This window comes from Thalassotalea agariperforans (assembly GCF_053470345.1).
On sequence record NZ_JBQMWH010000009.1, the window covers coordinates 57,672 to 115,342 of the forward strand.

The 57,671-nt window shown below is 37.5% G+C and carries 33 protein-coding genes (2 of these 33 cut by a window edge); 21 read left to right on the forward strand and 12 right to left on the reverse strand.

The window, feature by feature from the left end; all coding sequences use genetic code 11:
* From fucP to ACSLUO_RS12460, 14 genes are all read left to right on the forward strand, one after another.
* A protein-coding gene (gene fucP, locus ACSLUO_RS12395; RefSeq protein ID WP_448248870.1) for an L-fucose:H+ symporter permease crosses the window boundary here: on the forward strand, positions 1-668 show its final stretch. Its footprint begins 757 nt before the window's first position; the window shows 668 of its 1,425 coding nt (coding positions 758-1,425); the start codon falls outside the window, past its left edge; the stop codon is at positions 666-668.
* A 267-nt stretch (positions 669-935) separates the two neighbouring features.
* Positions 936-1,664 carry a 3-keto-disaccharide hydrolase gene (locus tag ACSLUO_RS12400; protein WP_448248872.1) on the forward strand — a complete coding sequence of 243 codons (729 nt, stop codon included), beginning with the start codon at positions 936-938 and terminating at the stop codon, positions 1,662-1,664.
* A gap of 2 nt (positions 1,665-1,666) precedes the next feature.
* Positions 1,667-3,013: a c-type cytochrome gene (locus ACSLUO_RS12405; protein WP_448248874.1), complete on the forward strand. Its 1,347-nt coding sequence runs from the start codon at positions 1,667-1,669 to the stop codon at positions 3,011-3,013.
* A gap of 11 nt (positions 3,014-3,024) precedes the next feature.
* Positions 3,025-4,482 carry a DUF7133 domain-containing protein gene (locus ACSLUO_RS12410; RefSeq protein ID WP_448248876.1) on the forward strand — a complete coding sequence of 486 codons (1,458 nt, stop codon included), beginning with the start codon at positions 3,025-3,027 and terminating at the stop codon, positions 4,480-4,482.
* 467 nt (positions 4,483-4,949) lie between these two features.
* A complete protein-coding gene (locus ACSLUO_RS12415; RefSeq protein ID WP_448248877.1) occupies positions 4,950-6,032 on the forward strand; it encodes a glycoside hydrolase family protein in 1,083 nt (360 codons plus the stop codon).
* Positions 6,033-6,083: 51 nt separating this feature from the next.
* Positions 6,084-7,397 (forward strand): glycoside hydrolase family 117 protein, encoded by a 1,314-nt coding sequence (locus ACSLUO_RS12420; RefSeq protein WP_448248879.1) that lies wholly within the window; start codon positions 6,084-6,086, stop codon positions 7,395-7,397.
* On the forward strand, positions 7,397-10,435 hold the full coding sequence (locus tag ACSLUO_RS12425) for a glycoside hydrolase family 2 TIM barrel-domain containing protein (protein ID WP_448248881.1): 3,039 nt from the start codon (positions 7,397-7,399) through the stop codon (positions 10,433-10,435). The genes ACSLUO_RS12420 and ACSLUO_RS12425 overlap by 1 nt, the downstream gene beginning before the upstream one ends.
* A 137-nt stretch (positions 10,436-10,572) precedes the next feature.
* Entirely contained in the window at positions 10,573-11,910 is a 1,338-nt protein-coding gene (locus ACSLUO_RS12430; RefSeq protein ID WP_448248883.1) for a helix-turn-helix domain-containing protein, read from the forward strand.
* Between the two features lie 191 nt (positions 11,911-12,101).
* Positions 12,102-13,124: an NHL repeat-containing protein gene (locus tag ACSLUO_RS12435; RefSeq protein ID WP_448248884.1), complete on the forward strand. Its 1,023-nt coding sequence runs from the start codon at positions 12,102-12,104 to the stop codon at positions 13,122-13,124.
* Positions 13,125-13,146: 22 nt separating this feature from the next.
* On the forward strand, positions 13,147-16,206 hold the full coding sequence (locus ACSLUO_RS12440) for a PSD1 and planctomycete cytochrome C domain-containing protein (RefSeq protein ID WP_448248886.1): 3,060 nt from the start codon (positions 13,147-13,149) through the stop codon (positions 16,204-16,206).
* A 16-nt stretch (positions 16,207-16,222) separates the two neighbouring features.
* Positions 16,223-17,749: a DUF1501 domain-containing protein gene (locus ACSLUO_RS12445; protein WP_448248888.1), complete on the forward strand. Its 1,527-nt coding sequence runs from the start codon at positions 16,223-16,225 to the stop codon at positions 17,747-17,749.
* Positions 17,750-17,761: 12 nt separating this feature from the next.
* Positions 17,762-18,718 (forward strand): c-type cytochrome domain-containing protein, encoded by a 957-nt coding sequence (locus tag ACSLUO_RS12450; protein ID WP_448248890.1) that lies wholly within the window; start codon positions 17,762-17,764, stop codon positions 18,716-18,718.
* 2 nt (positions 18,719-18,720) lie between these two features.
* Complete coding sequence (locus tag ACSLUO_RS12455) at positions 18,721-19,368, forward strand: cytochrome b/b6 domain-containing protein (RefSeq protein ID WP_448248891.1); 648 nt, start codon at positions 18,721-18,723, stop codon at positions 19,366-19,368.
* Positions 19,369-19,409: 41 nt separating this feature from the next.
* Complete coding sequence (locus ACSLUO_RS12460; RefSeq protein ID WP_448248892.1) at positions 19,410-20,129, forward strand: sialate O-acetylesterase; 720 nt, start codon at positions 19,410-19,412, stop codon at positions 20,127-20,129.
* 233 nt (positions 20,130-20,362) lie between these two features.
* Here ACSLUO_RS12460 and ACSLUO_RS12465 read toward each other — a convergent pair whose 3' ends face one another.
* A complete protein-coding gene (locus tag ACSLUO_RS12465; RefSeq protein WP_448248894.1) occupies positions 20,363-22,657 on the reverse strand; it encodes a CRTAC1 family protein in 2,295 nt (764 codons plus the stop codon).
* Between the two features lie 396 nt (positions 22,658-23,053).
* Between ACSLUO_RS12465 and ACSLUO_RS12470 the strand changes: the two genes are divergently transcribed.
* Genes ACSLUO_RS12470 through ACSLUO_RS12480 form a run of 3 tightly spaced genes read left to right on the forward strand, consistent with a single transcriptional unit; the run spans position 23,054 to position 25,455 of the window.
* Positions 23,054-23,920, forward strand: coding sequence for a 3-keto-disaccharide hydrolase (locus tag ACSLUO_RS12470; protein ID WP_448248896.1), 867 nt, complete (start codon positions 23,054-23,056; stop codon positions 23,918-23,920).
* A 27-nt stretch (positions 23,921-23,947) separates the two neighbouring features.
* Entirely contained in the window at positions 23,948-24,487 is a 540-nt protein-coding gene (locus ACSLUO_RS12475) for a hypothetical protein (RefSeq protein ID WP_448248898.1), read from the forward strand.
* 53 nt (positions 24,488-24,540) lie between these two features.
* The gene (locus ACSLUO_RS12480) at positions 24,541-25,455 is read left to right on the forward strand and encodes a hypothetical protein (RefSeq protein WP_448248900.1); all 915 of its coding nucleotides are present in this window, start codon (positions 24,541-24,543) and stop codon (positions 25,453-25,455) included.
* A 121-nt stretch (positions 25,456-25,576) separates the two neighbouring features.
* Here ACSLUO_RS12480 and ACSLUO_RS12485 read toward each other — a convergent pair whose 3' ends face one another.
* From ACSLUO_RS12485 to ACSLUO_RS12525, 9 genes are all read right to left on the reverse strand, one after another.
* Positions 25,577-27,091 (reverse strand): tryptophan halogenase family protein, encoded by a 1,515-nt coding sequence (locus ACSLUO_RS12485; RefSeq protein ID WP_448248902.1) that lies wholly within the window; start codon positions 27,089-27,091, stop codon positions 25,577-25,579.
* A gap of 145 nt (positions 27,092-27,236) precedes the next feature.
* Positions 27,237-28,901 carry an Ig-like domain-containing protein gene (locus ACSLUO_RS12490; protein WP_448248904.1) on the reverse strand — a complete coding sequence of 555 codons (1,665 nt, stop codon included), beginning with the start codon at positions 28,899-28,901 and terminating at the stop codon, positions 27,237-27,239.
* Positions 28,902-28,977: 76 nt separating this feature from the next.
* Complete coding sequence (locus tag ACSLUO_RS12495; protein ID WP_448248906.1) at positions 28,978-32,457, reverse strand: TonB-dependent receptor; 3,480 nt, start codon at positions 32,455-32,457, stop codon at positions 28,978-28,980.
* Between the two features lie 585 nt (positions 32,458-33,042).
* Positions 33,043-34,524, reverse strand: a complete 1,482-nt coding sequence (locus ACSLUO_RS12500) for a tryptophan halogenase family protein (protein ID WP_448248907.1) — start codon at positions 34,522-34,524, stop codon at positions 33,043-33,045.
* Between the two features lie 151 nt (positions 34,525-34,675).
* Positions 34,676-37,159: an Ig-like domain-containing protein gene (locus ACSLUO_RS12505; RefSeq protein WP_448248908.1), complete on the reverse strand. Its 2,484-nt coding sequence runs from the start codon at positions 37,157-37,159 to the stop codon at positions 34,676-34,678.
* Between the two features lie 15 nt (positions 37,160-37,174).
* Positions 37,175-40,705, reverse strand: coding sequence for a TonB-dependent receptor (locus ACSLUO_RS12510; RefSeq protein WP_448248910.1), 3,531 nt, complete (start codon positions 40,703-40,705; stop codon positions 37,175-37,177).
* Positions 40,706-41,307: 602 nt separating this feature from the next.
* Complete coding sequence (locus tag ACSLUO_RS12515; protein ID WP_448248911.1) at positions 41,308-42,867, reverse strand: sulfatase family protein; 1,560 nt, start codon at positions 42,865-42,867, stop codon at positions 41,308-41,310.
* Positions 42,868-43,004: 137 nt separating this feature from the next.
* Positions 43,005-44,885: an arylsulfatase gene (locus ACSLUO_RS12520; protein ID WP_448248913.1), complete on the reverse strand. Its 1,881-nt coding sequence runs from the start codon at positions 44,883-44,885 to the stop codon at positions 43,005-43,007.
* 15 nt (positions 44,886-44,900) lie between these two features.
* Positions 44,901-48,104: a glycoside hydrolase family 2 TIM barrel-domain containing protein gene (locus ACSLUO_RS12525; protein WP_448248915.1), complete on the reverse strand. Its 3,204-nt coding sequence runs from the start codon at positions 48,102-48,104 to the stop codon at positions 44,901-44,903.
* Positions 48,105-48,266: 162 nt separating this feature from the next.
* Between ACSLUO_RS12525 and ACSLUO_RS12530 the strand changes: the two genes are divergently transcribed.
* From ACSLUO_RS12530 to ACSLUO_RS12545, 4 genes are all read left to right on the forward strand, one after another.
* A complete protein-coding gene (locus ACSLUO_RS12530; protein ID WP_448248916.1) occupies positions 48,267-48,626 on the forward strand; it encodes an L-rhamnose mutarotase in 360 nt (119 codons plus the stop codon).
* A gap of 60 nt (positions 48,627-48,686) precedes the next feature.
* Positions 48,687-50,192 (forward strand): alpha-L-fucosidase, encoded by a 1,506-nt coding sequence (locus ACSLUO_RS12535; protein WP_448248918.1) that lies wholly within the window; start codon positions 48,687-48,689, stop codon positions 50,190-50,192.
* 318 nt (positions 50,193-50,510) lie between these two features.
* Positions 50,511-52,424 carry a sulfatase-like hydrolase/transferase gene (locus tag ACSLUO_RS12540; protein ID WP_448248920.1) on the forward strand — a complete coding sequence of 638 codons (1,914 nt, stop codon included), beginning with the start codon at positions 50,511-50,513 and terminating at the stop codon, positions 52,422-52,424.
* Positions 52,425-52,762: 338 nt separating this feature from the next.
* Positions 52,763-54,685 carry a sulfatase-like hydrolase/transferase gene (locus tag ACSLUO_RS12545; RefSeq protein ID WP_448248922.1) on the forward strand — a complete coding sequence of 641 codons (1,923 nt, stop codon included), beginning with the start codon at positions 52,763-52,765 and terminating at the stop codon, positions 54,683-54,685.
* A gap of 162 nt (positions 54,686-54,847) precedes the next feature.
* On the opposite strand, the gene ACSLUO_RS12550 is transcribed toward ACSLUO_RS12545, so the two are convergent.
* Together ACSLUO_RS12550 and ACSLUO_RS12555 are read right to left on the reverse strand one after the other, a co-directional pair.
* Positions 54,848-56,761, reverse strand: coding sequence for a sulfatase-like hydrolase/transferase (locus ACSLUO_RS12550; protein WP_448248924.1), 1,914 nt, complete (start codon positions 56,759-56,761; stop codon positions 54,848-54,850).
* Between the two features lie 23 nt (positions 56,762-56,784).
* Positions 56,785-57,671, reverse strand: partial view of an agarase gene (locus ACSLUO_RS12555; protein ID WP_448248926.1) — the final stretch only. 1,432 nt of this gene lie beyond the right edge of the window; 887 of the gene's 2,319 nt are visible here — the last part of the coding sequence; the start codon falls outside the window, past its right edge — the gene reads right to left on this strand; it ends in the stop codon at positions 56,785-56,787.

Consider the following 57,671-nt stretch of genomic DNA (forward strand, 5'->3'; position numbering starts at 1 on the left):
TTTTGTTTATTGTATTTTTGTTTAGTAAGTTACCTCGAACGATTTCACATGATCACCCATTAACGTTGAAAGAGCTGAAAGCTACCTTTGGGCGACTGTTCGCTAACAAGTGTTATTTAGAAGGAGTATTAGCCCAAGCCTTTTATGTTGGGGCACAAATCATGTGTTGGACCTTTGTCATTCATTACGGCATGACATCTGTGGGGTTAACGGCCAGTGAAGCGCAATCGTATAATATGATCGCAATGGGGCTATTTTTAGTGAGCCGCTTTGTTTGTACTTTCCTATTGGCTTATATTCGCCCAGGTCAATTATTAATGTTGTTAGCTGCCGGTGGTTTTACGTTAACACTAGGCGCTATCTTTATCGGTGGCATGACCGGGTTATATTGTCTTATCGGCGTTTCGGCTTGTATGTCACTTATGTTCCCTACGATTTATGGTATTGCGTTAAAAGGCATGGGTGATGATGCAAGCTTAGCTTCGGCAGGTTTAGTTATGGCAATTGTGGGTGGAGCCTTAATGCCTCCTATGCAAGGTGCGTTAATTGATGGCAGTGAGCTGATTGCAGGTATTCCATCAGTGCAAACATCATTTGTACTACCGCTAATATGTTTTGTTGTTATTTGTTTTTACGGTTTCCGTGCACATAACAAATACAAGGTGTAATTTTATTGTTAAAGGCTAGCCTTTACTTCGGATCTTTTGTCTGTTGTTTAGGTTAGTCACAAGGTTTTACATAAATCATCATGTCGTCTGCTTTTTTTTGCTAGTGATTACAGACCCTTTGTTAAGTGCTTATCAGTACAAATATGTAAAGCAAGTGATGATTTAGTACTAAGTGTTTTGTTTTTTGTTAACAAATATCTAGATTTGATAGCGCTAACAATCTACACTTAAGCCTTTAATTTTGTACACAGGTTAAATGGACAGAATATGAAAAAAATAATCAATATTTCATTTGTTGGGCTATACCTCTTGGGAGTAGCCACTCAAGCTAATGATATGGATCCAAAATTAACTGAGCAGTGGACACCTATTCCACCAGTAGTAACGATTAATCAGATCCCGTCTGATGCAATTTCTTTATTTAATGGAGGTAACCTTGAGGCTTGGCAAGATAGAAATGGAAAAACACCTGCATGGCAAGTGGAAAATAACACGGTAACGGTTACGCCTAAAACTGGCGCTATGGTTTCTAAGCAAGCGTTCTGCGATATACAACTACATTTAGAATGGCGATCTCCCAATAAAGTGGCTGGTAAAAGTGGGCAAGGTTTAGGTAATAGCGGTATTTTTATTCAAGGGCGCTATGAAATTCAGGTATTAGATTCTTATAAAAATCAAACTTATGCTAATGGCCAAGCCGCTTCTGTTTATAAGCAATCGGCACCACTTGTAAATGCTACGTCACCTACAGGACAGTGGAATAGTTACGATATTATTTTTAAAGCGCCGGTTTTTAATGAGGATCAATCGTTAAAAACACCTGCATATGTCACGGTGCTACATAACGGCATTTTAGTTCAAAATCATTTTGAGATTAAAGGGTCAACAACTTTTAAAGGGCAACCGTCTTATAAAGCTCATGGTTGTGCACCAATTGTATTACAAGATCATGGTGACAAAGTGAGTTACCGAAATATATGGGTAAGGGAATTATAATAATGACTAATTTCATGACATTAGGGGGCAAAAGCAAGGTATTCAGTTTACTCGCCCTATTAGTTACATCAAATGTTAGTGCTGCTGAGCTTGACGATAAAATTATTGCTATGTCACAAGACAATAGCGTAACGATGCAAGGTAAAGCGTTATTTGAACAAGTTTGTGCTTCTTGCCATGCTAAAGATTTAAGCGGAGCTACGGGTTTTAATTTAAAAGATGGTGAGTGGATCCACGGAAGTGAACCTTCTGCCATCATTAATAATATTAAAAGTGGCTTTGCCAATGCTGGTATGCCAGGCTTTGGTGCGGTTTATTCGGAAGAACAGTTACAAGCAATTGTTGCGTATATTTTATCTAAAAGAGAAGGTTTTGATAATTTAACTTATAAAATTTATCAAATGACTGACAGTAAAGATAAAGTGATTAACGAGCAAAAACTCATCAAACAAGGCCAAATAGCCTCAAATTTTGCTGATTTTCAATTACCCGAAATACAACATTATGTGATCGAATTTGAAGGAGATTTTTATACTTTAAAGGATGAAGATACTAAGGTTTGGATCCAATGGGGTAAGCCAATTGACGCAACATTTGAAGTTAATGGTAAAGAAGTGAAACGCAATGGTGAATGGGATCCTACTTGGAACCTAGAGCGAGGTAAGCAGCATTTAAAAATCACTTATCGTTCCGGCACTAATAAATTACATCAGCGAAACTTACCCTTGATTGTCACTAATCAGGATATGAGCATTAAGCTTTTTCCTATTTCAGATCGGGCAAGAGCGATCATGTTAGAGAAAAAGGTAGAAGTAAAAGCGGAAAATCAAACGGTTATACAACGTAAAAAAGTGATGAATGTTCCGGTTTATTCAATTTCTGTCGGGCTGCCTACTAAAATCAATTATGCTTTCAACAGTCGAAGTTGTGACATTGTTGGCTTATGGCAAGGTGATATGCTTAATGTTGGCCCTAATGTTGGTGGTAGAGGCCAAGATGGTAGTTTACCGCTTGGTGAATGGTGGTTTCATGCGCCGCAGTCTTTAGAACAACAAACTACCGATAAGGCAAAATGTCGATATAAAGGCTATCAATTAAAAAATAATGAACCCGTATTTAATTATCAGTTAGCCGGTGTTGATTATAGCCTAACCGCTAGTGCTGAAAGTGATAAAGAAATTACATTTTTCTATCAAGTTGACTCAGCAGTAAAATCGGCAGTGACTTTTAATTTACCGCAAGCCAACCAATTTAGTTGGTATACCGCTGGCGCGAAAATACAAAATAAATCAGTCACAATCAAACCTGATCCGCAAGGTCAATTTGCTATCACCGCAAAAATTAATTAATAGAAGAGCGTATGATGATGAAATTAAAATTAGCTTTTACTGCTGTTGCTTTGTCTGTATTGGCTTGTGGTGCTAATGCCCAGCAAGCTCCTAAAAATAGCTATAAACCTGACGGATACAGTATTGAGACAATTACAACACCTAAAGATGTGCGCTTTCATGTCACAGGCTTAGACAGCACCAAAGAGGGCGTTGTTTATGTAGCAACACGTTTTGGCGATGTTTGGCGTTATGAAAATGAAACCTGGCATAAGTTTGGCGAAGGACTACATGAACCAACTGGTTTGTTAATTGATGATGATGGTTCAATTTTAGTTGCCCAAAAACCTGAATTAACGCGTCTTAAAGACACCGATAATGATGGCATAGCCGATCAATATCAATATGTGGTTGGTGATTGGGATTTTCATGATAATTATCATGAGTTTACTTTTGGACCCGTGAAAGATCTTAAAGGTAATTATTACGGTACGTTAAATCTTGGTCATGGTACTCCTGGTGCCTTTTCTCTTGGTGCTATGGGATCTTCTGGAGGTTATCGAGGGTTTGCTTTTCAAGTCAATAAAGCGGGCGAATTTGTACCATATGCTTGGGGGTTACGCTCACCAGCCGGAATAGGTGCTAACCCTCAAGGTGAAGTGTTTTTTACCGACAACCAAGGTGATTGGGTACCAACCTCTAAATTACACTTATTAGAGCAAGGTAAATTTTATGGTCATCCTGTATCGTTAATTGACGTTGATGGATACACCAGAGAAAGTATTTCAGAAATGTCATTTGAAACATTAGCGAAAATGAGTGAAAAACCTGTGGTTTGGATCCCGCATGTTGAAGTGGCTAACTCTCCCGGCAACCCTGAGTGGGATACTACTAAAGGTAAATTTGGGCCATTTAAAGATCAAATATTTATTGGCGATCAAACCCAGTCTAACATTTTTAGAGTTATGCTTGATAAAGTTAACGGTGCCTATCAAGGTGCAGTTATCAACTTTATGAATGATTTTCAAAGTGGCAATATTCGAGTTGATTTTGACAGCCAAGGTCAGCTTTGGGTTGGTCAAACAGCTAGAGGTTGGGGCGCAAAAGGCGGTAAACCGTTTGGCTTACAAAAGGTGGTTTGGGATGGTACCAATCCGTTTGAGTTATTAGATATAAAATTAACTAAAACAGGATTTAAACTTAAATTTACCGAACAGCTAGATCCGGCAAGTGTAACCGCGGCTAACTTTTTAGCTCAAGAATGGAACTACCATTATTCTAGCAATTATGGCTCGCCGAAGAAAAACCAAAAAACTCTGAAAATTAACAAGGTAGCTTTATCAGCAGATGGACGAGAGGTTGACATTACCTTACCGTTAACGGCTGATAAAGTGGTGCAAATTGATTTTGCCAAGCTTAAAGATATTAAAAAGCGGCAGGTTAGCGTTGATAAAGTGTATTACACGCTTAATCAGTTAATTGCTAAATAATTTAATAGTTATTTTAGGCTAATCGTTCAAGATAAAAGCCCATTAACAGCACTGTTAATGGGCTTTTTTATATAAAGTTAGCTTGTCCCTCAATACCTTTATTCTGTCACACTCGTCGGGTTAATGTTTTTTGTTGCATTTATTCACATACTATAAAAATATTAACTGTTGCTATTATAGTTTTAATTTTGGCAGGATAAATATGCGAGAATACCCTTATTAAGATCTATCAGTAGTATGCGTTTAAAATATTACTAGTGAGATTATGAGTATCTACTTTTGTACTACGGCAAAAGATAATACAAATATTTGTATCACATATAGCGACAAAGATTGTTTTTACTATTGAATTATTAAAAATAGTGCTGTAAATTTAATTTTACTTTTTTATATTTAATTTTTGTGGTGTGGTTGAATTGTGTTGTTCCATCTTTTCATCAAAATAAACTCAACTAAAGGGACCTAAGATGTCGTTGATAAAAGGGGTCGGCTATATTTTGCTTACTTTGTGCCTGATCAGCTGCGCAGAAGTAAAAAGAGAGTCAATATCAATAGTTGATAATTTGCAACCTGTACCAGATATCGCGAAATTTATTGATCCAAATTATTATATTTGGGGAGCTAGTATGGTTAAAGGTGATGATGATAAGTATCACCTTTTTTATAGCCGCTGGCCAAAAGCATATGGACATAATGCTTGGTTAACGCATTCAGAAATAGCGCATGCTATCGCAGATAATCCGCTAGGACCATATCAACACCTTGATGTTGCTTTACCCGCTAGAGATAAAAAATATTGGGACGGACTTGTTACCCATAATCCAACGGTTCATAAATTTGGTAATAAATATTACTTGTATTACATGGGTAATACTGGCAATGGCGAAGTCATGAAAGGCTTTAATTATACGCACCGGAATAATCAAAGGATTGGTGTCGCGGTAGCTGATTCACCGAATGGGCCATGGCATCGTAGTAATGTGCCATTAATTGATGTTAGTAAAAAGCCAAAAGCGTTAGACGCGCTTATGGTAAGCAACCCTTCTATTTTGCAAAAAGCAGACGGCAGTTTTTTAATGGTTTATAAGGCGGTAGCAAAACATCGGCCATTACCAGGCGGAGGCCCTGTCGTGCATTTAGTTGCTACTTCAAAGTCTCCAACAGGCCCATTTATTAAACATCCTGAACCAGTTTTTATTAAGCAGGGAGAGCAATTTCCGGCCGAAGATCCTTATATATGGCGTGAAGGTGAACAATATTTTGCGATAGTCAAAGATATGCACGGTGCCTTTAGCCAAGTAGGTAAGTCGTTAGTGTTATTTCAATCAAATGATGGTTTTGACTGGCACGTGGCGGAGCAACCGTTAGTTTCAAAGTTGGAAATTAATTGGCTGTCACGGGGTGTTCAGTCGGTTAAACACCTAGAGCGACCACAAATTTGGTTTAAAGATGGTAAGCCCGCGATTTTATTTTGTGCAGCAGATGTTACACGTGATCATGCTTTTAATGTTCACATTCCGTTAATACCTAGTGAAATGATAATAAAATAATAAACACCCCTGAGTTAAGCTTGTTAAGCACAGTATTTGGAAAGTCACTTTATGAAACACTACGTTAAATTAATAATAAGTATTACGAGCTTTGCTTTGTTGTTTAGCTGTGCAGATACTCTCACAATTGAAAAAACGGGGTCTGCGCAGACATTTCCGCATAAATTACCAACTGAAAAGCCTGATATGCCACTAAGTTCTGCAATGAACCGAATGTTTGATTATTCAACTACACGGCCTAAAGATAATGAATTATATAGCTTATTTAAATACAGTCGCTTGCAAGGTTTTGACTACAATAATGGCGATGGCACCATCAGTCGTCGAGATCCATCTCGGCCGATTTTAGTCGATGGACAATATTATATTTGGTATACCAAACGCCATACTTCGGTCGCGCCAGTCGGGGTAAAAAATGCGGCGCAAGCAACCGAGACTATTCCTTCTACTGATTGGGATTTAGCTGAACTATGGTATGCGACGAGTGAAGATGGTATCAATTGGCAAGAGCAAGGTGTGGCAGTGCCGCGACCACCAAAGCCTAATTTAGGGCATCGTTCAGTTGCTACTCCAGATATATTAGTTTGGAAAGGTAAATACTATCTTTATTATCAGGCATTTAATGAACCAAGTGGAGTGAAAGGAGACCATAGTGTTATTGCTGCTTCTTGGGCTGATTCACCGACAGGACCTTGGACGGCAGTTAATAGAGAAGTGGTAAAAACGGGTAAAGCAGGTGAGTGGGATCAAAACCTAATTCATGATCCTATGCCTATTGTTTATAACAACAAAATTTACATGTATTACAAATCTACTTATAACAAATGGGCAGATGATCGAAAAAATTATCACGTAGCTCATGGTGTGGCTATTGCCGATGCCCCATTAGCTGAATTTAAAAAACATCCCCTTAATCCCGTGACTAATTCAGGTCATGAAACCTTTTATTTTCCTTTTAAAGAAGGTGTGGCCAGTGTGCTGATTAGTGATGGTATTGAAAAAAATACCGTGCAGTACGCTAAAGATGGTATCAATTTTGAGTTAGAAACAGTCATTATTATGCCACCTACCGCCGCCGGCCCCTATACGCCTGATGCGTTTACTAACACACAATATGGTAAAGGGATCAGCTGGGGAATTAGTCATTTTGTTAACTTTGGTGAGCAGCGCCCATTCCATTCGGAGCTTGTTCGTTTTGACTGTGATTTGAGTTTAGAAGCCGATGAACCTGAGTTTAAGTTACATAATATTTGGATGTCACCTAATGTGTATTTTAACAACATGGGCTTAAGTAAAAATGTAAAAGTTGAGCGAATGAAAAAAATTAAAGCACAAGCGATCACTAATAACCAAAGAGCACAATAATGAGTTACTTACGTACAATCTTATTTTATGCCGTATTTTTTCTTAGTTTAACGACATTACTGACAAGTTGTAGTTACCAAACCCTTAACAAAAAAGAGACGGTACAAAGTATCAGTTTGAATGGTGATTGGAAATTTAATCATTTTTTAGGAGATGGCTCTAATTATCGTAATATTGAGCCAACTAGTAGCGATATTATTGTTGATAATGCCGATACAGATTTGATCGAGGTACAAGGTAATTGGAGCATTAGTCAAACACCCGAACGTGCTAGCCAAATGTGGGGGGAAGATTATTTAAAGCTTTATTATAGTGAGCTAAATGCGAATAAATATGTAAGATTTCATTATCCACAACTGCAATCAGGCTATTACGAGCACTTTATCTTTTACCCTTTTGGCATCAGCTTGCATTCTCAAGCGAAAGTGAAACACGCTGAAGGTATAGAGACTATACATATTAGCCAACGAAATCGACCGGGGCGTTGGATCAGCCTTGGTATTTATAAAATTGATGATCCAGAACAGTCTCATATTGAAGTAAATACTGCCTCAATAGGGCTAACAGTCGCTGATGCGATTATGCTAAGACCGGTCAATACACAAACATATTTAACCGCACAGCAGCAAAAACAGGCGGCTTATTTAACGGCAACTAATGATCAACACTGGCAAAATTTAAAAGTACCAGGGCATTGGGGTATGTTAAATGAATACAGTACCTATACAGGTAAAGCTTGGTATCGTAAAACCTTTAAATTACCTCAATATTGGCAAAATGTAACCGATGAAAAAATTCGCATACAATTTGATGGTGTTTATCATATCGCTAAAGTTTATTTAAATGGCCAATATATTGGTCGTCATCAGGGCGGGTTTACACCGTTTGAATTTGATATCACGGATAAGCTGCATTTAAAGAAAAATAACGTATTAGCTGTTGAGGCGGATAATAGCGCGATTGTTGGTGCCACTTGGAATTGGGGCGGAATAATTCGTGATGTTAAATTAACTAAAACTGCAGATGTACGCATTAATTATCAGTATATTCATGCCGATCCTGATTTGAGCACAGGCAATGCAAGCATAAAATTAAAAGTCAGGGTAGAAAATAATTCTAATCGACAAAGGCTGTTAACGTTTCAAAGTAACATTTTCAGAAACGTTAAACTCATGCAATTAAGCAAAGCGATTAAAATACCCGCTCAACAAACCTTAACCTTTGAGCTAACAGGGCAGCTGACACAAGAGCAAGTTAATTTATGGCATTTTGATAGCCCCAATTTATACCAAATGCACAGCCAATTAATTGAAAACGATCAGGTTATACACCAAAGCAATGATCGTTTTGGCATTCGAAAAATTGAATTAACAGAAAATCAAATGTTATTAAATGGTGAGCCAGTCAGGCTTGGTGGTTTTAATCGGGTTAGTGATCATCGCTATTGGGGCTCGTCTGAACCGTTAGAGATCTTAGAGCAAGACGTTGAGCTAATGAAAAACGCAGGTGCTAATTTTATGAGAATTATGCATGGCACACAAAATAAGAAGTTGCTCGAACTTTGTGATGAAAAGGGGATACTGTTATTCGAAGAAGCGAATATTCGTGAATTAACTAACCCCGAGATAGTGCCTCCTCATTATGATATGGCAAAACAATGGGTGCGAGAAATGGTCGAACGTGACTCAAATCATCCGAGCATTATCGGCTGGAGTGTGGGTAACGAATTAAGTTATCACTATGATTATGCTAAAGAGATGATCCATTTTGTAAAAACAGAATTAGACTCATATCGCTTGGTTACAAATGTTAGTAATACGGGCTATCGAGACCATGAAACACCGAAGAATGATCCATTAGGATTATCTGATCTGATGATGCAAAATATTTATCAAAATAATCCAGAGCAAACGGTTTTAGCGCTATTACACCATAAATGGCCAGATAAACCATTATTTATCTCAGAATATGGTTTGGGTCGTTTTAAAACTCCTTCTTTAGATAATGACTATCCTAACTTTAATCAATGGCATCAAATGATACGAGGGCGAAATACCCATGTAGTAGGAACAGCAATTTGGACGTTTAATGATTATCGCAGTGGTTATTCACAAAGTTTAGAATCGGAAAATAGAGCTTGGGGTGTTGTAAATGCTTGGCGACAAAAACGTCGCGCATATCAAACCGTACAACAAGGATTAAGCCCAATTAAAGTTGTTAAGTTAATGCAAATCAATGAGCAGGCAGGGCAAGCTAACCTATTAATTGAACCAAGAGGCTTAGATGATTACCCAAGCTACACCATGCGCGATTATCAACTGGTGTGGCAAATTTTCGATAGCAATGGACAAGTGATTGAAGAACACACAACGGCAATGCCAACCTTAAAGCCTGATGGCGGTCATTGGCAAAGCCCAATAACGTGGCAATCGTCACAGGATAAAATTGCAAAATTAACCGTTAAAATATTATCGACCAATGGTTTCACCCGTTATGTTAAAAATGTTGATTTTAAAGTACCAACACAACCTAACATTGAAGCGGTAATCGCAGGTAAACACTATGTTCGAATTTTATTTAATAAAGTTGAACAAACAGAATATCAAGCGGTTATCACCTCGCCTCAGGGGAAAACGTTTAAAACTGAAAAAACTATTGATCCTTATATCGATATTCCGTTAGAACAGCCAGGAGCAAGCTATCAAGTTGCATTAATTGCGAGTAATAACAAAGGTGAAAGTGAAGCTTCTTTGCCAATTAATACAAGTTTATCAACCCATATATTACCGCCTTATATTTGGCAAAGTATGATCAGAGATAACAAACTCATTATCGGGTTTACTGGCAGCATAGAAGATAAAGGTTACCAACTTAGGTATGGAGAATACCCTGATAAATTATCAAATACCGCGTGGACATCTGGACGTGGCATGATCACGGCTGATATAGATAATTTAAGCTCGGTTTATTTCCAGCTTCGCAGAGTCACCGAAGATGAGCAAAGTGAATGGACACCCGTTCGCCAGCAGGACAGATAAAATGTCTTAGTAGTTTATTGATGGTAGGTTGATGAAATACAACTCGGGTATGACTTCAAAGTTAAAAGCTTGATTGATAGCAGTTTACTAATTGGTTTGGTAGCATTAGATTTTTTCAGATGAGAAACGATTTTTAAATGCCTGTTAACCCAATAGAATCAGATATCGCACTTAAATTTATTGTTATGCCTTTGCTTTCTGTGCAGCTATTAATGGTGGTTTTAGTCTATTTTATTGTGGTAAGAAAACGTATTTCAACATTATATCGTTGGTATTTTTGTTTTATTGCAACGGTAATATACTTTTTAATTGGCAGAACCATTCAAACCTTTGTTGAACATGAGATAGCTAGTTTTATTTTATATAGCAGAGTCGCGTTATTATTTGCACTGGGTATGCCTTCTTTATTGGTTGCAAGTGCTTTACATACGGGCTGGAAAAAATCTTATTGGCTTTATATCCCGCCCTATATTTTAGGTGCGGTTTTTGCGCTTGGTTATGTCTTGTATTTAGATGTATTAAAAGAAAGGCAGTTGCTTGTTTCGCCGCAAATGGCCGAAAAGCTATTATCCTTTGCGCCACTTCATCATTATGATTTTCAACAACTCGCTATTTTATGTTTGTCAGTGCTTCCGTGCAGTTACTTTTTAATTAAATCATTAGTTAATTTTCAAAACATAAAAGATGTTGTGGTGTTATTTGGCGCTTTAATTTTTGGTGTGATCTTTGCCATTGGTAGTTATTGGGGAGAATTACATTGGATTTATTATGTTGGTTCGATAGTGCCAGCCTTATGTTGGGCTTGGGTGGTCTTTCACGATATCAATGATATGAAAGGTAAAGTTAACTCTTTAAAAGATGAACTCTATAACTTAGTGCAGTCAGGCCAGCAATTGTTAGAAACTGATGTTGATAAGCTACTTAACGAAATAGAACAGCTATCTTCGAATAATGTCAATATTTATAAAATGCGCTTAAAGGAAATACTAAGTCGATTAACAGATAGTACAATTGAGGCGGGTGGTGATAGTGAGCGTTTATTATCTCGCTTTAGCGAACAAGAAAAGGTGTTAACTTCAGCACAAGATGCTAGTGAATTACGAAAAATGGCTCGTGATGAGGTGGTGGGGTTATCACAAATTATTTCGGAGATACCTAATCAACGTATTGAATCAGTAAAGCAATATTTAACTGAACATTATCAAGAAGACATTGATATTAACCGGTTAGCTGAAAAGTTTACAGTGAGCCGTTCATATTTAATGCGAGAGTTTAAAAAAGCAACTGATCAAACGGTGAATCAATTTCTAACGACTCGTCGTATAGAGGTAGCTAAAAAATTATTACTTACTCAAAGCGTTACTGATACGGCATTTGCTATTGGCTTTAATAATTCTAATTATTTTAGTACTGTTTTTAAAAAAATGACGGGACAAACTCCTGTTCAGTATCAACAATCTTCTGTACCTACATAGAAAAACAAATAGAAATTAGAAAGTTGTATATATAATTAAACCAATAAAAACAAGTGATTGAAGGTGTGTTCACTATATTGAAGATAGACAATAGACTATTTTTAAGGTGTTAATATTGGCTACTCGGTATAAATGACCTATTAGAAAATTTCAGCTTTTTAAGCTGATAAAATAAAAATAGGTAAATAATAATGCAGTGGTTAAATTCGGGGACTTTCTTTTCTTTTATTCGTTTTCATTGGGTAATTTTATGCTTAAGTTTTTCTGTCAACGGGCATGATTTCCAAGTTAAAGAGAACTGGTTAACACCGCCTGATGGCTTAGATTATATTGGTAATTCTCATGGTGAAATTGCTGTTGCTAGTAATGGTGAGGTTTATGTCAGTGTCATGGGGGAAAAAGGTGGGATTCAAGTTTATAGTGACAAGGGTAAATTTTTAAGAAATATCCCGAATGCTCCTCAAGACATTCATGGTTTTGTTATAAAAAAAGATCACACTGGCCAAGAAGTTATTTATGGCGCAGAAATGAACGGAAAACGGATCTTTAAATTGGCGCTTGATGGTCAGCGTTTATTAGATATCGATGCGATGTCAGCCATTCCTGAAAAATTCCATCGCCCACAAATTGCAAATCAAAAAGGTTGGGTTCCAGCACCACTTCGATTAACAGCTGCCGATATTGCAAGTAACGGCGATATCTATGTAGTTGATGGCTATGGTATGGATTACATCCACCAGTTCGATAAAAAGGGTCAATACATTACTACTTTTGCCGGTAAAAATGCGCCGTGGAATTTTAGTAACTGCCATAAAATAGCCATCGATCCACGTTATCAACCTAACCGCATTATTTGTACAGACCGAGCAAACGGCCGTTTAGTACACATGAAACTAAACGGTGAGCTAATTGGTGATTATGCAACAGGATTATTGCGTCCTAGTGCTGTTGATTTTTATCAAGACTATGTAGCTGTGGCTGAGATTACTGGCCGAGTTACGATTTTAGACAAGGCTGCTAATGTTGTTAAACACTTAGGTACCAATACCGTTAGAGCTGAAACCGATAAAAATAAAACACCACCAGAAAAATGGCGTGTAGGTGTTTTTACTTCCCCGCACGGTATTAGTTTTGACACTAACGGTAATTTATTTATTACCGAATATAATCAATGGGGCCGTGTATTACGCTTCGATGCAGTGCTAAAGCATTAATTATAATTGGTGAAATATTCTTATGCATAATAATACTCCATTTATAAAGAGGCTTGCTTACGGTTTACTATTTTTACTAAATGGCTGTGGTGAGTTAACTTCTTCAGGTGATGAAGAAAAAACCATTGTTTTTAATCGCGATATTCGCCCAATTCTAAATAAAAACTGCACTGGTTGTCATGGCGGTGTTGGCAAACAATCAGGTGTATCGTTTATTACGCGCGAAGAAGCTCTTGGCCGAGGACATTCTGGTCGTTTAACTGTTGTTCCAGGTAATCCTGATGCTTCAGGTTTAATTGAACGTGTGGAATCGAAAGATCCTAACATTCGTATGCCCTATAAAGCACCACCGTTGAAAAATGAAGAAATAGCTCTATTACGCCAATGGATAGCAGAAGGGGCTCAGTGGCAAGAACATTGGGCATTTGTAGAACCTCAACAACCGTTATTACCTGAGCTTAGTGATAATAGTAAGATCAATAATGAAATTGATTTATTCGTTCAAGCTAAATTAAATCAACAAGGTTTATTAGCTGCAGAAAAAGCTGATAAAGCTACGTTATTGCGGCGTTTGTCGCTAGATTTAATCGGCTTGCCACCGACACTTAGTGAGCTTTCGGCGTTTGTTACAGATAACAGCCCTGATGCTTATCAAAAACAAGTTGATAGGTTATTAGCCTCGAAACACTTTGGCGAGCGTTGGGCGAGTATGTGGTTAGATCTTGCTCGTTATGCGGATACCAAAGGTTATACTTGGGATAAATACCGTGCCACTTGGCCTTATCGCGATTGGGTGATCAACGCATTCAATGATAATAAATCCTATCAAGATTTTATTATTGAACAACTTGCGGGCGACTTACTACCAAACCGCTCGATTGATAATATGATCGCAACTGCTTTTCATCGACAAACCCCAGCCAATGATGAAGGGGGTACGGATGATGAAGAGTTTCGTATTGTTGCAATGCTTGATAGGGTATCAACTACATGGTCCGCACTTAATGGTATTACTATGAATTGCGTTCAGTGTCATTCGCACCCATATGATCCGATAAATCATGATGAATTTTATAAGTTTTATAGTTTTTTAAATACTACGCAAGATGCGGATAGAACTAACGATACACCATTTTTAAAATTAGCAGCTGATGAGAACCAACGACAGCAAGCGTTTCAATTACAAGAACAGCTCATTGCAATTAAACAATCGGTGGCTAAGCAAGGATTTGATACTTATCAAAACTCAAAATGGCAAAAAATTAATTTTGCTGACGGTGAAATTGATGAACTTAGTGCCGTTATTATTAAGCGAGATAAGCAAGAAAAAGAGGTTGAAAAACTTAAAGGGCAACCTGCTTGGAAAATTAAAGTAGCTGAGCAAAAATTAACACGTTTAAACGAAGCATTAACGCAGCTTGAACATAAAGCTAATTTGTCGCTTAGCATTAAAAATGGTGAAATTTATGAAACGAGCGAAGGTTTAGCAGCAAGTGCTATTTATAAATTAATAACACAAAAAGTTGAGCAGCCGCAAACTATTAGCGCATTGCGTTTTATGGTTTCAGGCTTAAATCCAGAGATAGCACCTCACACACCTGAAGCGGGTTATAATTTAAATCAAATTAAACTTTGGCTTGTTAAAGCGGATGGTAGTGAAAACGAACTAAGCTTTGCAACCATGGTAGTCGGTAATAGTGAAGTGCTGGCGGGGCAATTGCCTAAATTACACACTATACATCAAGCACGTTTACAACAAAATAAACAGGTAACTCAGCCTTTACTTAAAAATGATAATATGGGCAGCGCCATTGCTTTATCTGCTGAACGTTTATTTAATCCTCGATGGTCAGTAGCCGTGTTACCGGAACCAATATTATTAAATAAAGGTGAATATTTACGTTTAGATGCTTATCTAATTAACACTAAGGTTCGTCAATTACAACTTGCTGCTACCGATGAAAATATTTGGCTAGCTCTTGCCAATGAACCGTCACGAATCGCTAAAATCAAAATGTATGTTAACTTATCCAAAGCATTGAATGGCATAAAAACCATTGATATGCCGGTAATGTACGAACAAGATGCTTGGGATCATCGGGCTACTGCATTATTTGGCCGAGGCAACTTTTTAGCAAAAGAAGGAGAGTTATTACAGCCAGATATGCCTAAACTCTTCCCCGCTTTTGAACAACAGCCTAACCGTTTAGCTATGGCTAAGTGGTTTTTTAAACCTGAACAACCGCTTACGGCGAGAGTTGCCGTAAATCGTTTTTGGCATGCTTTATTTGGCCGCGGCATTGTAAAAACGCTTGAAGATTTTGGTAGTATTGGCGACAAGCCATCGCATCCTGAATTGTTAGATTGGCTGGCATTAACCTTTCAACATGAACTCAATTGGGACATAAAAGCATTACTTCGTTTATTAGTCTCTAGTCATACTTATCAGCAAAAGGCGAATAGCACGCCTGAATTATATCAAAATGATAGTGACAATAAATGGTTAGCACGCGGGCCTAAACAGCGCTTAACCGCCGAAATGGTGCGTGATCAAGCATTATTAGCAAGTGGTTTATTGAGTAAAAAAATGGGCGGTATCGGGGTGATGCCGCCACAACCAGATAATATTTGGGGACGTAAAGGCGTTAAAATCAAAGATTGGCAAAATGCTACAGGCGAAGGTAGGTATCGCCGCGCAGTCTATACCTTTATTAAAAGGCAATACACTTACCCAAGTTTTGAAACCTTTGATATGGAGTCTCGTGAACTCAGCCATGCCCAGCGTATTCCTACCAATACACCATTACAAGCATTAGTGACGCTAAACGATCCTGTTTATCATGAAGCGGCACAAGCATTAGCAAAAATTATGCAGGTAGAGGAAGCACAAACCTCGGTTGATGCGGCAATACATTTAGGCTTTCAGCGAGTGTTGAGTCGTCCTGCTAGCAGCTTGGAATTATCAACGATGAAAGAAGCGTTTAACCTTGCTCTTCAAGAGGTTGGTAAAGGTAATGACCATGATGCTTGGACAGCATTAGCCTCTATTTTATTTAATTTAGATTCAGCATTAACACGGTAATTGGTGGGGGTAAATTATGAAATATTTCTTTAAAGGTACTCAATTTGCGAGTAATGCTGAATTGGCCGCGTTAGAAGTTAAACAATTACAAGCTAAAACTCGTCGTGAGTTTCTTAAACAAAGCGGTGCTATGGTCGGAGGCACATTTTTATCAAGCATGATGGCGTCAGAAGCATTCGCAAGTGGTGATAATCCGTTCGATTTTTCACGGCCTTTATCACAACCATTAGCGCCCTTAGCACCACCATTTCCAGCTAAAGCGAAACGCGTAATTTATATGCATATGGCTGGCGCACCTAGTCAGTTGGAAATGTTTGACTATAAGCCAGAATTGCAAAAATATAACGGTAAGTTGTGTCCAGAGTCATTTTTAAAAGGTAAGCGCTTTGCCTTTATTTCAGGTGTGCCTAAATTATTAGGACCACAATTTCCGTTCCAACAAGCCGGTGAAAGTGGCGCGTGGATATCAGACCGCTTACCACATTTAAAAAGCCATGTTGATGATATTTGTTTTATTAAGTCAATGCATACTGATCAATTTAATCATGCACCCGCACAAATTTTAGCGTTAACCGGGAATTCGTTGCCGGGCCATCCATCATTAGGGGCATGGACAACTTATGGCTTGGGTACTATGAATCAAAACCTACCTGGATTTGTATCGTTAATCTCTGGTAGTCGTTCACCCGATGGTGGAAAACAGCTTTGGGGTTCAGGATATTTGCCTAGTGCTTATCAAGGGGTGAAATGTCGTTCGCAAGGTGATCCAGTTTTATATCTAAGTAACCCTAAAAGCGTTAGTCGCCCCTTGCGTCGTCATGTGTTAGATGCTTTAGCAAAACTTAATCAGCAAAATTACCAAGACATGGGTGATCCTGAAACGCTAACACGTATCGCACAATATGAAATGGCGTATCGGATGCAAATTGAAGCATCTGATGCTTTTAATATTAAGTTAGAAAGTGAGGCTAGCCTAGAAAAATATGGTGCTAAGGTAGGTGAGGCTAGTTTCGCTAATAATGCTTTAGTGGCACGACGTTTAGCTGAAAGTGGTGTGCGTTTCATTCAGTTATTTGATTATGATTGGGATGGCCATGGTACAGATGACAGAGAAAATGTTGCGCATGGTTTGGCTAAAAAATGTAAAGACATTGATAAACCCATCGCGGCATTATTATCAGATCTAAAAGAACGCGGTATGCTCGATGATACCTTAGTTGTTTGGGGCGGTGAGTTTGGACGTACGCCAATGCAAGAAAATAGAGGCGGACAAGATAATATACTTCCAGGGCGAGACCATCATCCAAATGCTTACACTATGTGGCTAGCTGGCGGTGGCGTTAAAGGAGGATATACCCATGGTGAAACTGATGAAATGGGCTATGAAATTAATAAAGATCCAGTCAGTATTCATGATTTACACGCCACTATTTTATATTTATTAGGCTTTAACCATCGTAGTTTTACTTTTCCTTACCAAGGGCTAAATCAAAGTTTAACTAGTGTACATGAAGCGAAGATTGTTTCGCAGATTTTGGCGTAACAGGAGTTTGATGTGGTATCGGAAGAACTTCAAAAAAGAACAATGTCAGCACGCCAATACTTTACGGTTATTGCACTATTAACAGTGGTTGGTGTTGCTAGTTTGATTTGGCAAGATGCAGAAAGTAAACAAAGTATAAAAGAAGCTGTAGGTTTAGCAGAGCCGTTAGTTGCTTCGCCAGATTCATTTTATCAGCAACGTGTTGCTAATATTTTTGATAAATATTGTGTCGGTTGCCATGGCGATATTAAAGCAAAAGGACATCTACGTATGGATAGTTTTCGTCATACGGTATTTGGTGGCAAAAGTGGTGATATGTTAACGGGTGGTGATCATAGTTTGTTATATCAACGCATGTTGTTAGCTGAAGAAAATCGTTTAGCGATGCCACCATATGGCCGTGATCGCCAAACGGCAGATGAAATGAAAGTGATCCAAATGTGGTTAGCTAAAGGTGCTTCGGGCGTTTTACCTGAAACTGAATTTCCTGACGCGCCGAGTAAACCGAAAGAGATAAAATTTATTGCGGTAAATAAACATGCCATTGAGCATGAGCGGGAAAAATATGCAAACCAGGTCTCAAAGTTACAACATAAATACCCTTATTTATTAGCGTATGTGACAAGAACGTCGGCGAATTTGTCGTTATCAGCAGCGAGTGATAAGCGCTTTTCAACTCATAAGTTGGCTGACTTTATTGCTGTAGCTCCTGTGATCACTGAACTCGATGTCAGTGGTTCAGCTATTGATGAACAAGCCATCAGCACAGTGTTAAATATGATAAACCTTGAAAAAATCAACCTTAAGCAAACCTCAGTGTCGGCAAATTTTATTGCTCAACTATTACACTTAAAACATTTAAAAACAGTGATTTTACCAAAAATATCTGGCATAGCGCACACGGTTGAACAATTAGAACAAGCTGGCGTTAAAGTCATTCAAGTGCCTTTGCTTGAGATAAGGAAATAAGCATGAATAGTATTAAAGTATGGGACGGTGTCACTCGTTTATTTCATTGGACGTTAGTAATTTGTATTTTTGGTGCGTGGGTAACTATCGAAAACCGTTGGATAACAGCACACGAAATTTTCGGCTTAGTGTTATTAGGTTTGGTTATTTTTCGCATATTTTGGGGCTTTATTGGCTCAAGTACCGCAAGGTTTAGACATTTTATCACCAAACCAAGTACCGCGATAAATTATTTAAAGGCATCTTTACGAAGTGAATCAGATAATTTTACCGGTCATAATCCTTCTGGCGGTTGGATGGTATTAGCTTTGCTCGCTATTTTATTGTTTCAATCCTTATCAGGGCTATATGCAAATAATGATTTAGGTTTTACTGGATCATTAGCCGATACTATTTCTAAAGAACTTTCTGATCAGGTAACTCAGTGGCACGCCATTAGTTTTAATTTTATTATGTTGGCGATCTGGCTGCATTTAGTCGCGGTGTTTTTTTATGTATTAGTAAAAAAAGATAATCTGGTTAAAGCGATGTTCACAGGGAAAAAAATTCAAAATAACATAGGCCGTCATCAAGATTTACAGTTTAGCCATCCAATCAAAGCTGTGGTGTTGGCTTTGTTTATCGCGATGCCAATTTATTTGTTTTTATAACGATTGAGTCACCCATGTTCCGATATCTAGTGTGTATGTTTATGCTAATAGTTTGTTTACCGAGCTGTAGCAGCTTTTCGTCTATAAATCATAATAATAGTCCTGATGTGTACCTGTTATTAGGTCAATCTAATATGGCAGGACGTGCAGAACTTACGAAAGTAGAGCTGGTGCCAATGAATAATTGCTTGTTATTAAATAAAGCAGGCTATTTTCAAACAGCGCAGAACCCATTAAATCAGTTTTCTAGCATACGTAAAAATATAAAAATGCAAAAGCTTGGGCCGGGTTATAGTTTTTGTCAATCTATGAACGCTCATAATATTGAGCAAAAAATAGCCTTAGTAGTGAATGCAAAAGGTGGCTCAAGTATTAATGAATGGCAAAAAGGCACTCACTTCTATCAGCAAGCATTAATGCGAGCGAAACAAGCATTGCGGATGGGTAACCTAAAAGGAATTTTGTGGCATCAAGGTGAAAGTGATACCAAATCACCTAACGGTTACCTTAAAAAATTAACGCAATTTATTCAGGATTTTCGTGACGATCTACAGCAACCTAACGTACCTGTGGTTTTAGGTGAAATATACCAAAATGAAGTGATTAATAAGCAAATTCGGCAAATACCTAGCATGTTAAAAAATACAAGAGTTGTGAGTGCTGAAAATTTAACCACGAAAGATGGATTACACTTTGCTCATGATAGCGTTATTGAATTAGGTAAGCGTTATGCTAACGCCATGTTAAAGTTACAACAATAAACTGACTTGAATGAGAATATGTTGTTTAACTTGTACTTAAGGATGGGGATTGGGTTGTAATAACTATTACTTTTTAATATTTCGCTCAACCAGCATAATCGTATATGAATAAAAAATAAATAATAGCGAGCATTTACCGCAAAAAAAGCTCACCAGCTAGAAGTTAAATTATGCGAGATAATTCAAATTTCTAGCTAGTGAGCTACTGGTATCAGCTATTAGCTTTGCTGATACTATCTGTTAGTTTTATATAACTGGTTTGCACTTAAGTTTTCTAATACTTGGCGTTCACCATTTCGCCAAGTTATTTCGATAGACTTAATAGCTTTTTCTTTGCCTAAGCCAAAGTGCATGGTGTTAAGTAAACTTTGTGAAAATGATTCACCCACTGAGCCAACGCGTTTCAGGTATTTTTTACCGGATTTTGTCGTTACGGTTACTACAGCAGAAAAAGGATCAACATTATCTTTCGGGCTATAATCTACCCGTACTAAAACATAGTTGCCGCTTTGTTTGGTATCATTTTGATATAAATACCAATGACCTTCTTCTTCACTACCATTTAATAAATCAACCTTACCATCAAGGTCAAAATCAAATGCTTGTCCCATATCGCCGTGACCCGGATCATTAATGTCTTTTGCACCATGAGCAGTAAATTGTTCGAATGAACCTTTGCCATTATTTAATAGCACTAAATCAGCAATACGCTCTCTTAAAAAACCATAGCGATAAACAAACATATCTTCAAAACCGTCATTGTTTAAATCGCCATGTGTTACGCCCCAGTGATCGCCGCCAGTAGGAATATTCCACTGTTTTGAAACATCCACAAAGTGATCACCCTTATTTAGAAGTAATACATCCGATTCATTGCGATTATTCGGTGTCCAATCATAGCTTACGTCATTCAAGCCGGTTAACGAGAATGTTACTGTCCAATAAACGTTCTGAGTTCTAACCCATTCTGCTTGCCATTTACCATTACCTAAGTAGCCAATGTACAAGCCATTTTCGGTACGTTCTTCGGGCCAGCCTTGAGCATCGTTAAACTCAATATTAAGAAAATCGTCGGCATGTTTCATTTCTGCTGGTAATTGATTTACCTGAAAGCCTTTTGCTTTAACAATTTTACGCTGCTTGTCTTTACCTAAAAAGATGGCATAACCACCATTATATTGGCGGTAAGTTAATTCCATGTCAGATAACTTTATAGCACCATCACTGATAAAGTTAATGGCCGTGGTGCCTTTTTCACCGTCATCACGGATATCAAGTTTTTTAGTGTTTGGATTAAAATCGATAGATTTTTTTGATAATAAGTAGTGCGTTTTCCCACGGGCAAAATAGAGATCTAATAAACCATCGTTATTAATATCAACGTCTGTTGCTGTAATAACTGCGCTTTTGCGTTTAATGCTTGAAGGTAGCCATTGGTCGGAAACATCCGTAAAAGTTAGGTCGCCATTATTTTGCCATAATGACACCGGTGAAAATACCACCATGTCATCTTTACCATCATGGTTAAAGTCGGTAATCAATACACGTTCACCAGGGGCTTTCTCAAGGTTAGCGATATTAATTTGCTTAAATGTACCATCACCATTGTTATGATAAAAGATCTGCTGTGGCCCATCATAATTCGGTGTTTTGGCATTAAATAAGGCTAAATCTAACTTACCATCTAAATCAAGATCTATCCAACGTGGTGCCCTTCCGCGAGCAGGCGTTGCAATGCCTGCTTTTGCTGAAACGTTGGTATAGTTGCCATTATCATTATTAAATAAGGCGTAAGATGTTGGGCTTGTACCATTAGCGCCACCCAATGCCACCATTAAATCTAAATCGCCATCATTATCGTAATCACCAAATGATGAACCGTGAAAGTCTTGTGGGCTAGGGAATAATCGTTTGATTGATACTTTACCATTGCCTTGATTGGTGACTAATTGTGTCGGGATATGATTATGGTTATTAAGGGCAAAATCATAGTCGCCATCATTGTCAATATCACCAATGGAAGGGCCACCATATTTGTAAGTTTCTTCGGTAATTAATCCTACGTCTTTTGAGATATCGTTAAAGCTAGGTAAGGCTAAGCCATTCATATCTTCAAAATAGGCTTTTTGAATTTTAATGTTATTACTGCGACCGGTAAAACGCAGTGTTTGTGTGCCCAATTTATTAAATTTAACTAAAGCATTTAAAGTTTGTTTGCCAGCTCGAGGCAGGTCGATATTATCAATTAATAATTCGCCATCAGCAAATAAGCTTAAACTGCCGTAATTTTTATCAACATCAAGCTCAATAATTAATTTTTTCAGTAACGTGCCGGTAACGTTATAGTCAAAGTTTAAGTCGTTTAAATTATTTATTGTTGTTTGATTTTTAATAATATTTACCGTGCTGTTTTGTTTTAATGAAACAGCAGGTTTAGTGGTTGTTAACATATTACATGCGGTTAATGAGGATAATACCGATGTAGCTGTTAATAAAACCAAAGCTTTGGTTTTAAGTTTGATGTGCATAAAAAGTCCTTAACTTTTAATTAGGTTAGCCGTTTAACGCGAACTTAAAAGCGGTAGATTAAAATACTAAATTAGTATGAAAATATCATGATAACCACTCAATGTAAATTGTTAACAGTTAAACTTATTGTTTATCTATAAATTTCTAAGCTAAAAGGTAAGGTTTTATTAAAGTATGGTAAGTGTGTTCAAAAAAACAATAAAAACCATTAGTTAACGCTTATGAAATAGATGAGTTAAGTGCATTTAAGTTTTTATATTGACAAAATAAAGATTTACGGTGTTTTAAATATAAATATTGTGTGTTAAATTTGATTTAATTTGTTGGTGATTTATTCAGAGGTAAGCATGTTTACAGTGCAAAAGAAGGCAATATTTAAAATAAAGTTTCCAGCAGTGGCGTTGTTTCTTTTTTTGACAACGTCATGTTCACAAATTTCACAACCTTTGCCAAAAGATGATGCACAAACTTGGCAATATTTATTAGATAGTCAATTGAGTCAGTGGGAAGCTTGGATGGGAGTGCCGCATGAAAGTGTTAAGGGCTTACCCGCAGGTACTTATGTTGCGAATAACCTAAATAAGCATGGTGATCCTAAAACTGCTATGGGTTTAAATAATGATGTAAAAAATGTTTTTGCTATGACCACTGAAAATGGTGAACCTGTGTTACATATCAGTGGCGAAATTTATGGCGGCTTAACAACCCTAGCTTCATTTGAAAATTACCATTTAAGTTTGCAAGTTAAATGGGGCGAGAAAAAATGGGCACCACGATTAAATGCCCGACGAGATAGTGGTTTATTATTCCATTGCCAAGGGGATCATGGTGCATTTTGGAAAGTATGGAAAGCTTGTCAGGAGTTACAAATTCAAGAACACGACTTTGGTGATTATATTCCTTTAGCTGGGCCGTCAGCCATGGTACGAGGGGATTTTTCTAAAGAAACTGGAAAGTTAAAATATAACCCAAGCGGGCAATTGAAATTAGCAAATGGTTATACCGATGCTTATATCGAACCAGATCGCCCAAATGGCCAATGGAATACCGTTGAACTTTATTCGCTTAGTGACAATGCCGTTTTTGTCGTTAATGGCAAAGTGGTTATGGTGATTGAACAATCAAAAGATCATCAAGGCAATAAGCTTACATCTGGGCAATTACAGCTACAATCTGAAGGCGCTGAATTATTTTACAAAGATGTAAAAATTCGTTCGATTAGCTCCTTACCTAAAGCGATCAAAATTGAGTCTAGGTTATAGCTATTAACATAAAAGGTAATATTGATAATGAAAAAGCCATTTTGGTTAGTGTTGTTAACGCTGATTGTTTACATAAATCCGAGTGTAGCAAATGAAAGTATAACCAGTTCTAAAGTGATGGTGTTATCAGCGATAAAAGATTTTCCTGTAACGAATGCGGGACATGCTCCTTATTATGTTGATAAAAGAACTAAAGCTTTAGGTATCAATGCAGGTAATGAAGATTATCGAAATGTTTTTGCTCGAGCTGTGACTACCTTTGAAGGCGGATCTGGTGAATATAACGTAACTATAAGGCTGATCACTGAAGAAGATGGTGAGCCATTATATCGTTTGTTAATTAATAATGAAGTTGTACGTACGTATCGAGCTTCATATATTGGTAAAGGCTCAGCAAAAGATTTAACGGCAGAAGATCATACCTGGCAACAAATTACCTTAAAAAAAGGAGATGAAATCGCCATTGAATCTGCTACGCATACCAATGGTGAAGTACCTGAAAATGGCGGTACTGCTTGGGCAAGAGGGCGCTGGCAACAATTAACGTTTACCCTAAAAACTCGATAATTAACAATTCAATTTACTACATGGTTAATATTTGCACTTGAGGTGTATATTGTATGAAAACGAAATTTTTTATTTTAATCAGTCTTATCTTTTTTCCGTTAGCTGTACTGGCTAATGATTATGGTTGGAATTATAACAATAACCGTATTGCTATTAGTGCTGATGGTAATAATGAGCCTGATATTTATCACTTTTGGCCGACAGCGGATCCTGATGACTGGGGTGCAACTCCGGCGGCATTAGCAATAATTGCTAAATTAAAACAGCATAAAAACTTGGTGCATTTTTCATATAACAATTTTATGAATTCACCACCGCATTACGCTGCAACGAATGAAATGGCGATCGGAGTCGAAGGGGCGATAGCTCAGTGGCATTACGATCCAGCTAAATTTTTTGATGTTAGTGCTAACTATCAAATTTCGCTAGATCACTTAGTGAGTGTAATTGAAGTATCAACAGCAAAAAATCCACTATATTTTATTCATATGGGACCATCGGAGTTTTTATACCGTGCTGTAGAACAAGTGATTAACAATGGGCAAATCGACAGTCTTGCCCATCTTTATATTATTTCTCATAGTGGTTATAACGACCAACACCTCAGAAGAGGTGATCCTAAGTTTGATAAAATACCCGTCCCTAAAAACCTTACGCACCATACATTGAAGCAAGCAATTGAACTTAGTGGCAACCGTATTCATTATAAACGTATTAAAGATCAAAATGGCGCTTGGGATCCTAACTTACTTTGGCACTCAGAGCATGACTGGTCAGTATGGCTGTGGATGAAAGAACATAAAGATAGTAGCATAGCTTGGATTTATGAGCGCATGAAAAAACATCCCAAAGGTGTTGCAGACTTTTCAGATGCCGGCATGGTGTATTATTTATTAACCGGTGACGAAGATGGTAGCCCAGCGAAGTTTAAGAAATTGCTAGGCAATGGCATAAACAAAAGTTATTAATTAAAGTACCTTGTTAATCTTGACCTTATAAAACTGCGCTGTAGATAAGTTTAAAATAAACGCTAGCTGGCGCAGTGGAAATAAACAGACAAAGTTACTTAATAGGCAGGTAACTTTGTTTTTATTGTTGTAAATATTTAGTTAAATATGATTGATGACTGTTTAATTTAGCGACTTCTGTTTTAATGGCTCTTTCAATGTTACTTAAAAAAAACTGCGCGCTGTTACCATCAAAAGCGGGATCATAAAACTGTTTATAGCCTGTTAAATATTCTTGGCCAATTAATACTTGGAACCAGCTTTGAAAAGAAAATAAGCTATTTTTAGGTAAGGTAATATGCCCGGTTTCTCGAAATTCAGTTAATTTAGTTTCAAGGCTGGTGGGTATATCCATGTGCCGACAATGCGACCAAAACGGAGTGTCTTCTCGTTGGGTAATTTTATAATGCATAATTAAAAAGTCGCGGATCAAGGTTGAGTCTTCAACAAATTTTTGGTTGAACCTATTTGCTTCATCAGTCATGTTTTCACCGTACCTAAAAGCATTCATTAGCTCTATCGCATACTTGTGGGTCATATGAATACTGGTGGATTCTAAAGGTTCTAAAAATCCACTAGCAAGCCCTAAAGCAACACAGTTTTTATTCCAAGGATTTTGTAAACAGCCGGTTTCAAAGGTGAGCTTTCTAACATCAGTAATTTTTTCGTGTTTATTTAAAGCTTGAGAAAATTCATCTGCCGCTTGCGAGTCGCTGCAGTAGTTACTGGCATAAACATAGCCGTTGCCATTTCGATGTTGTAACGGGATTTGCCAGCGCCAACCTGCATTCATAGCGATTGATTTTGTATAAGGTACAGGGAGAGTGTCAACAGCTTTGGTTTGCACAGCTAATGCGCTGTCGCATGGTAAATATTGTCCCCAAGCAGTAAATTCACTGTTAAGTACTTGTTTACTTAATACGCCTCTAGCACCACTGCAATCAACAAAAAAATCGCCATTGATAATGTCGTTATCGTTTAGTTGTAATTTGGCGATCTCACCAAGCTCATTTTGATAAACTTCTTTAACCGTTGAAGCGACAAAATTTACGCCAGCCTTAATTGCGTAACCTTTTAAAAATTCCGCTAATAAGCTGGCATCAAATTGGTAGGCATAATGTAAATTGGTGAGCGGGAAGTATAAATTTGGGTTCGTTCCTTTTGGTAATTTTTGCGGATGATTAAATAAATTTTGGTACGCGGCAACCGCCGTGGGAGAAAAACGATTTAAATTGTCTAATGGCGAAATTGCACAGGTTTTTAACCAAAATTCTGGAAAACTTAAGTTGTTAAAGTTTGTGCCTAGGGCACCAAACGCATGCATATAGCTGGCATTGTTTTTATGCCAATTTTCAAAGTGAATGCCGTATTTAAAAGTAGCTGAAATTTTCGATAACATCTCAGCTTCGTTGATTTCTAAAAAACTTGCCAGTTGTATAATTGGAGGAATGGTTGCTTCACCAACGCCAACCGTAGGAATGTCAGGGCTTTCAATTAATGTAATTTGATATTTATCTAAATTTAGCCCTTTCGATAAAATGGCGGCGGTTATCCAACCGGCGGTTCCGCCACCGAGAATTACAATATTTTGTGTCATATTAGGTTCACTTTTAATTCATTAATCAATCATTGTTGATTTCACTTTTTTTATTAATTTTACATGCTAAACATACAATAAATGATATTAAAAAGCCCCTGATTACTGCTAATCAAGGGCTTTGCTTAGTTTATGTCCTTAATAATTAAGGTTCGATAATTTCTACACTAAAGTTATCAAAATAAAACAGACTTTCTCCAGCACCTTGGAGAGAAATATCCAATTGTAATGTGCCTGGGTTAATGCTTTTGTTAATTAAGTCTTGACCAGTATATTCTAGTTCTTGATGTATCCAATCTTGACTACCATTACCAAACCATTTTTGACCAGCGGTTACCCATGATGGAGTGTTATTCATCAATTGTACGAAGCCACCTTTCCATGGACCTGTACCGGTAACATTTTTATAATCAAAGCTGATTCTGTAAATGCTTGAGGCAGAAATAGGTGATACTTGACGCATCAGATCTATGTCAGTAATCATTGTACCTTTGCCACCACCACGTGTGTCAATGCTAAGACCATACATACCATCTTTAGCTGCATCTTGTGATACCTCGATGATTGCTGCATTATCGCCCTTAACAGTCCAAGCATCTAATGCGCCTGACTCAAAGCCAGGATTGTGGTTAAATAATAAGTTTTTATTTTCGACCACTTTTACAACAAAAGTTTGAGTGTTGATAACATCAGTTTCTAAACCTGGGCTTGTTGCTGTGATAGTTGCTTCAGCATGTAAGATATGAGTTGATATAACACCCATATCATCAACCGATACCGCAGATGGGTCAGATGATTCCCAAGTTACTGTGTTGTTAAAATCAAGTTCACCTGGTACCAGAACGTATGATATTTGTTCCGATTCACCAACCGACACATTAACTGTTGATTTGTTAATTTTGGTATCACCTAAGTATAAATCAACAGCTACCGGGTCAAGTGGCTCAGCAATAATGTCAACTTCTGCTGTCGCAGATACTGACGCTGCTCCTAAGTCAGATGAAGTTGCAGTAATGGTCACCGTCATACCAATACCGGCTTCGTGTGCTAAGACATTACCATTAGCATCAACGGTAGCGTAATCAGTATTAGAACTTGTCCAAGTTAACTCTTGGTATGTCGCGTTAGATGGCATAATGGCTGAGCTAATGTTGACTGGATATCCCACTGGCGCTTTATAATAATCTGAGCCAAGAATAATTTCTTCTACAACATCTTCAACACCATTTACTGTTACAACAAAGTTTCTTTCGACGATGGTTTCTGAGCCATTGTCTAACAGATATGAAAAACGATAAGTGCCTTGCGAAAACAGCTCTGGAGGTACTGCTACCATGTTATCAGGATTAGCGGCATTCCATGCTTCAGCTGCTGATATTTCCTGCTGTCTTTGTTCTGCGGTATACGGATGAACTAAAGACACGGCCCATAAATCAGGTGTTAAAGTAACAACATCTTGAGATTTAATCACTGAGCCTTGTGGCAATGGAGGACCAACAAATAGTTCTTCTTGCTCGCCGGTTTCAGGATCTGTCCATGGGGTTCCATCGCTATTTAAACGAACGCGATAATAGGTAAACTCACGCGGATATATCTGAGTATCTTCAGGGTTGGTTACACCTGTTGTCATATCCCATGAAAATTGTAAATCGTTTTCATTAAATTCAAGGGCGTAGTCTAGTGCACCATCAATTTCTACTGGCTTTAAATCATCAGGGTATGTTTGTAAGTCTTCTCTTGTATCACAGGCACTAATTGTTGTAATTAGTGCTGCGCTTAATATTGTTTTAGTAAGTAAGTTAAGTTTCATCTTACTATCTCTCCAATTTATTTTGTATATTTGTCAATATCATCAACAAATTAATAATTTATTTAACAACTAATTTTTAGAAATTAATTCGCGCACTCATACGGAATTGTCTACCCGTTTTATATTGCCCAATAGTTCTGCTTTCATCGGCATCACCATCTAAGGCATTACCTTCATCAAATAATACTGAATTACCTTCAGAATCAATTTGACCTAAGTCCATGGTGGTAGATGTAAAGTAAGTTCGGGTAATATCGTCGGTTAAATTTAATGCGTGGAAAGTAAAGGTAATATTTTCGTCCCACTTATATGTTGCACTAAAATCCAACTTAGTTGTTGAGTCTTGCCAAGCTGCGCCATCCGTTAAGCCACGATTAACTAATTGATCAGAATTAAATCTGTGTGTTAAGCGCAGTTGATGGCCATTGTTTTCCCAGTACAAGGTAGTGTTTGCTGAATGTTTAGGAGTATATGCCTGAGGTAAGGCTTTTAATACGCGGCCTGTTAGTTCTAATACTTCGGCATCTGATTCTGAATTAGCATAAGTGTAGTTAAAATTAACGCCTAAGCCAGATAAAACACCGGGTAAAAAGTCATAAGCTTGGCTATATGCAAACTCAGCACCTTTTGTTACAGCACCTTTACCGTTACGGGTAATTGAGGCTTCTAATAAATCACATTCAAATTGAAGTGCATTTCTTATTTGATCTTGAATTATACGATCAGGATGACAGTCTGAGTTCATCGGAGTCATGCCATCTTCAATTGGCATGGCGAAGTCTTCCCAATTTAATGATTCTAAATCGTATTCTTTACGAATATCTTTAAAATAGACTCGGTCTTTTACTTGTTCTTCAAAGTCTGTCATATCTTTATGGAATAATGCTAAAGATAATAAGCCTGTTTTATTGAAGTACCATTCTAATGAAATATCCACATTGTCAGATTTTAAAGGTTGTAGATCAGGGTTGTTCACAGTAGCTCGGCTAAAATCTCCCCATAAATCTTCTGTCGCACTAAAACCAGGACGCAATGAGTCAAAACGTGGACGTGCCATAGTACGTGATGTGGCAAATCGACCAATAATATCGTCAGTAATTTGATAATTTAAGTTTAAGCTAGGTAACCAAATTTCAGATTCCCCATAACCTGTCGCAGAAAATACTCTGCGCCAAATATCATCTTTTTGCTCTATAGTTCCGTTAGCAACGAGTGCATCGCCCCATTGTTTTTGAGTACTTGCATCAGCATGACGATAGTTCCACCACCAACTTCTATCACCGCCGTCATTGCGAACAATTTCAGAAACATTACCTTCAGCATCATAATTAACAATTAAGATATTATCGTCACCAGTAAATCGGAAGTCCCAGCAGTTAGGTAAAGCATCGCCATCAGGGAAACCATCAATACGTTCTTCTTGTCCTTCTGGACATGGGTCTAGTTCTGTATTTGCCAGTTTTTTATCATAAACTAATTCGTGCGGGCTAAATATGTTGGAACCATCAGCGTATTTTGCTGACGGGTTACCTAAGCTATCTACTTCAGTTTTTACATAGCGGGTACCTATATTACCGGTTAAACGGCCGTCTAGGTATTCGAAATTAACTTTTGCGTACACAGAGATATTGTCTTGGTTGACACTACGGCTACCGGTGCGGTCTTGGTTTAATGTAATATCTTCTATTGCAAAAATTTCCTGAAATGCTTTGTCAGGATCTAAAATTCCCCAGCCGTTTAAGTAGTCGGTATTATATGGTGAATTAGCGGGAATTAGATCTTCCATAAAATTACTTACCGGTAAGCCATGACCAACGAGTACGTCAACCATATCGATATTACCAACACCATCCCCCGTAACTGGGCGCCCAGTTAGCGGATCAAATACTGTTGTACCATCACCTGAAAACGTTTGATAATCGGTATGAACATCTTTTTTACGATTTGATAATTTAAAACCAAATTCAACACTCGTTGAGCCTAGATATTCTACGGCCCAATCAAAATCGACAAATAAGGTTTTATTGGTATCTGATGAAATTTCTTCATTTTTAGCCACATAGCCTAAATGATGGGCATATGGGTCTAAGGGATTAAAGCCTGAGGTTGAATAATTACTTTCGTTGTTATTAATTCCTTCAGGTACATAAATATAAGGGCTAGTGCCAGTGACAAGCGTACAATTTCCTGTTTGACAATCGTAACCAACAGGCTCTAATACATTACCGAATTCATCGGGCTCAGTAGCAGGCATATCATCTAGAATAGATAATGGAATACTTAACCAGTTAGCTGTACTTAAAGTTGCGTTAGGTAACGAATTATAATCAGTATTTGAATATCCAGCTGTGATATCCATGGTCAAATCATCAGTGATTTCTTGCGTAATAGTTAGTGTTGCCACTTGGTTTTCAGTTTCATTACCACCTAAACGGCGATTAAAATTACCAGAACCATAACGGTTTAACGCTTTAGTTAATGTATGATTAGATTCATCTACTGTCCACCAAAGGTGTTGAGGATCGGTAGCAAGGTTGGCACGTTGATCTTCGTCTAAATCAGGTTTTTTAACATTAATACCATGAGTATCGAATTCAACGTGTTGTTTCGAATAACTTACATCTAACTGTACATCGGTGGTATCTGTTGGCAGAAATTGAAAGCCAGCAGTAATCGTTTCTCGTTCACGATAGTTTACATCTGTATTGTATGATGTACCTCGACTAATAATCGCTTTTTGCGCGCTGGCTAGCTCTCCTGTGGTCGTGGTAGCACCACCTTCACGGATATCAACTACTTCGTATGGTGCTAACCAGTCACCACCAATTGAGTCTTTACGTGTATCTTGCGTTTCTTTTGACGCAGTAACGATAAGTCCGAAAGTTTCATCTAAGAATTTTTCTGAAATTGTACCGGAAATTTTGTAATTATTTTTTTCGGCATATTCATTATGACGTCCTTGTATTTCAATAGAACGTCTGTCTTTATCGACTAACAGAGGCTTAACTGTACGTAATATAACATTTGCACCTAATGAACCTTCGTCATGATCGGCAGCCGCTGTTTTGATAACATTAATCGAGGATAAAATATCAGAAGAAAAGTTACTTAGATCAACAGATTGGTCTGATACTGAACCACTACCACCGCCGCCATTTAAGCTTGAGGTTAATGCTACACCATTGAGTGAAATTTGGTTCAAATTAGCGCCAGCACCACGAACAGAAATACGAGTTCCTTCACCATCTGATTCTTGTACAGTAACACCGGTTATGCGAGATAAAGCGTCAGCAATATTTTGATCTGTTGATTTACCAATATCTTCAGCAAAAATCGAATCTTGAACGCCATCGGCTAAGCGCTTTGAGTTGATCGAACGCTGTACACTACCTTTATAACCAACAACTTCGATAACTTCAATTTTGTCTTTTTCTTCTTGTTTACTTTTGGCTTTATTAGCACCGTCTTCTTCTGCTAGGGCTAAATTGGTGCCTCCAGCAAATAAGATAGGGATCATCGCCAGTGTTAGTGGCTTTAACTTAAAATTTGCAGTCATTTCTCGGCTCTCCTCGATAATACTCTTTATTGAACTCTTCTTACTAATTAGCAGGGATCATATTGTCAGTATTAATATTGTTTTTATTGTCTTTATATAAAAAGTTTTTTTTATATGCTTTTCAGTCTATTTCTATATTTTGAATTTGTAAAGAAAAAATTATATATAAAAACATAATTTCACATAGGAGTTTTTGGGTTGTTGTGTACTTTTGTTTTTAAGTTGATTTCTTGAGCGTTTAAATTATTTTTAATGTTTGAGTTTTTTATATAAGTTATTGTTATTTAGTTTTTAATTTCGAATTGTGTAATCAGTTAATTGTTTACAATTTTCAAAATGGTTTTGGTTGCTTTGAGCTTTTTTGTAAGATTAATATGCTTGTTTTTGTTTTTTAAATTTAAATGTTGCCATTTAAATAGTTACTAATTCATTCGTATATTATTGCACCTATCATAATAAGTAAAAATACCGGCGTAAATTGCTCAATATTGCAGGTAGAGATCAAGGCAGGTAAAGATCTAGGTGAGTTTGTTACGAGAATCAAGCTATAAACAACTTTTTCGATTGATTTATCGTAAAAATTGTTTATACGGGACGAAAGTTATTGGAAAATTTTTCTAATGTTTGCTTAATTTGAATTGGATCTGGCCATGTTTTTAAGTTTTGCGGAATATCATTTTTAGTTGGTGGTGAAAATATACCGCTACCGGCTAAAATACAGTGCCAAGAGGTCGAACTAAAATATTGAGATATTTGTAGTTTTTCTAAGGCTTGATGAATATCTTGACCTGAAACCCAAGTCTCCATAATGAATTGCAGATAGTCTGATATTTCAATACTTCTTGCATCTTGCCAGTATTTTGTGTCTGCACGGGTGTTAACTAAGTAGTGAAGTACAATAAAGTCTCTAATACGATCAAAATTGAAATTTACCTTATCATTAAACCATTGTTGTTTTTCGGCTGACGTGTTTCCGTAATCATATGCGGTAATAAAATCTTCAATAGTCGTTTGGGTAATATGTAAAGCGGTTGCTTCTAAAGGTTCGATAAAGCCTTGTGAAAGGCCAATTGCTAAACAATTTTTGTACCAATGCTTTTCAGTTCTACCAACACGCATTTTAAGATGCTTAGCTTCACCGATAATATTTTCTTCACCGATATGTTTGCGTAATTCTTGCTCAGCGGCATCTTTTGAAAGATATTTACTACTATATACGTAACCATTACCGGTTCTGTTTTGTAGCGGAATATGCCAAGCCCAACCATGATTAAGTGCGGTCGAAACAGTTTCAGGTTTGAGTTTATCCATTTGTTTGCTTGGTATTGCCACTGCTGAATCATTGAGTAAATTATTAGCAAAACTGATAAAAGGTACTTTAAGAGTTTTTTCTATTAATAGGGCGCTAAACCCAGTACAGTCTACAAAAATATTGCCAGTATACTTTCGGCCACAAAGTGTTTCTACGGCACTTATTTCACCAGCGTCGGATTGTTCAACTTTGGCGACATCGGCTTCAACTCTTTTAACGCCAAGCTTTTGCGCAAAAGTAGATAAAAATTGACCAAGTAATGCCGAGTCAAAATGGTAGCCATATTGATTTTCACAGTTAACACCATTAATTGGTTTTGGCGATTTTCCTTGTTGCGCTAATAACGTTAGCAAAAAAAAGTCGTCGGGATGATAAGCGCAATTATAACCTTGGCGGCGTAATTTATTTTGTTGTTCAAAAGCTTCTAAATGTAACGAATCAACTTCGCTTGGGAAGGGATGAAAATAACTTTTGTATGCCGAGTTAGTTGACCAATTAGAAAATTTAATGCCATTTTTATAAGTGGCATTACAAGCGGTCATCCATTCGTTTTCGTTAATTTCTAAAGTAGTGAATAATCTCTTTAAATAAGGAGTTGAACCTTCACCCACGCCAATGGTTGGAATGTTGCTAGATTCAATCAGCGTAATATCAAATGCTGTGTTTTGGAATTGTTTAGCAAATAAACTGGCAGTCATCCAGCCGGCAGTACCGCCCCCAACAATGATGATTTTTTTATTATTATTTTGGTTCATACTTCTTAACCCATGTTAAATGCCAGTAAATATAAAATTAAAGTATCACTCATAAATTTCATTGTAAATAGCTTAGCAATTTACAAGTAATACAACGTAAAAGGCCTTGTTAATGAACAAGGCCTTGCAGTGTTAATAAATTTTATTCAAATTATTCTGGTACAGGATAAAGTCGAACGTTATCTATATTGAAAGTAGCGTTATCCTTCATAATAATTTCTAATCGAACATCATCGGCTAATGACCAGTCAAAATCAGGGTCACTCGCGATTGCACCATTGAAATAAGTTGATTCAGTATCAGTTACAAAATGGAATCTTAAGTTTTGCCATAAAGTAGTTGACTGTGAAATTCTATTTTTAGGACTAGCTAAATAGTTTCCAGAGGTTTGGTCAATTAACTTAACTTCTATCGCCTCAGGGCCATTAACATTTTTGAAATCAAATTCAACAACATAACGGATGCCTTTTTTAAACGTACCTTGTTTGATACCTTCTGGCATTAAGCGGATAGCTGTCCAAGAAGCTGTACTTTTTGCTTCAAGACCGTAAAGGGTTTCGATATCATTGCCATAACGGTTGGCGTCTTCAGTTAAGGCGATAGTTGCATCGTTAGTCGACATAACCCAGTCTGGTGCAGTGCCGTCATTAAAATGACCATTAGCACCCTTTACAAGATTGCGTTGTTGATTAAAACGGTATGGCACCATTCTTACATCATCTAACGTAGTGTCTTTTAACCCAGAAAACTGTAATGCTATTTCTTTTGCAGGGTCTGTAAAAAAGTTATCTTTAAGAAAATCAACTGTATGCAATACTTGTGATCTTACACCACGCATTGTTGAGTATTCTGCAGGGTAAATATTACTATTATCGACTGGATTTTTAACAAGTAATGTAACATTGGCATATGGAACCGTGCTATCACTTGTTTTCGTTTGCCAAGTAACATAGAAGTTATCATCTTCTGTAATTTTACCCGGTATTATGCCTGGAGCCGTTAAACGTACAGCCGAATTATCAACTAAGGTAGTTACACCGAAACTTCCTGAAAAAGCACCATTGGCGTTAAGCACAGTACCGTCAGGTCCGCCTGTTTGTTGAACCCAGCCATTATCAAAAGCGCCACTTTCAAAAGTACCGTCTCTAACTAAATTAACATCAGCAGGAGCAATGTTTAGCTCGAATGTACGTTCTTCTGAAGTTAAGGTGCCATCTGTTACTTTATAAGTAAAACTAAACTTCTCGCTTTGATCTTCAGATAAATATAAGAAACCATACGGATCAACTGATATTGTACCGTCGTTGTTAACGGTAATACCAAATTGTTGGGCTTCAACTGGAGTGACTAGGTCAATAACTTCCATAGGATCACCGTCAGCATCTAATACACCTTCTAATAAATCAAAAGTTATCATATCGTCATGAGCGGAGATTGTTTTTACTAAGTCAGCTGTAAATTCAGGGGCATTAAATAAGTTAGCTCCTTTAACAATAAATGTTGCTGTACGAGCTGTTTTATTGTCAGCATTTCCATCAGTTACAAAGAAATTATAGGTAATAGTTCCTTCTTCACCTTTTTCTAATTGATCGGCAAAAACAGAAGGGTCAAATGTCAACTCAAATCCTGTCATATCACCGGTAATAGGATCATTGATAGCATTTGTAGTGGTAAAGCTACCTGCTGGAGCTGTAACACCATCGTAAGTTATATTTGCGGTTACACCTTGAACACCTAATTTCTCTACCGAATAAGAGTTATCGTTATGGTAAGTATAATAGTTATCTAAATCGCCAACTTGTCTGGCGAATACTTGATTATTATAAATATCCTGATCAAAAACTCCTTCAAGTAAATTAATCGTAACCTTATCGCCTTTTTCCGAAACAGTCACAGGCTCTGGAATTACAGGGACAGTTTCTTCATTGACTAAGCTTGGGCTTCCGTCAGGATTTAGTTCAAGAAATTGTGGAGCACTATTTTTACCTACTATTTTAGCTAGAATATAATGCTTAACCGAAGTAATACCGTCTGAAATATCAAACGAAATATTTACAACAGATACTTCGTCTTGAAATAAAATAGGCGCAAATTCCGTTGGTGTTACCGTTAAAACAGATTGTTTTATTTTGAAACCATACATAATTTCATCGGTAATAGGGTAGTTTTGTGCTTTCTTTATAATTTGTTTATCTTCAAAATCTATGTCTGTTTGACCAACTTCATAACCTAATGGTGTTAAAATTGGCTCACAAATTTCAGGGTAATTAGCTGCGGCAACAATGGTGTCACTACAGTCAGGACCAACCCATACATATTGAAAGTTATCGACAGTTAATAGTTGCCCTTCATCAGGGTCAGTAAAACCTTTTAATAAATCAATATCAAAATGTTTAGCACCATTTTCAAAAGTATCTGACTCTTGGAAAGTATATTGCACTTGCATGACATTTTGATCTGTAGAAATATCATAGACTTCGGCATATGTACTATATTCAGTTTCGAATACTTCTGGTGACGAAAGGACTGGAGCACTATTATTGCTGGTATTTGCCGTGTTACTAGAACTGCTATCACAACCCGCTAACACTGTTAATAAGGTCGGTAATACCAAATTTTTTAATTGAAAATTCATCATAATTCCTTATTCTTAAAAGTTAACTCTTACGCCTAAACGGAAAGTGCGGCCTGATTTAAATTCAGAACGGGTACGGGAGCTGGTTACTCCGCCATCTAGTGCGTTACCTTCGTTAAATTCTTCACCGTTAAGTACAATACTTTCACTAGTGAAATAATCTCGAGTCGACTCATCAAGTAAATTGATTGTTTGGAATGAAACAAGAACGTTCTTGGTTGCTTTATAGTTAATAGATAAATCCATAACTCCTGATCCTTCGCGCCAAACATGACCGTTATCAATATTACGACGTATTAATTCGTCAGATTTTCCACGATAGGATAATCGAATTTGATGGCCATGCTGCTCCCAGAATAACGTTGCGTTATAACTGTGCTTAGGTGTCCAAAGTGCAGGCATTGCTTTTAAAATAATATCGCTATCAAGCACTGACGCTTCTGCTTCCGTTTCACTTTCTGAATAGGTATAGCTAAATTGAGAGCCTAAACCGGCGAAAACTCCAGGTAAGAAATCATAGGTTTGGTTATAACTAATTTCCGCACCTCTAATGGTTTGAGCTGCACCATTTCGTACGGTTGATACATTAAACTTTTTACATAAATCAATTAAGTTTTCGCTATACCACCAGTCTCTTTGTAATGAACCAACATTACCACGGTCAGGGAAACAGGCGGCAGTCCCTACACCATCAAGTGTATCGGCATTAAAGTCAGCTTCAACTTCAGCTGCTGATTTAAGTAAGTTTGTAGAATCATATCCAAGTGACGGGTCAACATAACGTAGATCGGCAAGATATGTTGTTAAACTTTCTTGGGCAATAAAGTTTGTCATGTCTTTATTAAATAAAGTCGCAGATAACATTCCGGCTTCGTTGAAATACCACTCAAATGATAAATCAATATTTTTTGATTCCTCAGGTTTTAATTGAGTATTAGAAAGTATTACGTTTGAGCCTTTATTTGTATAATCAGCCCCCCAGATACCTTCGTTAACAGCAAAGCCCGGCTTTAAGTCATCAATAGGCGGTCTAGCCATGGTTTTTGAAACGGCAAAACGGGCAATTATATCATCTTCAACTTGATAATTTAAATTCAAGCTAGGTAAATACATGTCATAGGTATTTGTACCTGCTGTTTTAAAAACATCGGTACTGCGATCTTCCGCTAATGCAGGATCAGAGCTCTCGCCCCAGTAATATCGAGGAGCATGGCTGATATCGTTATGGCGACCAACTTTCCAATGAGCAATATTGCTACGCTCTGTATCAGGATCATAACATGGGTAACCATTAGGGGCGCCTTCCCATCTGACATCATCACTATAATCGTCTGGCGTACCGTTAAAGTCCCACCCTAAACCATCAAGGCGATTATGTTTACCACCTTCAGTTGCTGGATTTGGAAAATCTCTCGCTATATCACATGCGCCATTAGGGGTGTCAGGGTTACGAAGTTGTCTAAATAAAAATGGGTCATAAACACGATCTAGAGAATCGGCTCTAAAGTAATTTACGCCGGAATAACCACTAGTTTCTACATCGGTTCTTACCCAACGTAAACCAATGTCACCAGTTAATTTATCCATTGGAGAGAAACTAAATTTAATATAAGCGGCCTGGTTCTTAAGTTCCGCAGTTCTACTTTTTGATGGATCTACTGTGTAAGCTAAGCTTTCGGTTGTGTTTGCTAAGGCTAGTAATTTACTAGCAGAAATTAATGGCCAGCCATCTGTAACATTACTTAATGGAACCCCCAAATCTTGCATAAAGTCGTCATATGGGAATTTCTCGTCAGAGAGGTAATTTGTCGCAGGTACAGCTCCTAATGATTGACCTGGTTGAACAATACGTGTACCGGTGATATTACCATCTTTATCAAAAATATCGACGACAATTGCTTTACCAGCATTTTCGAATTTACCTTCTTGGTCGTCTACCATTTTATTTCGTTCTGAGTATTTAACCCCAAATTCGAATTTAGTTAGACCGTAAAAATCTAATTCCCAATCAAAATCAATAAAGGCTGTTTTTTGCTCATCTTCGATTGCTTTATCACGAATTCTTACGTTGTTAGTACCCTGGGCAGTAATATCTTCAGGATTGAATGCTGTACTGGTTCTACCATCAAATTGCTGAGTAGGGTCTTCAGCTGAAACAAAGCCGTCAGAACCAACAATATAACAAGTTCCACTAGTACAATCATAACCAGCGGGCTTAATACCTGTGTGAGGTGTACCGTAAGCATCAGCATATTGTTTGCCGTATTTTCCACCTTGTAGGTTAACAACTAAGCTAGAAATAGGTTCTAACTCTGTTTTTGAATAGTTAACGCCAACATCTACTTTAAAGTCGTCTGTAATGTATTGTTCTAAAGACAAGTTAACCACGTGGTTAGTTGTACTATCACCACCATTGACTCGGCCATAACCACCATCAGCAAAACGGTTTAAAGTTTTAACCATTGTTTTGTTTTGAGTATCTATGGTCCACCAATCTTCTTGTGGATCACTAAACGTTGGTGCATAAACAACGGTAGCTTCATCAACTATTTTAGTTAACTCTAGATTAGGCACACCTTCAACATAGTTTTTTGATGCCGCTATTGTTCTTACTTGAATTGAATCATTCGAAGTAATCGTGTTTTGTTTACCGTAAATAAAGTCAAAGTTAATATTAGTTGAATCTGTTGGTAAAAATTGCAACGACAATGTTGCACCTTGTCGGTCACGTTTATTTTGAAATAGTGAGTATTTTAAATTACTCGAAATAAGGGCTTCAGTATCGGTAACAATATTTCCATCTAAATCGCGAGCCTTATCTATTGCAAAAGGTTCATATCTGCCAAGATCTATTTGGTCTCGTCTTATTGACGATGTTTCATCATAAGCTGAAAATAGAACGCCTATGGTATCGTCATTAAATTTATGCGAGATGGTACCAGAAATTTTGTGATCACTTTCTTCAGAAAAGTCACTATAACGACCTTGAACTGTAAAGGTTCTTATGTTGTTATTAACATCTAAAGGCTTGGTCGTATTTAATTGAACTGATGCACCTAAAGAGCCTTCATCGTGATCGGCACTAGGTGTTTTTATAACATTAATATGAGATAAAATATCTGATGAGAATGTACTTAAATCAACCGATTGGTTCTCATCAGAACTGGTTAGTGTTACACCATTCATGGTAATAACGTTTTGGTTTGGATTAGCACCACGAACCGTAATTTTGGTACCTTCGCCATCTGTAGATTGAACTGATACACCGGTTACTCGTGAAAGTGCATCAGCAATGTTTTGGTCAGTTGATTTACCAATGTCTTCAGCATAAATTGAATCACTAACATTTTCTGAAAAGCGTTTAGCGTTCATTGATTTCATGACACTACCGCGGAAGCCTGTTACTTCAATGACTTCTACAGCGTCTTTTTCTTTATCTTTTTTATCTGTAGCTTCTTCTTCAAATGCAAGCGCATTAAAGTTCATCGTAGTCAATATCGCGAGCGATAATGTACTAAGTTTAAAACCTTGTCTTTTTATAGACATAATTTCTCTCTCCTTAAAGGATATGAATACAAAAAATCGTTAATTAAATTTCGATTTTTTGTTCCCCTCATTTTTGTATTTTGTTTAAGCTCTAGTCTATTTTCTGTTTAGCTTCAGATTAGCTGAACTCTTTTTTAATATCGCATCACCACACTCTTGTGTCAACGGTCTATTGTTAACAATTAAAGTTCATTTGTGAACTAATGTTTTCGTAAGTGAATGAGGTTATTTTGTTAATAGAGTGTGAATGTAAAAGGGTATTTTATATTTATCCTTTACTATCAATTAGTTGTGTTTATTGTTTTTGTTTGTGTATTTTTTTTATGAATAAATTACATATTATTTTTTAGGTTGTTTTATTGCTTTTTTAAAAATAAAAAATTATATGTAAATTGTAGGCGTGGTCTTAAAAAGTACTATTTAGTGTGCAATTTAGTTTTTTAATGTGTAATGATGGTTAGGTATTGGCAAGTATTTTGTTGCCAATTTAACTTGACCACTACCGACTTAATTTGAAACGGTGAGGGAATTCAGAGGAGCCCTCTGAAGTATAAGTGTTATATCTTCAGAGGACTTTTTAGTTTAGTGTAAAGGGGGGGATTTTAGCGAGTTGTACGGTTAACTAACTTATCGAGTGTTGCTTGATATTGTGCTACTAAATTTGCCTTTTGTTTGGCTAAGTTCTGGCTTTCACTAGGATCTTTGCTGAGATCGAATAATTGTGGCTCGCTTGAAAGGCCACTTTCAATGTTCTTGCTGTTGGTGATCCATTCCCCTTTATTATTGCTGGGTGCAATATATTTCCAGTTATTATCTCGTAGCGATAAAGTGTAGGATTCTTCTATAAGAAGCTTACGACCGCTCTGGTTAGCATCTAACCAAGCCTTTATATGATTCTCACTGTCGATAGCTTCATCGTCTGCCAACGGTATTTGCAACAGGTTAGCAAGTGAGGCATAAACGTCAACTTGGCTCATTAAACTATCACTTGTCCCGGGTTTTACTTTAGCAGGGTAGTGAAGAATGGTTGGCATGCGTGTACCTGCTTCATATGCACTGTATTTTCCGCCTCGATAAGGACCTGCCGGTTTATGATCGGCTAATTTTTCTATAGCAAAGTCATCATAGCCATCGGTAAGTACTGGACCATTATCACTGGTGAATAAAATTATGGTGTTGTTTAGTACGCCAGATTTTTCTAACTGTTTAACCACTTGCCCAGTGATCCAGTCCATTTGTACAATGGCATCACCACGAACCCCCATTGAACTTTTACCTTTAAACATGTCATTAGGTAAGCGTGGTACATGAATATCGTGGAAAGAGAAGAATAAGAAAAATGGTTTATCTTTGTTGTCGGCAATAAAGTTATTGGCCTTATTAGTAAATACGGTATGAAAGTCTTCATCTACCCATTCTGCACTTTTACCGCCTGCCATATGACCTATGCGACTAATGCCATTAATGATGGTTTCGTTATGTTGATCATCTGCTGGTTGTCTTCTTAATTCAGGATTTTCATAGCCTGTTGGACGGTTACCTATTTTACCTTGATAGCTAACATACAAAGGATCATTTTTATCTAAATTAACCACATGATGATTTTCTAAATAAACGGATGGTACACGATCACCAGTAGCAGGTAATAAAAAGCTGTAATCAAAACCTATTTCTAAAGGACCAGGGCTGACTGCTTCATTCCAATTAAGTGCTTTTGTACCGTCACCTAAACCTAAATGCCATTTGCCAACAACCGCTGTTTGATAGCCTACTTTTTTTAATAGCTTAGGTAGTGTGGGTTGCTCGGTACCAATCAGTAATGGTGCATCGCCTTTTAATACCTCCGCTTTTTTACGAAAAGCATATTCTCCTGTTAGTAATGAATAGCGTGATGGTGTACAGGTGGCTGCTGAGCTGTGGGCATCGGTAAAGTTAATGCCATTATTAGCTAAGGCATCGATGTTTGGTGTGGTAACACCTTGGGCACCGTTAACACCAATATCGCCAAAGCCTAAATCGTCAACATAAAAAATAACCACGTTGGGTTTGGTATTTTTACTTGTTTCTTGCTCTGAAGTTGAGCAAGCAGATAAGGCTGCAACAGCGAATATGGGCAAGGTTAAGATTTTTGTTATCTTGGTAAATTTATTGATTTTTATCACCTTGGTTTTTCTCCATAGGGGTTATAAGCAATCTGAACGTTATCAATGAAATGCTTGTTATACTTTTCCAATAGTAAACTGTTAACAATATTAATTAAACTTATTATCTAATTAATAATAAGTTTAATCTTTCATCACTAACGACTTTTATCTTCAATATAAACGTAAAAAGCGGCTTGTTCGGAGGTTAGTTTATCTTTGTCATCAGTAAACCAAGCCGTTAATTTTTGTTTGCCTTGTTTTAGTGTGACATCAACAACACAATGTGATGCTCGTCCCCAAACGTTTTGAACGGTCACTTGTCCATTAGCATCAACAACACAATACTTTTTTTGCACGGGTGTTGCTGCGGGTTTATCATGGTAAAACACCTTAACCTGATATTGGCCAGATTTTTCGACGTTGATATACCAAGGTAAAGCAGAATAGTTATCTTCTTTGGTAAGCCAGTGAATATAACTATATTCTTCAGCGGGCGCTTGATGACCAATAAACCAAGGTACAGGTTGATCTTCAGGTACTTCCATCCAATCCATGGCATTTAAACGAACAGGGTTTTCAGCAGGATTGCCAACATGAATGTATCGATCTTTAAATCCTAGTTTTTGGTTTTCTTGCCACCAGGTTTTCTGCTCAGCTTTTAGTGCTTCAGCAATGTTAGGGTATTGCTTGATAACATTGCTTTGTTGACTAGGATCTTTTTCGACATCGTATAAGTAAATTTTGTCCCCTTGGCTGAGATAGCGCCATTGTTGTTTAGCAACTACAGTGGGGCGTTTAATACTTGGGTGGTAGACACGTTGATTAGTGATAATTACTGAACGCTGCTCTAATGTTTGGTCATGCCCATTTACGAGTAATGAAGCTAAATTATAGCCATCACCTTTTGGAATTTTATAATCAATACCTGCTAATGATAATAATGTTGGCATGATATCAACATGTGCCGTGAGTTGATTAATTTCACCTTTTTTCAAGTTACCGTTTGGATACGAGATGAAAAATGGCACTCGGTGACCACCTTCATGAATTGCGCCTTTATAACCCCTCATACCGGCGTTAGGCAACCAAGTGGGGTATTGTTTAACAATGCCGGTAAGGTTCGGGTGGCTTTTAGTATTTAGGCTTAAGTCGTCGTAGGTTGAGCGGTATGAACTACCGTTGTCAGTCATAAAGATAAAAATGGTATTATCTTCTTTACCTGTCGCTGTTATTGCGTCACGTAAACGTTTTATTTGGCCATCAATGTGACTGATCATGCCATAAAAACTGGCGGTGGTTCTATCTAATCCTTTTGCTAAATAAGGTTGAATAAATTCTTCTGGTGCACGGTAGGGGCCATGTGGGGCGTTAAGCGCAAGGTAAGTAAAGAAAGGATTTTCATGCTCTTTCTTTATATAGTCTATTGCTTTATCAAACCAAACGGTTGTGGCATAGCCAGTTGTTTTTTCTTCTTTGCCATTATGATAGTAAGTATCGTCAAATTGCGTATTACCCCAATAATCTGGTGTTTGACCAACACCGCCACCACCATGAATAAAAACTTCATCAAAGCCTTGATCTTGAGGACGATAAGGATAGTTATCGCCTAAATGCCATTTGCCAAAAATACTGGTGGCATAGCCATTGTCTTTTAATACTTCTGATAACAGTTTATGTTCAGGGCCAAGCATGTAACGGCCAAGAATGGTATGCCAAACCCCTGCTTTAAGCGACCCTTTGCCCGTTAATAATGCGGCTCGTGTTGGTGAGCAAGTGGGGTCAACATGAAAGTTATTCAAACGTGTACTTTGCTTAGCTAAAGCATCAATATTTGGTGTGTTAATAATTGGATTATCATGAAAACCTAGATCACCGTAGCCTTGATCATCGGTAACGACTATGACGATATTAGGCTTCTTTAAGCCTTTATTTGACTCAGATGTTGCTAAGCCAGTTGCGCAGCTAAGCAGGCAGCAGGATATTATTCCTGCTGCCATGACTTTGAGCGATGTTTTTGTTTTGTTTAAAAAAAACATGTCGTTATTGTACCTTTAATTACCCTTAGCAGATAATACAAAGCTGTATTGATAATTACCTGATGGGATTTGGTATTTTTGAATTGGCGCTGCTTTGGGGCTCCAACTATCAATGCCACCAATACCGGCTTGGATCAAATCAATATTAACCGTGTTAAAATCATTTTCAGTTAAGTCATAAGGGTGTGTTGCATTATCTAATTGCTCTGCTGTCCACGGCCAAACGGAAACACTTAATGGCTCTTTACCGTCAATGGTTAATGACGCTTTATTGGCTTGTGTTAACGTAAGCCAATCAACATCGGTACGGTTGCCACTTTCTTGTGGTCTGACGTAGTTATAGACAAACTCTTTAACTGAACCGCTATAAATGTCTAAATCAGCACCTTGATTTCGATCTGAATAATTCTCGAAAGGGCCTCGACCAAAGAATGCCATCTGATTAAGCTTAGCGTTAACACCTGTCGTCATACCAACACGAAGTAAACCGGGTAAAGTTTTGTCAGCATCAAGTTCATATTGAACTTCAATATCACCGGCGGCAGTGATCACGTATTGAATGCTTACTTTGATCTTGTCAGTATGGCTGTGTACTGTGTTTACCTCTACGGTATTTTGATGTTTATTAACCGAGAATTCTTCTAATGTCATGGCATTTGAAGCCGCTTTCCAGATGGCCATTAACTTATCGGTTTTCCAACCTAAGCGGTCGTTATCTGTTTGCGGGCGATAAAAGTTAGCTTTTAATGGCTGTGTGATAATGTCAGTGCCAGCCATTTGATATTGGCTTAAATAGCCCGTGTTTTTATCAAAACTAGCACTAAAGTTATCACCTGATATTTTGGTTTGCTTGCCATTTTCTACAATGTTTAAGTTGCCAGTGACCTGTTGTTTTTTCGCTGCTTTATGCCAAGGTAATAAAAACTGCTCTTTAGCTACTTCATGATCAGCTACTGCCCATAACTCATCTTGTTTCGTTCTTAAACTGAGGTTAAGGGTGTAGTTAGTTCCTGCTTTTAGTTCAGGTTTTTTAAGACCAAGTTTAACGATTTTATTTTGTTTAGGTGCTAAGGCAAAATCAGCGACAACACCACGTTGAATAACGTGACCATTCGCCTCGAGAGTCCACTGTAGTTTATAGTCAGCTAAATTAGTAAATGCGAAACGGTTAAAAATGTTAACTTCTGCGTTTGCTAAATTGGTTAATTCAAAACTTGCTGGTTGGAAAACATATTTTGCTTCCCACATTTGAGGCTTAGGTTTGCGATAAGAGTCAACAATACCGTTAATACAGAAGTTAGAATCGTTCGGGGTGTCACCAAAGTCACCACCATAGGCTAAATAAGTTTCGCCTTTTTCATTTTTTGTTTCTATACCTTGGTCAATCCAATCCCAAATATAACCGCCGATCACGTCTTTACGTTCACGGACAATATCCCAGTATTCGGCTAAATTACCTAACGAGTTCCCCATGGCATGGGCGTATTCACACATTAAGATAGGGCGATTAATATAAGGGCTGTCTGATAGACCAATTAAATCTTCTAAATTCGGGTACATCCGGCTGATCACGTCAACAAATTGAGGATCAGTAACGTTAGCTAATGGCGTGAAATATTGCGCAGATTCTTCTTTAGTTGGGTAGCGACTTGATAACCCAATATACTCAGGATGATTTGGATCGCCTTGAGCGCCTTCGTAATGGACAAAACGGCCAGCATCGTAATCTTTTAACCAACCGGCAATGGCAGCAAAGTTTGGTCCAGTGCCTGATTCATTACCCATCGACCATGAGATAATTGAAGGGTGGTTTTTATCACGCTCGACCATACGTTGCACACGATCTGTCATGGCATGATTCCAATTAGGTAAATTTGCTAATAAACCGCCAACGCCGTGAGATTCAATATTGGCTTCATCCATCACATAAATACCGTATTCATCGGCTAAATCATAAAAATAAGCATCGTTTGGATAATGTGATGTACGTACTGAGTTAAAGTTAAATTGTTTCATCAAAATAATGTCATCACGTAAGTCTTCACGTGATAATACTTTGCCTTTGGTGGCGTGATGATCATGACGATTAACCCCGATAATTTCGACACTTTTACCATTGATCAACATTTCGTTTTCATCATTAAACTTGATATCACGAAAGCCAACCCGAGTACTGCGCGTTTCAACCAGTTGTCCTTTATCATCGGTTAAAGATAAAACTAAGGTATAAAGGTAAGGACTTTCTGAGCTCCATAACTTTGGCTTGTCGATTTGTGCGCTTAATAAACCAAATTTAAAGTTGTCACGTTGTGGGAAAGCAATTCTAGTTGCGATATTAGCACTAACCGAGGCTTTACTATTAAGTACTGGCTTTTGCTGAGCATCAAATAATTCAGCGTTTATGTTCCAACCATTTAATTTTTTACGTTCAATATTAGAAAGCTTAGGTTTTACTTCTAATACAGCTTGGCTGTAATCATTGTTGAGTTTGGTTTTAACAAAAAAGTCGTTAATAGCCACTTTAGGTTGTGCCATTAACAAAACTTCACGGTGAATACCACTTAAACGCCAGTGATCTTGATCTTCTAAATAACTCCCATCACTCCAACGGAATACTTGTACAGCTAGGGTGTTTTTACCTGTTTTAACATAGTCAGTAACATCAAATTCTGATGGTAAGCGGCTACCTTGGGCATAACCGACTTTTTTGCCGTTCACCCAAACATAATAAGCAGAGCTAACACCGCCAAAATGTAAAATAATTTGTTGGTCGTTCCAGCTATTGTCTAATTCAAACGTTCGTAAGTATGAACCAACTGGGTTATCTCGGGTAATAAGCGGTACTACAATTTCGTTAACGTTCTCAAACATAGGGTAAGTTGAGTTGGTATAAATTGGCGTACCGTAACCTTCCATTTCCCAGTTCGAAGGAACAGGCGTTGTTTGCCATTGGCTAGCGTTGAAATTTGTTAGGTAAAAGTTTTTCGGTCTGTCTTCACTTTTGTCGACAAAATTAAATTTCCACTGCCCATCAAGTGACATTATTTTTGATTGCTGACGATCTCGATTAAGTGCTTGTGCTACTGTGTCGAAAGAATAAGAAGTTGCTCGTGCAGGCATACGATTAATTTGAATGACTTCGGGGTTTTCCCAATCATTAGCTACTGCGCCAACAGCACTCGTTGATGTTACTGACATAATGCCAGTTATGATTAACATCAAACAAGATTTCATTGATTTATTCACTGATATCATTAATTTTACTCTGTATTTTTGTCTGTATTTAAGTTATTTTAAATATCAAAATATAATTTCATATACAATTTAAACGTATTGCTTATGAATTTCAACAATAATCGCTTTGAAAAACAGGAAAACGGTATGTCAGACCACCAACGCTATTGCTTAGCGCTCGATTTAAAAGATGATGAACAATTAATTGAAGAATATAAAAGTTATCATCTCCCTGAAAATGGTTGGCCAGAAATTACGCAGAATATGCGTGACTTAGGTATTATAGATATGGAAATCTATCATTTAGGTGATCGATTATTCATGATCATGGAAACATCAGCAGATTTTGATCCTAATAAACCACCATTAACTGAATTAGGACGTCAAAAAAGTGATGAATGGGAAACATTGATGTGGAAATATCAAAAACCCTTGAAGTGGGCTAAACCAGGTGAAAAGTGGGTAAAAATGGACAAAATCTACGATTTAAAACTCGCTAAGAAATAACGTACAACTTTTTATCAATAAGATCTCAATTCATAAAGGTATATTAAGGCTTAGAGCATTATGACCAACAATTTCTTTAAACTAACTACTTTGCTTATTGCCTCGACAGGTTTGTTACTTGGTTGCGATGGGCAAGTGCCAAAAGCCGAAACTCCTGTTATTGAGGAAAAATACTTAGCCAATTGGGAGTCAGTTAAGCAGCATAAAACACCTGATTGGTTTTTAGACGCAAAGTTTGGCATTTATTTTCATTGGGGGCCATATTCTGTGCCAGCTCATAAAACCGAATGGTATTCCATGTGGATGTATAAAGAAGGCCACCCGATACGTCAGCACCATGAAAAAACTTATGGTTCATTAGACAAGTTTGGCTATAAAGATTTTATTCCTATGTTCACAGCCGAGCATTTTGACCCAGAAGAATGGGCAAAGTTGTTTAAAGCTGCCGGTGCGCAATTTGCTGGCCCAGTGACTGAGCATGCGGATGGCTTTGCAATGTGGGATAGTGAATTAACCCCCTGGAACGCGGCTGATATGGGGCCTAAAAGAGATATTGTTGGTGAAATGGCTAAAGCCATTCGTAGCCAAGATATGAAGTTTATTGCGACTTTTCATCACCAATGGAAATATGCTTGGTACCCAACCTGGGATGAAACAACGGACGCCGCTAATCCTACATATGAAGCCTTATATGGTCCTAAAGTTCCCAAAGGGACATTTGTGATGGCGGATAAACCTACCACGCCATTACCGGATCAAAAATTTAATGATGAATGGCAGGCTAAAATTATTGAAGTTATTGATAAGTACGATCCGGATCTTGTCTATTTCGACAATAAAATGGATATTATTAAAGAACAAACGCGGTTAGATTTTTTAAGCTATTACTACAATCAAGCGGAGAAAAAATCTCAAGATGTTGTAGTAACTTATAAATTTCACGACTTAGCAAAAGGTAGTGCGGTTTTAGACTTAGAACGCTCAAGAATGAGTGAAAAGAAAGACTTTCCTTGGTTAACCGATGACTCCATTGATTGGGATTCTTGGTCTCATACTACCAAGCCTAACTACAAATCAGCTAATCGTTTAATTGACTTTTTAGTGGATGTAGTCAGCAAAAATGGTGCGGTATTATTAAATATTACCCCGACCGCGCAAGGGATAATTCCTGCTCCTGTTCGAGAGCGCTTATTGGAAGTTGGCCAATGGCTTAAAGTTAATGGCGAGGCCATTTATGGCTCACGTACTTGGCATACTTATGGTGAAGGGCCAGCCGAAGTCATCGAAGGTCACTTAAGTGAATTTAAGAACAAAGATAATACCGAGCATGATATTCGGTTCACAACGAACAATGGCTATTTATACGCGACCATTTTAGCGTGGCCAACACAAGCAATTGAAATTAAAGCACTCGCTAAGGGATCTGAAAACATTAGTGATATTGAACTACTTGGTAGTTCAGAAAAATTACAATGGCAGCAAAATGCGCAAGCATTAGTGATTGATGCTCCTAAACATAAGGTCGGTAATCATGCCTTTGTTTTTAAAATGACAAAAGATAATTAGAGCGTGTTGACCTTTAGCGTATGATTTTTGTTCTCATAATCTGCATTCATGCAGGAATATATAAAAAGTGAATAACGTCGTGTTGGAAGCGCTCAGGAGCAACCCGAAGGACAACAACGGTATGGCTTTTCTACTAGGTTATCGCACATTTGGTAGAACAACTACACCGCAATCGATCTGCTTTGTATAAAACCATACACTCGGTTGCAAAAACATACAGCTAAAAACAACACGCTTTAGGCAAACTTTTTTATAATGTCAGACATTAAAATTAGCTCTTTAATGTTTGGCCTCATTAATATTATTTAGGTTGGAAGTATGAGTAAGTATTTAGGTAAATGGCGCCAAAAATGTATTTGGGCCTTATTATGTTATAGCTTTAGTATGGTGGTTGCTGCGGCTGCAACTAAGCCAAACTTTGTTTTTTTAATTTCTGAAGATAACTCACAGCATTATTTAAAGTTATTTAACCCAAATGGCGCTGCGATGCCCAATGTTGAAAGCTTAGCCGAACAAGGTCTTATTTTTTCACATGCTTTTTCTAATGCGCCGGTATGTTCAACCGCTAGAACAACACTGGCCACAGGAGTTTATGGCCCTAAACTGGCCACTTATTTACATCGAGCTTTTAAACAAGCAGAGCTACCTGAAGGATTTACACCTTATAGCCAAGCTTTAAAAGAGGCGGGTTATTATACAACCAATAATGCCAAAACAGATTATAACTTTGCTGGCCTTGAGCAACGTTGGGATATGTCCTCACCAAAAGCAACTTGGCGTAATCGTGCTAAAAATCAGCCATTTTTTCATGTTCAAACATTTCATAAATCTCATGAGTATTCGTTACACTTTCCGCTAAGCGATGTTAAAAATAAGCCAACAAAACATAATGTTAAAAACATTGAGCTTGCTCCTATCTTCCCTGACACAGAGCTGTTTCGTTATACCCACGCTAGATATTTAGATAACTTACAAGTAGTAGATGGTGAGATTGGTAAGGTGTTAGAACAGTTGAAAGTAGATGGCTTGCTGGAAGATACGTTTATTTTTTATTTTGGTGATCATGGTGGTGTATTACCGGGAAGTAAAGGCTATGCCTTTGAACGAGGTTTGCATGTACCTTTAGTGGTAAGAGTGCCGAAGAATTTTCAGCATTTACTCGCCAAAGATATGCAGGAGCCAAATAATACCAAAGTTGCAGGTTTTGTAAGTTTTGTTGATTTTGCCCCTACACTATTAAAATTAGCTGGTTTAAACCAACATCAACTTCATGATGGTAATGCTTTTTTAGGTGTTGATATTCCATTAGCCGATTTAAACAAACGACAAACTACATTTGGCTATGCTGACAGATTTGATGAAAAAAGCGATATAGTAAGAACCTTAAGAGTAGGTAAGTTTAAGTATATTCGTCATTATCAACCTTATTATCATGATGGTTTGTATAACGACTACCGCTATAAACAACAAGCGTATCAACAGTGGCGTACAATGTACAAAAATGGCGAGTTGAATTCGATTCAAGCGGCATTTTTTCAACCTAAGACACCCGAAGCTTTATACGATGTTAGTGTAGATCCTTACGAAACCAATAATTTAGCAAGTGAGCCTCAATATCAAAAAACAGTTCAACAATTACGTACACAATTACAAGATCAATTAAAAGCGTTACCAGATCTTGGTTTTTATCCGGAATCTGTTGTTATTGAGGACGCATTAACAAACCCGATTGCTTATGGCCAAAACCAAAAAGCGGACATAGCTAAATTAATTGAGATTGCAGATTTACAATTAGTGAACTTCACACAAGCTAAGCCAAGTTTAATTAAGGCACTCAATTCACCTAAGCCTTGGCAACAATATTGGGCTTTAATTAGCTTAAGTGCATTTGGTGACCAGGCACAAAGTTTGATACCTCTGGTTAAAAAAGTATTAGCATCAACGAGACAAAGTTTAGTGAAAGGGCGAGCAATTGAGTTTTTAACTTTAGTTGCTAAGGTTGACCCCGTGCCATTATTAACTAAAACGATTGCGAATGCTGATAATAATTTAGAACGTCTTACGCTATTAAATATTGCGGCTTATTTACATGAAGTGACAGGAGCGGTATTTCCCAAACCTGCTTTTAATACCTGGGTTGCGCCAATAAAAGGTAGCGAAAGTTTTAATTCCGATAAGCTAATGAATGACTGGTTAACAGAACGTTGGCAATACATTAGCAAGCCACTTTAATTTTCTCCTCGTATTAATGCCTATTCAGATAATATTTTCATTTGAAAAACTATATTTGAATAGGCTAGCGCTCTTATTAGGCACTTTTGCTAACTATAGTGGTTAGAGACTTTAATAATCTTCCTAGAATACATTTGATTTATATATAATTTAATGTATTTAATTATAAATTGTTAACGGTTTATTGTTTTTAGGTTATTATGAGGTTTGTAACTTACAAACTTTTGTCACCAGAACGATAAAATTTATTAGTTTTAATCAATATATAAAATATTTAAAGGTAATTAATTACTCGTTATAACTAAGTTTGTGTACGGTTTTAAATGCTAGGACTAAAAATGAAAAAACAATTAACAGTTTCGCTAGGGATATTAACCATAGCGCTTGGTTTGGTGAGTTGTACGCAATTAATCGAACCGAATGAAAATAATAAATTTACTAGTAAAAATCGTTTGGCGAAAGAGTTTGCTAAACCACTTGATAAAAAAGGGCATGTAAAACCACATATCTTATGGATTTTAACGGATGATCAACGTGCCGACTCTGTTGCTGTAGTAAACCAAGCATTAAGAGGAACAAAAGAAAGTGAATTAGGTTATGTTGAATCCCCAAATTTAGATGCTTTGGCGACCGAGGGAGTATTATTTCCGTTAGCTTATAACCAATCTCCAGGGTGTTCACCTTCGCGATATTCAATGGCGACAGGGCAATATCCTCACCGCAGTGGTCGCTATGGTTTTGAATATTCACATCGACAAAATGAAAATGCTAAACCAACAATCCCTGAAGTGTTAAGAGCGAATGGCTATCAAACCATGTTGGCTGGAAAGTTAGGTTTGCGTATTAAAAATGGGGTTAACTTAAAAGGCATGCCATTGACTTATGATCATGAAGTTGAACGCTATGCCCTTGAGCGTGCCGGTTTAGGTGACTGGGGTAAAAAAACGATGATGGATTGGGATAGCGGTATTACTAAATCGATCACGGAAAATTTTTATTTTCCAGATGGTGAAATAAACTCGTTTGATTATTTTAAAGATGGTGAATACAGCAAAGAGTCAAATCCTATTGATTCAAAACTTGATATTATTCGTTCTTATACCCGCCGTTCACAAACCTTAATTATGGCTGGTGAAAGCCCAATGCCTGAAGATAAAACCTTAGATGGTAGAATTTTGGAAGCTTTTCAAAATTATTTTGGCCACGCAAACCAAACATACACATCTATGCTAGGGGATAAAATTCAAGGGCCAGTGGATGATAAACCTGTGATGGTGAGCTTGAGTTTTCATTTTCCACATACACCGGTTTTACCGCCAAAATCCTATCAAGATAGATTTGAGAAAATCCCTTATAAGATCCCAGAGTTTAGTAAAGAAGAAGTCAAAAAATTACCGCCACAGTTACAAAAACTCTATAAAAATATGAAAATTGACGGTTTAACAAAAGCTGAAAAATTAAGAACAATTCAAGATTATTATGCGTTTACTGCCTACGGAGACTCGTTGATAGGCAAAGCGATCAATGACTTTAAAGCATACAGTGAAAAAACTAATCGACCTTATTTAATTATTGCTACTGTAGGTGATCACGGTTGGCATTTGGGTGAGCAAGGCATTGAAGCTAAATTTGCACCGTGGAATAAATCGGGTCACGGAGCCATGATTGTTGTTGATTCATCAGGGGAATATTTTCCAAAAAATACCGTGCATAGCGACTTTGTTGAATACGTTGATATTGCCCCAACTTTATATGCCGCCGCTGGCGTTGACATTAACCAAAAAAGTTATTTAGATGGTTTCGATTTAGCGCAAGTGATCCGCCAACCTGAATTAAAACGTGAATATGTGTTAGGTGAAATGAATCAGATTATCGGTGATCGTGTTTACCTTCGTTCGGAAGATTATGGATTTTCAATGAAAATTCGCCCTAAAAATGACAAACCAGGCATAAGTCATCAACCTGGGGAGGACATTATGTGGGCGGTTAATGCTTCAGATAAAGACGTTGAATTGGCATTGTATGATATGAATTGTGATCCAAATGAACGTAACAACGTGGCTTATGATCCGGCTTATAAAGAAATAGTGCAGTTGCTTCGTGTAAAAGCACAGAATATTTTTCTAGGAGATGGACGTTTAGAGGTTAATTGGAAGAAACCGAATGATGATCATTTTAGCAATTTTGCGGCGGGTGCTCACGATCGTAAACTAGTAGAACTTAGTCATGTAGCTAAACCAAGCTGTCGAGCTGTTTTTTAACTATCAGGAGTTTCAACTAGCGTATACGGTTTATATTTTTATCATCGTATAGTGTTAATCGAAAATGATCATAAGCTCAAAGCCATAAAATGTCATGGCTTTGAGCTTTTTATTATCAAGTTATTGTCTTATACACAATGGTATTAGTCGGGATAATTCACGTTAAATACGAGGGATTAACTGCTGGGGGATATCTAATTTTTTATCATCAGCACCTTTCGCAAAATTACTTAAAATATAGTGATTTTCTTTTGACCAATCAACTTCGATTCGGCCGTCACCTAGTACTATATTGGCGAGCTTGTGGCGAAACCAATTCGCTAAAGCTTGGTATTCTTTCTCGTTTGCTAAATTGTTGTGCTCTAGTGGGTCATATTTTAAATCGTAGAGTGATAATTCTACGTCTTCAACCGGCGCTTCTAACGCCCACTTTAGGTTTTCCCCTATTTTGTCGTTTGGAATAAATCCTTTAAACGGTCTAGTTCGCATTGAAAAACGAAAGCGTTCTGAGTGTAAATAAGCACGGTGGCCACTGATAACACTGATTTCTCCTAATGCGTATTGACGCTTTTTAGCTTTTCCATTAGCAACGTCAATTAAGTTGACGCCATCTAAATAATCAAACGTTTTGCTATTAACGTCAATACCTGCAAATGAGAGTATGGTTGGCGCAAAGTCAACAAACTCAATAATGTCTTGATTGACAATTCCTGCGGGTACCACTGATTTATCTGATGACACCACAATAACGGCATTATTGACTGATTGCTGCCATGGCGTGGCTTTACCAGTAATGCCATTTTCACCTAAATGCCAACCATGATCACCGATAGTATAAATGATCACCCAAGGTTGGTTATTTTGTTCACTATATTCTTTAAAAGCCGTTACAGCTTCACCGACTAATTCATCGCCATGGGCGGCAAAGGCATAATAATCTTGTATCGCCTGTTGCATTTCTTCATCATTTAACCCGTACATTTTTAGCGTTTGGTAATATTGCTGAAGTTGCGGTGGAAGTTTATCCAAATGCTTTTCATTGAATTTAGGTAAGTTATAGGTTTTATTTTTGAAGCGCTCTCGTACTGATTTAGGTGGTAAAACAGGTGTATGTGGAAAATGAAAACCTAAGTTAAGAAATAGCGGTTTGTTAGGATCGACACCGTGGCGAGATAAACCTGCTAACGTTTTATATTCTTTGTTAGCATTGCTTAAATAGCGACGTAATTCGGTGACGATATTAGCATCAATGGTTTGATCTTTAGGATTGGGGTTTTCGCCCCCAATAATTGTTTTATTACTAGCACGTGTATGTGCACGAAGTAGGTCAAATTCTTTGTCGGTGTCTTCTATTGCTTTGATGTCTTCTGCGTTCAGTGGCGCGTTATTTCGGCGAACAAAATAACTGCGCTTTTTACCATCAGGATATACAACCACTTCAGTTAATCCCACAGGAATGGAATTACCAGCTTTATCGCCATAATGGGCTTTTACAAAAATATCTCCAATGTCATATTTTTGTAAGTCATGTTTAAAATGCACTCGGGTTTCAAATTGTTTCGGATTTTTATAAAACCCTTGGCCAGGCCCCCATCGAAAAAAGTAATGATCTTCTTTACCAAACATGGCGGTGCCATAGCCTGCGGCTTGCAGGTGTTCTGATACTAATGGCTTCGAAAAGTCAGGGGCATTATGTGATAATTCAAAGGCATAACGACCGCTTCTAAAAGGGTATCTACCTGAGTGCATTGATGCACGCGAAGGTGCGCAAACCGGTGAGTTGGTAAAGGCTTGCGTGAATAACACACCTTGTGCAGCCAGTTTGTCAGCGTTAGCTGATTCAACATAACCTAATGGGCTTTGTTGACTGTTATAAACGGCTTTATTGTATGACGCGATTGAATCAGGGCGATGATCATCGGTGATAATCCATAAAATATTGGGTTTAGCTTTCGTTAAGCTATTGTTAGCCGTCGTGTCAGTTGGAGCTACCGAATTTTGCTGGCAGCCGGTTATTAACATCAATAAACTAATTTTAGCTACATAACTGGTTGAATTTAAGAATTTATTAAGCATATTGCCACTCTTTTTTATAAGATTTATTTTTTACCAAAACGTCGTTGATACAGTTCTTGATGTACACTTTTTGCCGCATTAACTAAATGCGGAAAAGGAATATCTGTCATGGTCACAAACCCCACGTTATAGTTTTCGCCATCATGCGCGCGGCCAGTCAGCGGAGAATCAATATATTGAAACCAATGAGCGCCAACAATGTAGGGGTTATCAATTGCGGTATGCATATAATCTCGGAACATATCTGCCCGTACTTTTTGGTTAGGTGCATGAATTATTCCTGGATTAGGATGACCAATATCCGTTGCGCCAATGTGGAATTCACCAATAATAACCGGTGCATCTAATGCTTTTAAAAAATCCCAAGTCATGTTGTCTAAACCTTCTCGGTAATAATTGTAGCTAACTACATCAGTATATTTTTTAGCTGCTTGGCGAGCTTCTGGTGAGGTACCCCAAGTGGTAAATCGTGACCCCATATACATGTGATTTGGCATTACATCTTTAATGGCATTTTTAACCACGCTGAAGTATTCGTCAGCGTAAGTTTGTAGCAGCCAACTAATATCGTTTAACATTGCGCTATTGTAGTTATCATCGTTTTTATAGTTGACCCCATCGGCAAGTGCTTGCCAAGAAGGTATAGATTTTTGCCATTGCTGATTTAATGCTGCTATGTGTTGATATTTATCTTTCAGCATTTTGACAAAAACGGCTTTTGTTGGGCTTTCTTGCGCACTTTTTGATAAAGCATCAAAAACAATACCGTAACGTTTAATTGCTGGTGCCGATCCTCCCCAACTTTGTTCATTGTCAATAAACACACCTACACACCAAGGGCTATTGTTAACTTCTTTTGCGATCACTTGCGTTGTGATTTTAGCGCGGCGGACAAATTCAGGATCAAATA

What these genes read in the sequence shown, in the direction of transcription:
- ACSLUO_RS12400 (WP_448248872.1), top strand. Translation starts at nt 936, where the DNA reads ATGAAAAAAATAATCAATATTTCATTTGTTGGGCTATACCTCTTGGGA.
- ACSLUO_RS12405 (WP_448248874.1), top strand. Translation starts at nt 1,667, where the DNA reads ATGACTAATTTCATGACATTAGGGGGCAAAAGCAAGGTATTCAGTTTA.
- ACSLUO_RS12410 (WP_448248876.1), top strand. Translation starts at nt 3,025, where the DNA reads ATGATGATGAAATTAAAATTAGCTTTTACTGCTGTTGCTTTGTCTGTA.
- ACSLUO_RS12415 (WP_448248877.1), top strand. Translation starts at nt 4,950, where the DNA reads ATGTCGTTGATAAAAGGGGTCGGCTATATTTTGCTTACTTTGTGCCTG.
- ACSLUO_RS12420 (WP_448248879.1), top strand. Translation starts at nt 6,084, where the DNA reads ATGAAACACTACGTTAAATTAATAATAAGTATTACGAGCTTTGCTTTG.
- ACSLUO_RS12425 (WP_448248881.1), top strand. Translation starts at nt 7,397, where the DNA reads ATGAGTTACTTACGTACAATCTTATTTTATGCCGTATTTTTTCTTAGT.
- ACSLUO_RS12430 (WP_448248883.1), top strand. Translation starts at nt 10,573, where the DNA reads ATGCCTGTTAACCCAATAGAATCAGATATCGCACTTAAATTTATTGTT.
- ACSLUO_RS12435 (WP_448248884.1), top strand. Translation starts at nt 12,102, where the DNA reads ATGCAGTGGTTAAATTCGGGGACTTTCTTTTCTTTTATTCGTTTTCAT.
- ACSLUO_RS12440 (WP_448248886.1), top strand. Translation starts at nt 13,147, where the DNA reads ATGCATAATAATACTCCATTTATAAAGAGGCTTGCTTACGGTTTACTA.
- ACSLUO_RS12445 (WP_448248888.1), top strand. Translation starts at nt 16,223, where the DNA reads ATGAAATATTTCTTTAAAGGTACTCAATTTGCGAGTAATGCTGAATTG.
- ACSLUO_RS12455 (WP_448248891.1), top strand. Translation starts at nt 18,721, where the DNA reads ATGAATAGTATTAAAGTATGGGACGGTGTCACTCGTTTATTTCATTGG.
- ACSLUO_RS12460 (WP_448248892.1), top strand. Translation starts at nt 19,410, where the DNA reads ATGCTAATAGTTTGTTTACCGAGCTGTAGCAGCTTTTCGTCTATAAAT.
- ACSLUO_RS12465 (WP_448248894.1), bottom strand. Translation starts at nt 22,657, where the DNA reads ATGCACATCAAACTTAAAACCAAAGCTTTGGTTTTATTAACAGCTACA.
- ACSLUO_RS12475 (WP_448248898.1), top strand. Translation starts at nt 23,948, where the DNA reads ATGAAAAAGCCATTTTGGTTAGTGTTGTTAACGCTGATTGTTTACATA.
- ACSLUO_RS12480 (WP_448248900.1), top strand. Translation starts at nt 24,541, where the DNA reads ATGAAAACGAAATTTTTTATTTTAATCAGTCTTATCTTTTTTCCGTTA.
- ACSLUO_RS12485 (WP_448248902.1), bottom strand. Translation starts at nt 27,091, where the DNA reads ATGACACAAAATATTGTAATTCTCGGTGGCGGAACCGCCGGTTGGATA.
- ACSLUO_RS12490 (WP_448248904.1), bottom strand. Translation starts at nt 28,901, where the DNA reads ATGAAACTTAACTTACTTACTAAAACAATATTAAGCGCAGCACTAATT.
- ACSLUO_RS12495 (WP_448248906.1), bottom strand. Translation starts at nt 32,457, where the DNA reads ATGACTGCAAATTTTAAGTTAAAGCCACTAACACTGGCGATGATCCCT.
- ACSLUO_RS12500 (WP_448248907.1), bottom strand. Translation starts at nt 34,524, where the DNA reads ATGAACCAAAATAATAATAAAAAAATCATCATTGTTGGGGGCGGTACT.
- ACSLUO_RS12505 (WP_448248908.1), bottom strand. Translation starts at nt 37,159, where the DNA reads ATGAATTTTCAATTAAAAAATTTGGTATTACCGACCTTATTAACAGTG.
- ACSLUO_RS12510 (WP_448248910.1), bottom strand. Translation starts at nt 40,705, where the DNA reads ATGTCTATAAAAAGACAAGGTTTTAAACTTAGTACATTATCGCTCGCG.
- ACSLUO_RS12520 (WP_448248913.1), bottom strand. Translation starts at nt 44,885, where the DNA reads ATGTTTTTTTTAAACAAAACAAAAACATCGCTCAAAGTCATGGCAGCA.
- ACSLUO_RS12525 (WP_448248915.1), bottom strand. Translation starts at nt 48,104, where the DNA reads ATGTTAATCATAACTGGCATTATGTCAGTAACATCAACGAGTGCTGTT.
- ACSLUO_RS12530 (WP_448248916.1), top strand. Translation starts at nt 48,267, where the DNA reads ATGTCAGACCACCAACGCTATTGCTTAGCGCTCGATTTAAAAGATGAT.
- ACSLUO_RS12535 (WP_448248918.1), top strand. Translation starts at nt 48,687, where the DNA reads ATGACCAACAATTTCTTTAAACTAACTACTTTGCTTATTGCCTCGACA.
- ACSLUO_RS12540 (WP_448248920.1), top strand. Translation starts at nt 50,511, where the DNA reads ATGAGTAAGTATTTAGGTAAATGGCGCCAAAAATGTATTTGGGCCTTA.
- ACSLUO_RS12545 (WP_448248922.1), top strand. Translation starts at nt 52,763, where the DNA reads ATGAAAAAACAATTAACAGTTTCGCTAGGGATATTAACCATAGCGCTT.
- ACSLUO_RS12550 (WP_448248924.1), bottom strand. Translation starts at nt 56,761, where the DNA reads ATGCTTAATAAATTCTTAAATTCAACCAGTTATGTAGCTAAAATTAGT.